This window comes from Stenotrophomonas sp. NPDC047960 (assembly GCF_043204395.1).
GTDB lineage: Bacteria > Pseudomonadota > Gammaproteobacteria > Xanthomonadales > Xanthomonadaceae > Stenotrophomonas.
The window spans coordinates 839,901-896,993 of sequence record NZ_JBIDBX010000001.1 but is presented as its reverse complement, the minus strand read 5'-3'; the positions used below and the strand labels follow the sequence as shown (position 1 = coordinate 896,993).

The 57,093-nt window shown below is 66.8% G+C and carries 49 protein-coding genes (2 of these 49 running past the window's edge); 20 read left to right on the top strand and 29 right to left on the bottom strand.

Annotation, left to right across the window (positions count from 1 at the left end; genetic code table 11):
• The 6 genes from ACGFZ3_RS04320 to cmk all read right to left on the bottom strand — a co-directional run.
• On the bottom strand, nt 1–681 hold the 5' portion of the coding sequence (locus ACGFZ3_RS04320; RefSeq protein WP_392916842.1) for a glycosyltransferase family 4 protein. Its footprint begins 294 nt before the window's first position; only the first 681 of its 975 coding nucleotides appear in the window; its start codon is at nt 679–681; the stop codon falls past the left edge of the window.
• Between the two features lie 3 nt (nt 682–684).
• On the bottom strand, nt 685–1,863 hold the full coding sequence (gene lapB / locus ACGFZ3_RS04315; protein ID WP_392916840.1) for a lipopolysaccharide assembly protein LapB: 1,179 nt from the start codon (nt 1,861–1,863) through the stop codon (nt 685–687).
• 6 nt (nt 1,864–1,869) lie between these two features.
• A complete protein-coding gene (locus ACGFZ3_RS04310; protein WP_320458539.1) occupies nt 1,870–2,154 on the bottom strand; it encodes a LapA family protein in 285 nt (94 codons plus the stop codon).
• A gap of 36 nt (nt 2,155–2,190) precedes the next feature.
• Nucleotides 2,191–2,496, bottom strand: a complete 306-nt coding sequence (locus ACGFZ3_RS04305) for an integration host factor subunit beta (protein ID WP_017355596.1) — start codon at nt 2,494–2,496, stop codon at nt 2,191–2,193.
• Between the two features lie 90 nt (nt 2,497–2,586).
• Complete coding sequence (gene rpsA, locus ACGFZ3_RS04300; RefSeq protein ID WP_392916837.1) at nt 2,587–4,266, bottom strand: 30S ribosomal protein S1; 1,680 nt, start codon at nt 4,264–4,266, stop codon at nt 2,587–2,589.
• Nucleotides 4,267–4,460: 194 nt separating this feature from the next.
• Nucleotides 4,461–5,141, bottom strand: a complete 681-nt coding sequence (gene cmk, locus ACGFZ3_RS04295; protein WP_392916834.1) for a (d)CMP kinase — start codon at nt 5,139–5,141, stop codon at nt 4,461–4,463.
• Between the two features lie 193 nt (nt 5,142–5,334).
• Here cmk and ykgO point away from each other — a divergent pair, with 193 nt between their 5' ends.
• The 6 genes from ykgO to ACGFZ3_RS04265 all read left to right on the top strand — a co-directional run bounded on the left by ykgO (nt 5,335) and on the right by ACGFZ3_RS04265 (nt 10,005).
• Nucleotides 5,335–5,460, top strand: coding sequence for a type B 50S ribosomal protein L36 (ykgO, locus tag ACGFZ3_RS04290; RefSeq protein WP_017355593.1), 126 nt, complete (start codon nt 5,335–5,337; stop codon nt 5,458–5,460).
• A gap of 224 nt (nt 5,461–5,684) precedes the next feature.
• Nucleotides 5,685–6,017: a hypothetical protein gene (locus tag ACGFZ3_RS04285; RefSeq protein WP_392916830.1), complete on the top strand. Its 333-nt coding sequence runs from the start codon at nt 5,685–5,687 to the stop codon at nt 6,015–6,017.
• Between the two features lie 44 nt (nt 6,018–6,061).
• A complete protein-coding gene (locus tag ACGFZ3_RS04280; RefSeq protein WP_392916827.1) occupies nt 6,062–7,102 on the top strand; it encodes an agmatine/peptidylarginine deiminase in 1,041 nt (346 codons plus the stop codon).
• Nucleotides 7,103–7,335: 233 nt separating this feature from the next.
• Nucleotides 7,336–8,223, top strand: a complete 888-nt coding sequence (locus ACGFZ3_RS04275; RefSeq protein ID WP_392916824.1) for a carbon-nitrogen hydrolase — start codon at nt 7,336–7,338, stop codon at nt 8,221–8,223.
• Between the two features lie 23 nt (nt 8,224–8,246).
• On the top strand, nt 8,247–8,777 hold the full coding sequence (locus ACGFZ3_RS04270; RefSeq protein ID WP_392916821.1) for a GNAT family N-acetyltransferase: 531 nt from the start codon (nt 8,247–8,249) through the stop codon (nt 8,775–8,777).
• Nucleotides 8,770–10,005, top strand: coding sequence for a TraB/GumN family protein (locus ACGFZ3_RS04265; protein WP_392916818.1), 1,236 nt, complete (start codon nt 8,770–8,772; stop codon nt 10,003–10,005). The genes ACGFZ3_RS04270 and ACGFZ3_RS04265 overlap by 8 nt, the downstream gene beginning before the upstream one ends.
• 135 nt (nt 10,006–10,140) lie before the next feature.
• On the opposite strand, the gene ACGFZ3_RS04260 is transcribed toward ACGFZ3_RS04265, so the two are convergent.
• The 3 genes from ACGFZ3_RS04260 to ACGFZ3_RS04250 are packed head-to-tail and all read right to left on the bottom strand — an operon-like array spanning nt 10,141 to nt 17,893.
• Nucleotides 10,141–13,236 (bottom strand): efflux RND transporter permease subunit, encoded by a 3,096-nt coding sequence (locus ACGFZ3_RS04260; protein WP_392916815.1) that lies wholly within the window; start codon nt 13,234–13,236, stop codon nt 10,141–10,143.
• The gene (locus ACGFZ3_RS04255; RefSeq protein WP_392916812.1) at nt 13,233–16,748 is read right to left on the bottom strand and encodes an efflux RND transporter permease subunit; all 3,516 of its coding nucleotides are present in this window, start codon (nt 16,746–16,748) and stop codon (nt 13,233–13,235) included. Before ACGFZ3_RS04255 ends, ACGFZ3_RS04260 begins: the two co-directional genes overlap by 4 nt.
• Nucleotides 16,745–17,893 carry an efflux RND transporter periplasmic adaptor subunit gene (locus tag ACGFZ3_RS04250; RefSeq protein ID WP_392916809.1) on the bottom strand — a complete coding sequence of 383 codons (1,149 nt, stop codon included), beginning with the start codon at nt 17,891–17,893 and terminating at the stop codon, nt 16,745–16,747. Before ACGFZ3_RS04250 ends, ACGFZ3_RS04255 begins: the two co-directional genes overlap by 4 nt.
• 206 nt (nt 17,894–18,099) lie before the next feature.
• Between ACGFZ3_RS04250 and ACGFZ3_RS04245 the strand changes: the two genes are divergently transcribed.
• Nucleotides 18,100–18,495 carry a c-type cytochrome gene (locus tag ACGFZ3_RS04245; RefSeq protein WP_392916806.1) on the top strand — a complete coding sequence of 132 codons (396 nt, stop codon included), beginning with the start codon at nt 18,100–18,102 and terminating at the stop codon, nt 18,493–18,495.
• 8 nt (nt 18,496–18,503) lie between these two features.
• On the top strand, nt 18,504–18,965 hold the full coding sequence (locus tag ACGFZ3_RS04240) for a cytochrome c (RefSeq protein ID WP_320458534.1): 462 nt from the start codon (nt 18,504–18,506) through the stop codon (nt 18,963–18,965).
• Nucleotides 18,966–19,010: 45 nt separating this feature from the next.
• Here the strand turns inward: ACGFZ3_RS04240 and abc-f are convergent, their stop codons facing one another.
• Together abc-f and ACGFZ3_RS04230 are read right to left on the bottom strand one after the other, a co-directional pair.
• Nucleotides 19,011–20,906: a ribosomal protection-like ABC-F family protein gene (gene abc-f, locus ACGFZ3_RS04235; RefSeq protein ID WP_392916802.1), complete on the bottom strand. Its 1,896-nt coding sequence runs from the start codon at nt 20,904–20,906 to the stop codon at nt 19,011–19,013.
• Nucleotides 20,907–20,942: 36 nt separating this feature from the next.
• Nucleotides 20,943–21,845, bottom strand: a complete 903-nt coding sequence (locus ACGFZ3_RS04230; protein ID WP_392916799.1) for a LysR family transcriptional regulator — start codon at nt 21,843–21,845, stop codon at nt 20,943–20,945.
• Between the two features lie 114 nt (nt 21,846–21,959).
• Between ACGFZ3_RS04230 and ACGFZ3_RS04225 the strand changes: the two genes are divergently transcribed.
• On the top strand, nt 21,960–23,024 hold the full coding sequence (locus ACGFZ3_RS04225) for a YeiH family protein (RefSeq protein WP_392916796.1): 1,065 nt from the start codon (nt 21,960–21,962) through the stop codon (nt 23,022–23,024).
• 143 nt (nt 23,025–23,167) lie between these two features.
• The gene (gene dbpA, locus ACGFZ3_RS04220; RefSeq protein WP_392916793.1) at nt 23,168–24,544 is read left to right on the top strand and encodes an ATP-dependent RNA helicase DbpA; all 1,377 of its coding nucleotides are present in this window, start codon (nt 23,168–23,170) and stop codon (nt 24,542–24,544) included.
• 32 nt (nt 24,545–24,576) lie between these two features.
• Here dbpA and ACGFZ3_RS04215 read toward each other — a convergent pair whose 3' ends face one another.
• The 5 genes from ACGFZ3_RS04215 to ACGFZ3_RS04195 form a co-directional block, all read right to left on the bottom strand.
• Nucleotides 24,577–25,113, bottom strand: a complete 537-nt coding sequence (locus tag ACGFZ3_RS04215; protein ID WP_392916790.1) for an adenine phosphoribosyltransferase — start codon at nt 25,111–25,113, stop codon at nt 24,577–24,579.
• 40 nt (nt 25,114–25,153) lie between these two features.
• Nucleotides 25,154–26,719 (bottom strand): YdiU family protein, encoded by a 1,566-nt coding sequence (locus ACGFZ3_RS04210; RefSeq protein ID WP_392916787.1) that lies wholly within the window; start codon nt 26,717–26,719, stop codon nt 25,154–25,156.
• Between the two features lie 37 nt (nt 26,720–26,756).
• The gene (locus ACGFZ3_RS04205; RefSeq protein ID WP_392916784.1) at nt 26,757–27,449 is read right to left on the bottom strand and encodes a glutathione S-transferase family protein; all 693 of its coding nucleotides are present in this window, start codon (nt 27,447–27,449) and stop codon (nt 26,757–26,759) included.
• Nucleotides 27,450–27,550: 101 nt separating this feature from the next.
• A complete protein-coding gene (locus ACGFZ3_RS04200) occupies nt 27,551–27,760 on the bottom strand; it encodes a cold-shock protein (RefSeq protein ID WP_068851222.1) in 210 nt (69 codons plus the stop codon).
• A gap of 407 nt (nt 27,761–28,167) precedes the next feature.
• Entirely contained in the window at nt 28,168–29,058 is an 891-nt protein-coding gene (locus ACGFZ3_RS04195; protein WP_392916778.1) for a pseudouridine synthase, read from the bottom strand.
• A 42-nt stretch (nt 29,059–29,100) separates the two neighbouring features.
• On the opposite strand from ACGFZ3_RS04195, the gene ACGFZ3_RS04190 reads away from it, so the two are divergent.
• The 3 genes from ACGFZ3_RS04190 (at nt 29,101) to ACGFZ3_RS04180 (ending at nt 33,010) form a co-directional block, all read left to right on the top strand.
• Entirely contained in the window at nt 29,101–29,655 is a 555-nt protein-coding gene (locus ACGFZ3_RS04190; RefSeq protein ID WP_392916773.1) for a YaeQ family protein, read from the top strand.
• Nucleotides 29,656–29,665: 10 nt separating this feature from the next.
• On the top strand, nt 29,666–30,850 hold the full coding sequence (locus tag ACGFZ3_RS04185; RefSeq protein ID WP_392916770.1) for an NAD(P)/FAD-dependent oxidoreductase: 1,185 nt from the start codon (nt 29,666–29,668) through the stop codon (nt 30,848–30,850).
• A gap of 90 nt (nt 30,851–30,940) precedes the next feature.
• Nucleotides 30,941–33,010 (top strand): EAL domain-containing protein, encoded by a 2,070-nt coding sequence (locus ACGFZ3_RS04180; protein ID WP_392916767.1) that lies wholly within the window; start codon nt 30,941–30,943, stop codon nt 33,008–33,010.
• 493 nt (nt 33,011–33,503) lie between these two features.
• Here ACGFZ3_RS04180 and fabV read toward each other — a convergent pair whose 3' ends face one another.
• The 6 genes from fabV to queA all read right to left on the bottom strand — a co-directional run bounded on the left by fabV (nt 33,504) and on the right by queA (nt 40,599).
• The gene (gene fabV / locus ACGFZ3_RS04175) at nt 33,504–34,760 is read right to left on the bottom strand and encodes an enoyl-ACP reductase FabV (protein ID WP_392917588.1); all 1,257 of its coding nucleotides are present in this window, start codon (nt 34,758–34,760) and stop codon (nt 33,504–33,506) included.
• 170 nt (nt 34,761–34,930) lie between these two features.
• The gene (secF, locus tag ACGFZ3_RS04170) at nt 34,931–35,911 is read right to left on the bottom strand and encodes a protein translocase subunit SecF (protein ID WP_068851203.1); all 981 of its coding nucleotides are present in this window, start codon (nt 35,909–35,911) and stop codon (nt 34,931–34,933) included.
• A gap of 16 nt (nt 35,912–35,927) precedes the next feature.
• Complete coding sequence (secD, locus tag ACGFZ3_RS04165) at nt 35,928–37,784, bottom strand: protein translocase subunit SecD (protein WP_392916765.1); 1,857 nt, start codon at nt 37,782–37,784, stop codon at nt 35,928–35,930.
• Between the two features lie 61 nt (nt 37,785–37,845).
• Nucleotides 37,846–38,190 (bottom strand): preprotein translocase subunit YajC, encoded by a 345-nt coding sequence (gene yajC / locus ACGFZ3_RS04160; protein ID WP_068851197.1) that lies wholly within the window; start codon nt 38,188–38,190, stop codon nt 37,846–37,848.
• A gap of 152 nt (nt 38,191–38,342) precedes the next feature.
• Nucleotides 38,343–39,473 (bottom strand): tRNA guanosine(34) transglycosylase Tgt, encoded by a 1,131-nt coding sequence (tgt, locus tag ACGFZ3_RS04155; protein WP_392916761.1) that lies wholly within the window; start codon nt 39,471–39,473, stop codon nt 38,343–38,345.
• Nucleotides 39,474–39,531: 58 nt separating this feature from the next.
• Nucleotides 39,532–40,599 carry a tRNA preQ1(34) S-adenosylmethionine ribosyltransferase-isomerase QueA gene (gene queA, locus ACGFZ3_RS04150; RefSeq protein WP_392916759.1) on the bottom strand — a complete coding sequence of 356 codons (1,068 nt, stop codon included), beginning with the start codon at nt 40,597–40,599 and terminating at the stop codon, nt 39,532–39,534.
• Between the two features lie 212 nt (nt 40,600–40,811).
• Between queA and ACGFZ3_RS04145 the strand changes: the two genes are divergently transcribed.
• Together ACGFZ3_RS04145 and ACGFZ3_RS04140 are read left to right on the top strand one after the other, a co-directional pair.
• Nucleotides 40,812–42,308 (top strand): aminotransferase class III-fold pyridoxal phosphate-dependent enzyme, encoded by a 1,497-nt coding sequence (locus ACGFZ3_RS04145; RefSeq protein ID WP_392916756.1) that lies wholly within the window; start codon nt 40,812–40,814, stop codon nt 42,306–42,308.
• Between the two features lie 40 nt (nt 42,309–42,348).
• The gene (locus ACGFZ3_RS04140; RefSeq protein WP_392916753.1) at nt 42,349–42,948 is read left to right on the top strand and encodes a TIGR00730 family Rossman fold protein; all 600 of its coding nucleotides are present in this window, start codon (nt 42,349–42,351) and stop codon (nt 42,946–42,948) included.
• Here ACGFZ3_RS04140 and ACGFZ3_RS04135 read toward each other — a convergent pair.
• Nucleotides 42,938–45,823, bottom strand: a complete 2,886-nt coding sequence (locus tag ACGFZ3_RS04135) for an EAL domain-containing protein (RefSeq protein ID WP_392916750.1) — start codon at nt 45,821–45,823, stop codon at nt 42,938–42,940. The two genes, ACGFZ3_RS04140 and ACGFZ3_RS04135, sit on opposite strands and share 11 nt — an antisense overlap.
• Nucleotides 45,824–46,026: 203 nt before the next feature.
• Between ACGFZ3_RS04135 and ACGFZ3_RS04130 the strand changes: the two genes are divergently transcribed.
• The 5 genes from ACGFZ3_RS04130 to ACGFZ3_RS04110 all read left to right on the top strand — a co-directional run bounded on the left by ACGFZ3_RS04130 (nt 46,027) and on the right by ACGFZ3_RS04110 (nt 50,133).
• Nucleotides 46,027–46,581: an RNA polymerase sigma factor gene (locus ACGFZ3_RS04130; protein ID WP_392916747.1), complete on the top strand. Its 555-nt coding sequence runs from the start codon at nt 46,027–46,029 to the stop codon at nt 46,579–46,581.
• On the top strand, nt 46,578–47,498 hold the full coding sequence (locus ACGFZ3_RS04125; RefSeq protein WP_392916744.1) for a hypothetical protein: 921 nt from the start codon (nt 46,578–46,580) through the stop codon (nt 47,496–47,498). Before ACGFZ3_RS04130 ends, ACGFZ3_RS04125 begins: the two co-directional genes overlap by 4 nt.
• A gap of 10 nt (nt 47,499–47,508) precedes the next feature.
• Complete coding sequence (locus ACGFZ3_RS04120) at nt 47,509–48,117, top strand: IMPACT family protein (RefSeq protein ID WP_392916741.1); 609 nt, start codon at nt 47,509–47,511, stop codon at nt 48,115–48,117.
• Entirely contained in the window at nt 48,110–49,876 is a 1,767-nt protein-coding gene (locus ACGFZ3_RS04115) for an ABC transporter transmembrane domain-containing protein (RefSeq protein WP_392916738.1), read from the top strand. The genes ACGFZ3_RS04120 and ACGFZ3_RS04115 overlap by 8 nt, the downstream gene beginning before the upstream one ends.
• Nucleotides 49,877–49,944: 68 nt before the next feature.
• On the top strand, nt 49,945–50,133 hold the full coding sequence (locus ACGFZ3_RS04110; RefSeq protein WP_392916736.1) for a hypothetical protein: 189 nt from the start codon (nt 49,945–49,947) through the stop codon (nt 50,131–50,133).
• 186 nt (nt 50,134–50,319) lie between these two features.
• Here the strand turns inward: ACGFZ3_RS04110 and ACGFZ3_RS04105 are convergent, their stop codons facing one another.
• From ACGFZ3_RS04105 to hrcA, 6 genes are all read right to left on the bottom strand, one after another.
• A complete protein-coding gene (locus tag ACGFZ3_RS04105) occupies nt 50,320–51,432 on the bottom strand; it encodes a prephenate dehydrogenase (protein ID WP_392916734.1) in 1,113 nt (370 codons plus the stop codon).
• The gene (gene pdxY / locus ACGFZ3_RS04100) at nt 51,429–52,337 is read right to left on the bottom strand and encodes a pyridoxal kinase (RefSeq protein WP_392916731.1); all 909 of its coding nucleotides are present in this window, start codon (nt 52,335–52,337) and stop codon (nt 51,429–51,431) included. Before pdxY ends, ACGFZ3_RS04105 begins: the two co-directional genes overlap by 4 nt.
• 108 nt (nt 52,338–52,445) lie before the next feature.
• On the bottom strand, nt 52,446–53,573 hold the full coding sequence (dnaJ, locus tag ACGFZ3_RS04095) for a molecular chaperone DnaJ (protein ID WP_392916728.1): 1,128 nt from the start codon (nt 53,571–53,573) through the stop codon (nt 52,446–52,448).
• A 161-nt stretch (nt 53,574–53,734) separates the two neighbouring features.
• On the bottom strand, nt 53,735–55,666 hold the full coding sequence (gene dnaK, locus ACGFZ3_RS04090; protein ID WP_392916725.1) for a molecular chaperone DnaK: 1,932 nt from the start codon (nt 55,664–55,666) through the stop codon (nt 53,735–53,737).
• Nucleotides 55,667–55,795: 129 nt separating this feature from the next.
• Nucleotides 55,796–56,311, bottom strand: a complete 516-nt coding sequence (gene grpE, locus ACGFZ3_RS04085; RefSeq protein ID WP_392916722.1) for a nucleotide exchange factor GrpE — start codon at nt 56,309–56,311, stop codon at nt 55,796–55,798.
• An 81-nt stretch (nt 56,312–56,392) separates the two neighbouring features.
• Nucleotides 56,393–57,093 carry the 3' portion of a heat-inducible transcriptional repressor HrcA gene (gene hrcA, locus ACGFZ3_RS04080; protein WP_392916720.1) on the bottom strand. 367 nt of this gene lie beyond the right edge of the window, so 701 of the gene's 1,068 nt are visible here — the last part of the coding sequence; the start codon falls outside the window, past its right edge; its stop codon occupies nt 56,393–56,395.

Here is a 57,093-nt window from a genome sequence, read left to right as displayed (position 1 = left end):
CAGCAGCAGCCACGACACATCGGTGACCACGCTGGCCAGGCACACCAGGGCTGCAACGGCATAGCCTAGCGCGCCGCTGCCCACGTCGCCCATGAAGATTCTTGCACGTGGAAAATTGAACGGCAGGAAGCCGAGGCAGGCCAGCGCCAGGACAATTCCGGCCAAGGCCAGCGAACCCGGCAGGACAAGCGCGAATGCGGCACCGGCCAGAATGGCCTGGCTGGTCGCGATCCCGTTGATTCCATCCATGAAGTTCCAGATGTTGATCAGCGATGTCGTGAACAGCAGCGCAAGCAGCGCCTGCCAGGGGTTGCCCGTCGCATTCCACACCAGAGCCGCGAGCAGGGCGGCGGCCAGCAGGTGGACCAGCAACCGGCGAACCGCCGGCAGTGGGCGGTGGTCGTCCCACCAGCCGATACCCGCCACCAATACCAGTCCCAGCCCCGACACCAGCAGCGGTGTCCGGGCGGTCGGCCAGGCCACCGCAGCCACGGCCGCAGCCAGCAGCAGGGTCAACACGATCGCGATGCCGCCCCCGCGCGGGGTCGCCACGATGTGGCTGCGGCGTTCACCCGGCTGGTCGAACAGCTTCCTGCGCAGCGCATACCGGCGCGCGCACCAGGTGAGCAGCGCCGCCACTGCCAGCACTGCCGGCAGCCCGATCCACCACGCCGTCGGCATGGCTCAGAGCACCGCGTAATTCAGCAGCGGCTTGACCGTTCCCCACTCCTTGCAGCTGGGGCACTGCCAGTGGTGGGTCCGGGCACCGAAACCGCATCGCGTGCAGCGATAGGCCGGGTTGCGGACCAGCAGCTGGTCGGTGATGTGCTTGAGGTCGTGCAGGGTGGCGGTGGAATCGGCGCCTTCAGCCAGGGTCAGGTCGATCAATGCCGACTCTCCGCGTACCGATGGGCGGTCCTTCAGCTGCCGACCCAGGTAGGCGCGCGCCGGGGCCACGCCCTCCTGCTCTTCCATCAGCTGGGTCAGGGCCAGCACCGGGGCGATGCCGCGATAGTGCTCGGTCATTTCAGACAGGAACGCGCGCGCGCCGCCCAGGTCGCCCACCTTGCGGTAGTTCTGCATCAACTGCTGCAGCACCTCGGGCAGGTATTCGGGATCGTTGCGGGCGGCACGCTCGAACGCGCGCACGGCCGCTTCGGCATTGCCGGCATCGGTTTCCAGGCGTCCTTCGATGATGCCGGCACGCACCGACATCGCATCGGCCTGGTACGCGCGGGCGATGGCCGCACGGGCTTCATCGATCCTGCCGGCCCCACGGAAGCGCTCGGCCAGTTCGCATTCGAACTGCCCCACCAGCTTGCCCATCGGCTCGCCGGTGACCTCCTCGTAACGGGTGGCATTGTCGATCGCCTTTTCCCAGTCACGTTCGGCCTGGTAGATGCCGATCAGGTGCTTGAGCGCCTGCGGGGCGCGCTGGTCGATCTGGGCCAGCTCGGTGAACACGGTTTCAGCACGGTCCAGCAGGCCGGACTTCATGTAGTCCTCGCCCAGCGCCAGCAGGGCCTGCACGCGCTGCGCGTCGCTCAGGTCGGTGCGGTTGACCAGCCCCTGATGCAGGCGGATGGCGCGGTCAACCTCGCCGCGGCGCCGGAACAGATGGCCCAACGCGACCTGGGTCTCGAAGGTTTCCTTGTCCAGCTCAGCGATGTGCAGGAACAGTTCGATGGCTTTGTCCGGCTGCTCGTTGAGCAGGTAGTTCAGGCCACGGAAGTAGGTGCTGGACAGGTGGCTGACCTGGTTGTCGCCATGGCGCTGGCCACCGCGACGGCCGATCACCCAGCCGGACACCGCTGCCAACGGCAGGAACAGGAAGAACCAGAACCACTCGGATACAAATTCCATCGGCGCTCAACGTCCGTCGAAAGGTGAAGAAGAAGATGCCACGGGCGCGGCGGCCGGAGCCGCTTTCTGCGCCTTGCGCAGTCGGGAATACAGTGGAATCACCAGGCCTACCAGAACCAGGCCGGCGCCGATGATCGCACCGGTCAACAGGGCCACGGTAATGGCCAGGCCGGTACTGGAATGGATGGCAGTGAACCCCAGGTTGAGGGTCATGTCCTGCGAATTGAGGGCACCGATGACAAGCCCGGCCACCAGAACGGCGAGCAGGATCAACAGACGTGCGACTTTCATGCGGTAACTCCTGTTCCCTTGGGGGTTAAGAGTACCTCAGGCCGGATCGCTTTCCAGCGGTACCACGGCGCTCACGCGCTCACGGAGTTCCTTGCCCGGTTTGAAGTGCGGGACATGCTTGCCCGGCAACGCGACCGATTCCCCGGTCTTGGGGTTGCGCCCCAGCCGTGGCGGCCGGTAGTGCAACGAAAAACTGCCGAACCCGCGAATCTCGATGCGATCCCCGCCGGCCAGCGCCCCGCCCATCATTTCCAGCAACGACTTCACCGCCAGATCGACATCGTCCGACTTCAGATGCGCCTGTCGGCGCGCCAGGATTTCGATCAACTCGGATTTGGTCATTGCGGACTCGCGTCGAGGGTCTCAAACCCTGAAACGGCCCGGACATGTGTCCGGGCCGTCCAGGAAACTACCTGCTACGGGTAAGGCCGATTACTCGGACTTGTTGCCGTTCAGCTGGGCGCGCAGCAGCGCGCCGAGCTGGGTGGTGCCACCCGAAGCGGACTGGTATTCCTCCAGCACTTCGCGCATTTCCGCATCGTCCTTGGCCTTGATCGACAGCTGCAGGGTACGACCCTTGCGATCCATGCCCACGAACTTCGCTTCCACCTTGTCGCCGACCTTCAGGAACTGGGTCGCGTCGTCGACGCGCTCGTTGGCAACGTCACGAGCCGAGACGTAACCTTCGATGCCGTCAGCCAGTTCGATGGTAGCGCCCTTGGCGTCCACTTCCTTGACCACGCCTTCGACCTTCGAACCCTTCGGGTTGGCAGCCATGTACTGGCCGAACGGGTCCTGCTCCAGCTGCTTGACGCCCAGGCTGATGCGCTCGCGCTCCGGATCGACGGCCAGGACGACGGCGTCCAGGTTGTCGCCCTTCTTGAAGTTGCGGACCACGTCTTCGCCGGTGGTGTTCCAGCTGATGTCGGACAGGTGCACCAGGCCGTCGATACCGCCGTCCAGGCCGATGAAGATGCCGAAGTCGGTGATCGACTTGATCTGGCCCGACACCTTGTCGCCCTTCTTGTGGATGGCGGCGAAGGTTTCCCACGGATTGGCGGCAACCTGCTTCATGCCCAGCGAGATGCGGCGACGCTCCTCGTCGACGTCCAGGACCATGACTTCAACTTCGTCACCGACCTGCACAACCTTCGACGGGTTGACGTTCTTGTTGGTCCAATCCATCTCGGACACGTGCACCAGGCCTTCGACGCCCGGCTCGATCTCGACGAACGCGCCGTAATCGGTGACGTTGGAGACCTTGCCGAACACGCGGCTGTTGGCCGGGTAACGACGGGCGATGTTGTCCCACGGATCCTCGCCCAGCTGCTTCAGGCCGAGCGAAACGCGGTTGCGCTCGCGGTCGAACTTCAGCACGCGCACGTCCAGCTCGTCGCCGACGTTCACGACTTCGGACGGATGGCGCACGCGCTTCCAGGCCATGTCGGTGATGTGCAGCAGGCCGTCAATGCCGCCCAGGTCCACGAATGCGCCGTAATCGGTCAGGTTCTTGACGACACCCTTCAGGATCGCGCCTTCCTGCAGCTTGTCCATCAGCTGCTCGCGCTCTTCCGAGTGCTCGCTTTCGACGACAGCGCGGCGCGAGACCACGACGTTGTTACGCTTGCGGTCCAGCTTGATGAGCTTGAATTCCAGCTCCTTGCCTTCCAGGTAGGCCGGGTCGCGCACCGGGCGCACATCCACCAGCGAACCGGGCAGGAACGCGCGGACATCCTTGATGTCCACGGTGAAACCACCCTTGACCTTGCCGCTGATGCGGCCGGTGATGGTTTCGTTCTTTTCCAGGGCTTCTTCCAGCTCGTCCCACACCATGGCGCGCTTGGCTTTCTCGCGCGACAGGACGGTTTCACCGAAGCCGTTCTCGATCGAGTCGAGGGCGACCTTGACGACATCGCCTTCGGCGACGTCGATTTCGCCGGCGTCGTTACGGAACTGTTCGATCGGCACGATGCCTTCGGACTTCAGGCCGGCGTTGATCACCACGACGTCGCCGCGGACTTCAACGACAACACCGCTGACGATGGCGCCCGGCTTCAGCTTGGCCAGATTGGCCTGGCTGGCTTCAAACAGTTCGGCAAATGATTCGGTCATTAGATTTACTCTGTTGGACACATGGGCATTGGTCCCCGCGAGGGTTCCGTTTACTGCCCGCCTGTTGGTCGACCCCGGAAACGCAGGTCGTGTGTGAAGTAGGAAAACCGCCACGCATCATTGCGGGACGGAGCTTTTACTGCATTGCGCTGGTGCGACTACCGCCGATGGATTGACGGCCTCCTTGCAACGGATCAGGCACCCGAAACCGGAAGCAGATCCAGTACCTTTGCAACGACTTCGTCGATGCCGATACCACTGGTGTCGATGACGACGGCATCGTCTGCCGGCTTCAGGGGCGCCACTGTGCGCTGTGCATCACGGGCGTCGCGGGCCATGATCTCGCGCAGGAGGTCATCAAAGTTAACAGAAACCCCCTTGTCTTTCAACTGGTTATGCCGACGCCCGGCGCGCTCCTCGGCACTGGCCGTCAGGAAGACCTTGAATGGGGCATCGGGGAAGATCACGGTGCCCATGTCGCGGCCGTCGGCGACCAGGCCCGGCGGAACCCTGAATGCGCGTTGACGCTCCTTCAGGGCCGCGCGGACCTCGGGAATGGCGGCAATGGCCGAGGCCAGGGCGCCGGTCGTCTCCAGGCGCAGCTCGTCGGTGGCATCCGTCTCATTGACGATGACACGGAGCCCGCCATCGGCCGCCTCGACAAAGCGCACGTGCGTATCGAAGGTGCAGCGGACCAGCGCGGAGGCGTCCGAGGTGTCGATATCGGCCCAGCTGGCGGCCACGCCCACCGCGCGGTACAGCGCGCCCGAATCCAGGTAATGCCAGCCCAGCCGGCGTGCGACAATGCGGCTGACGGTCCCCTTGCCGGCCCCGGACGGGCCGTCGATGGTGAGCACGGGAGAAGGCGGGTTCATGGGTTTCCCTGTGGATTTGACCCCCCATTCTAGCCCCTGCTCCGCCCCGTCCAGGACCTTTTTCGTGCAACCACTTGAAAGGATGGAAAAAAGCCCGGTAGAATGGCGGGCTTGAACGAGCGTCACCTGCCGATTGTCGTCTGCATATCGCGGCCGCGCTCCAACCGAATCCACGTTTACGCCGAGGTATGCAATGAAAGTCCTGTCTTCCCTGAAGTCGGCCAAGTCCCGTCACCGTGACTGCAAGGTCGTCCGTCGTCGCGGCAAGATCTTCGTGATCTGCAAGTCCAACCCGCGTTTCAAGGCTCGCCAGCGCTGAGCCTGGGTACGTCACGGCCGCCGGTCGCGACCTGCCTGAATAAAAAGCCGCCTCCGGGCGGTTTTTTATTGCCGATTTTGTTGTAATCACAGGATCTGCCACGACCACCGCTCATGGCTGTCTTGCCGGATCCGCCGCTGGATCACGACCGCTGGTCGTGACGCCGTTGTTGGTCACGACCGCTGGTCGTGACTCCTTTCTTGATGACTGGGGAGTAGATCGAGATGAAGCGTTACCTGACCACCCTGCCGTTGCTTGCCCTGCTGACCTGCGCCAGCGCCAGCGCCCACGCCGACACCCTGCTGATCGACCGCACCAAGGAACAGGTCGCGCCGGTAGTGCCGGTCCGTGGCCAGACCGCCAGCCAGGTGCTCAGCACGTTCGGCGAACCGAGCGAGAAGCTGGAGCCGCGCGGCGGCCAGAAGCGCCAGTGGCCGACCATCAACCGCTGGGTCTACCCGATGTTCACCGTCTACTTCGAGAAGCAGAAGGTGATCGATGTGGTGGCCAACAAGGCGGACGCCAACGAAGTCGGCCCGAAGCCGCCCATCCGCTGATCCACCAGAACGCCCGCCGCCCGGCGGGCCACCGCACCGAGACCATGAACGATACGCTCCGCTTTCCGGCCGAATGGGAATCCCAGTCCGCCATCCTGATCGCCTGGCCCCACGCCGACACCGACTGGGCCGACCGCCTGGGTGACGTCGAGGACACCTACATCGCGCTGGTCGCGGCCATCACCCGCTTCCAGACGGTGGTGATCATCGTGGCCGACGACGACCTGGAGGCCTACGCCGACGCGCGCCTGCGCTCCAACCGGATCGACACCGACCGCGTGCGTTTCGTCACCGCGCCGTACGACGACACCTGGCTGCGCGATTCGGGCCCGATCACGCTGCGCCGCGCCGACGGTGGCTTCCGCCTGCTGGACTTCCGCTTCACCGGCTGGGGCGGCAAGTTCGAGGCCAGCCTGGACGACCAGCTGGTGGGCGTGCTGCACGCCGCCAACCTGTTCGCGGCCAACGCGGAGCTGAAGAGCATTCCGTTCGCACTGGAAGGCGGCGCCATCGAGACCGATGGCGCCGGCACCCTGCTCACCACCTGGAAGTGCCTGCACGAACGCCATCCGGACCGGGATCGGGCGTCGCTCAGCGCGGACATGGCAGACTGGCTGGCGCAGGACCGGGTGCTGTGGCTGGACCACGGCTACCTGGAAGGCGACGACACCGACGCGCACATCGACACGCTGGCGCGCTTTGCCTCGGTGGACAGCATCGTCTACCAGGCCTGCGATGACGCCAGCGATTCGCACCATGCCGAGCTGCAGGCGATGGGCAACGAACTGGCCGCGCTGCGCACCGCCGACGGCAAGCCGTATCGCCTGTTCCCGCTGCCGTGGGCACGCCCGGTGATCGACGAGGGCCGCCGCCTGGCCGCGTCATACGCCAATTACCTGATCCTCAACGGCGCAGTCCTGATGCCGGCCTACGGCGACGTGGCCGACGACGCCGCACGCGACGTGCTGGCCCAGGCCTACCCGGACCACGAGATCGTGCAGGTCCCCTGCCGCTCGCTGATCTGGCAGAACGGCAGCCTGCATTGCATCACCATGCAGTTGCCTGCCGGGTTGTTGGCTGCTTAAAGCACGTCGGCATTGGATGGCCTGCTTGGCGCCGGGCTGTTGCCCGGCGCTTTTGGTTTTGGGCGAACAGCCGGTGGGCCTCGCATGGCCAGAGCTGGGCCGGCGGGCAGCCCAGCCCGTACAGATGAACAGCTGCTCTTCGCGACCAGGCAAGCACCCCATTTATCGCCCAGCACGCCGCACACACCCATCCGCGATAAACTGCGCTTTTCCCCCTGCAGGACCCGTCCCGGATGAGCTCACGCCACACCCTTTCCGTCGCCCTGATCCAGGAGCGCAACCACGGTGACGCGGCCGCCAACCTGGCCGTGATCGAAACGCGCGTGGCTGAAGCGGCTGCCCAGGGTGCCAAGCTGGTCCTGCTGCAGGAACTGCACAACGGCGCGTACTTCTGCCAGCACGAATCGGTGGATGAGTTCGACCTGGCCGAACCGATCCCCGGGCCGAGCACCGAGCGCCTTGGCGCGCTGGCGAAGAAGCACGGCGTGGTGATTGTCGCCTCGCTGTTCGAGCGCCGCGCCGCCGGCCTGTACCACAACACCGCCGTGGTGTTCGAGAAGGACGGCACCCTGCTGGGCAAGTATCGCAAGATGCACATCCCGGACGATCCCGGCTTCTACGAGAAGTTCTACTTCACCCCCGGCGATATCGGCTTCAAGCCGATCGATACCTCCGTGGGCCGCCTCGGCGTGCTGGTCTGCTGGGATCAGTGGTATCCCGAAGCCGCGCGCCTGATGGCGCTGGCCGGTGCCGAACTGCTGCTCTACCCCACCGCCATTGGCTGGGATCCGGACGACCAGAAGGACGAACAGGGCCGCCAGCGCGATGCCTGGGTGCTCAGCCACCGCGGCCATGCCGTGGCCAACGGCGTGCCGGTGCTGAGCTGCAACCGCGTCGGCCATGAGCCGTCGCCGATCGGCGCCTCGGGCATCCAGTTCTGGGGCAACAGCCACGTGCTGGGCCCGCAGGGTGAGTTCATCGCCGAAGCCGGCGGCGAACCGACCGTGCTCGTCTGCGATATCGACCTGCAGCGCAGCGAACACGTGCGCCGCATCTGGCCGTTCCTGCGTGACCGCCGTATCGACGCCTACGGCGACCTGCTCAAGCGCTACATCGATTGACCTTCCCACAGGAACCCTGCCCCGTGACCGTGCTGCTGCGCGACGCCACCGATGCCGACATTGCGGCCATCACCGCCATCTATGCGGTCGAAGTGACCGACTTCGTCAACACCTATGAGTATGACGTTCCGGATGCGGCCGAGATGCAGCGGCGCATGCACGACATCGTCGCACGCGGTTTCCCGTACATCGTCGCCGAGGTTGATGGCCAGGTGGCCGGCTATGCCTACGCCAACACCTACCGTGGGCGCATCGCCTACCAGTGGACGGTTGAAAACTCCGTCTACGTCGATGCCGCATTCCAGGGCAAAGGTGTCGGTACCGCACTGATGCAGGGCCTCATCGACGCCTGCGTCGCGCGTGGCTACCGGCAGATGGTGGCGGTGATCGGCGAACCGACCAACACCGCATCGATCAAGCTGCACGAACGCTTCGGCTTCCACCTTGTCGGCATTTTCCGTGGCCTGGGCCGCAAGCATGGGCGCTGGCTGGATACGGTGCAGATGCAGCGCGCGCTCGGCGACGGTGTCGACAGCGCCCCTTCGAATGAATGATGAAATGACTCAAAACCTGATGGACGACAACGGCGACACCCTGTTCGCCGGCCAACCCGTGCGCGTGGTCGAGCGCGACGGCGTGCGCTACACCCTGCTGGGCACCGCGCACGTCTCGCAGGCCAGCGTGGAGGCGGTGGAACGGGCCATCAACAGCGGCCGCTTCGATGCGGTCGCGGTGGAGCTGGATCCGCAGCGCCTGCAGGCGCTGACCAATCCCGATGCATTGGCCAAGCTGGACCTGGTCGAAGTGATCCGCAAGGGCCGCGTGGCGCTGTTCGCCGCCAACCTCGCCCTGGCTGCCTACCAGCGGCGGCTGGCCGAGCAGTTGGGCATCGAGCCCGGTGCCGAGCTCAAGCGCGCGGTCGGACTGGCCAACGCGCAGAACCTGCCGGTGCACCTGATCGACCGCGAAGTCGGCCTGACCTTCAAGCGCGCGTCGCAGCGACTGGGCTTCTTCGGCAAGATCAAGCTGGTCATGGGCCTGGGTGCCGGGCTGTTCGCCTCCGACGACGTTGGCGAAGACGAGATCGAGAAGCTCAAGCAGGGTGACATGCTGGAAGCCAGCTTCGGCGAGTTCGCCAGTGAAAGCCCGGCACTGTACGAAACCATCATCGGCGAGCGCGACCGCTACATGGCCACCCGCCTGCGCGAAGTGCACGACCCGGCGCAGCGCGAAGTGCTGGCCGTGGTCGGCGCGGGCCACCTGGCCGGGCTGGCGAAGTATCTGGAATCGGACACCGACGCGCCCGGCCCGCTGCGCGCGTCGCTGGAAGACGTACCGAAGAAGCGCAACATCCCGTGGATCACGCTGACCATCCTGGCGGTGGTACTGGCCGGTATTGCCGTGGGCTTCTATCGCGGTGGACTGGGCGTGGGCACCGAGCTGCTCGCGGTGTGGGCGATGTACACCGGCGGCTTGGCCGGGTTGGGCTGCCTGCTGGCCGGCAGCCATCCGCTGAGCATCCTCACCGCGATCGTGGTCGCACCGTTCAAGCCGTTCCGCCTGAGCATCCCGACCGGCGCCTTTGCTGCACTGGTCGAGGCGCGCCTGCGCAAGCCGGCGTACGAGGATTTCCTCAAGCTGCGCGATGACGCGCAGAGCTTGCGCGGCTGGTACCGCAACCGCGTCACCCGGGTGGTGCTGACCTTCATGCTGACCAACCTGGGCAGCATGCTGGGACTATGGCTGACCGGCTTCCAGGTGTGGAACAAGGTCGGCGGCTGACCCCGCGCACCGACCAACGGTCGTTACCTACCGCCGGCACCCATCGGCGGTTATCAATCCGACGACACCCCTGGCAGCTAGGTATCGACCGTTGGTCGATACGGAAAGGGCCACGCATTGCGTGGCCCTTTCCGTTCATGCCGGCTCGATCACCGCGCCGCTGCCCTTGGGTGGCAGTCCCCTTGCCCGCCGCACGATACGTGCCACGCTGATGCTCATGTCGTCGAGCATCGCGTAGATGGTCGGCAGGAACAGCAGGCTGACCACGGTCGAGAAGGCCAGGCCGCCGGCAATGGCGCGCGCCATCGGGTAATACGGCGGCCCATCGCCCAACAGCTGGGTGTCGGTGAGCGAGATGGGGATCATCGCCAGGATCGCCGTGCCCATCGTCATCATGATCGGGCGCAGGCGCTCGCGCGAACCCTCCACCAGCGCCTGGGTGCGGGCCAGGCCGCGCCGGCGCAGGTTGTTGATGTGCTCGATCATCACGATGCCGTTGTTCACCACTACCCCCATCAGCACCAGGATGCCGATGAAGGACATGATGCCGAACGAGGTACCGGTGAGCCAGAACAGCCAGAACACCCCGAAAATCGAGAACAACACCCCGCTCATGATGGCGGCCGGGAACAGCAGCGATTCGAACACCGCCGCCATCACCACGTAGATCATCACCAGCGCGATGATCAGGTTGAACAGCATCTGCTGCATGGCCTCGTTGTCGTCACCGAAGTCGCCGCCGTCGAAGGTGAAGGTGTAGCCGGCCGGGAAGCTCATCGGCTTGAGCGTCTCCTCCATCGCCTTGCGGCCTTCCGGTGCGGTCACCTTCTCGGCCAGGTTGGCCTTGATGGTCAACGTGGTCTGGCGGTTGGTACGGCCCACGCGGGTGGCGGATGGCTTGATGCTGACCTCGACCAGGCTCAGCAGCGGAACCGAGCGACCGTCGCCGGTGCGGACGGTGAAGCTGGCCAGGTCTTCCGGGCTGCTCTGTTCGGCGCCGGCAAAGCGCACCCACACCGGCACTTCGCTGTCACCGCGACGGAACTCGCGCAGCGGTGCACCGCGCAGCGCGAGGCCGACGAAGCTGGCAACCTGCTCGGCATTGAAGCCGAACGCGGCGGCCCGTTCGCGGTCCACATGGATGGACAGCTCACTGCCCTTCTCGCCATTGTCGATGCGCACATCGCGCAGTTCCTTGCGCTGGGCCAGCAACGGCACCACGTCTTCGCCGATCTCCTGCAGCATCTGGGTCGAATCACCCACCAGCTGCACTTCCACGCCCTTGCTGCCACCGCCACCGCCGCCGTCGCCGCCCTGGTTGCCAACGATGTAGTCGGCCCGCGCCGAACGCGGCAGCCCCTTGCGCAGCGATTCCTGCACGGCGGCCATGTTGCCGGCGTGCTTGGCATCCAGAGTCACGATGGTGCTGCTGCCCTCCTGCTCGCTGTACCAGGAATACACCTGGGTGATGTGCAGCTTCTCGCGGTTCTGGTCCAGGTACTGCTCCACCCGCAGGATCTCGTCGGACATCTGCGCGCGGGTGAAGGCGCCCTTCCAGTTGTAGCCGATGAACACATCGGTGCCGCCTTCGCCGCCGAACATGTCGATCTTGGTCAGCTTCATCGGCACCAGGCTGACCAGCACCACCATGATGATGCCGAACACGCTCCAGCCACGGTGTTCCAGCGTCCATTGCAGCAGCTGGGCGTAACGGCGCTGCAGGCGGGCGATCACGCCCGTCTGCGAGTGCACCAGCTTGGGCGTCTGCATGCGTGCGGACAGCATCGGGATCAGGCTCACCGCCACCAGCCACGAGGCCATCAGCGAGACCGAGATGGTGATCGCGATCTGCGCCATGAAGATGCTGATGTTGTTGGTTTCGCCGAACAGGTTGGGTACGAACACGATGCAATGGCACAGCGTGCCGGCGCTGAGCGCGATGGCCACGTTGCGGGTGCCGATGATCGAGGCCTGCACCGGCTGGTCGGGCATGCGCTCGCGTTCCTGGTAGATGCTCTCCACCACCACCACCGCGTTGTCCACCAGCATGCCGACTGCCAGCAGCAGGCCCATCATGGTCAGGATGTTGAGGGTGACGCCGACGAAGTACATGAAACCGAGGGTGATCACGAAACAGATCGGGATCGCCAGGGTCACCATCAGCGTCGACGGCCAATGGCGCAGGAAGAAGAACAGCACCGTCACCGACAGCAGCAGGCCGACCGCGCCGGCTTCGGCCAGCTCCAGCAGCGAGGACGTCACCGTCTTGCCCTGGTTGTCGATGACCTTGATGTTCACATCGCGCATCGACGGCTGCCGGCGGATGGCTTCCACCTCCGCCAGCGCGCCACGCGAGACTTCCACCAGGTTGGCGCTGCGCTCCTTGTAGATGTCCAGGCCCACCGCCGGGTTGCCATCCAGGCGGCGGCCATAGTTCATCCGCGCAGCCTTGAGCCGCACGTCGGCAATGTCGCCAAGCCGCAGGCCCTTGGTGTCGATGACCAGGTCGCGCAGTTCCTGCAGGTCGGTGATCTCGCCGACCGGCTGGATCCGTACCCGCTGGCCGTTGTCGTCGATCTGTCCGGCCGAGATCGAGAAATTGAGCGTGCGCAGGCGGTCGCTGAGCTCGTTGATGCTCAGGTTGTGCGCGGTCAGTCGATCGGCATCGATTGCGATTTCCACTTCATTCGGCGGCGCGCCGGAGATTTCTACCCGGGCCACGCCGGGAATGCGTTCGATCCGCCGCTTGAACTCGCGGTCGAGCATGTCGTACGCACCGGTCAGGTCCGACGCGCTGGCCAGCCGCACCTTCAGCACCGGCTCATCGCTGCTGGACCACTTGAACACGTTGTAGCGCTGCAGGTCATCGGGCAGGTCGCTCCGGATCGCATCAATGCGCTCGCGCGCGTCCGAGGCGGCGATGGCGATGTCGCGGTCCCAGTCGGTGAACTCGATGAAGATGCTGGCCCCTTCAGCCGTGGCCTGGGAGCGCATGCGCTTGATCCCGGTCATCGTGGCCAGCGCTTCTTCTGTCGGCCGGATGATGGTGCGTTCCACTTCTTCCGGGGTCGAGCCCGTGTATGGCACCTGCACGAACAGGAACGGTGCGGAGATGTCCGGCAGCGCCTCCAGCGGCAACCGGAACGAGGCGATCAGGCCCACCACCACCAGTGAGACGAAGCACATGATGGTGGTGATGGGGCGGCGGATGGAGAACTCGGCAATGCTCATGCCGGCTCCTGGGCCGCACCGCCGGCGATGGTGGAATCGGGCGCGCTGCGGTGATGATGGCGGCCGCGCTCGCGGTAATAGGCATCGCCACGGCGGTCAAGCAGGTCGTACACCACCGGGATCACCAGCAGGGTGAGCAGCGTGGACACCAGCAGGCCGCCGATCACGGTGATCGCCATTGGTGCGCGCACTTCGGCGCCCTCGCCCATCGCCACCGCCAGCGGCAGGAAGCCGAACAGGGTGCACAACGTGGTCATGATGATCGGGCGCAGGCGTGAACGCGCCCCTTCGACCAGCGCCTCATGCTTGGCCACGCCGGCCTCGCGCAGCTGGTTGACCTTGTCGATCAGGATGATCGCGTTCTTGGTTACCAGTCCCACCAGCAGGATCAGGCCGATGAACACCACCACCGAGATCGGCTTGCCGGTGAGCATCAGCGCCAGGATCGCACCGACCAGCGCCAGTGGAATGGTGAACAGGATGACGAACGGGTGCAGCAGCGATTCGAACTGCGAGGCCATCACCAGGTAGACCAGGAAGATCGCCAGGCCGAAGGCGAAGATCAGCGAGCGCGCCGATTCGGCAAGCTCCTCGCCCTGCCCGCCGATGTGCATGCTGACGCCGGCACCCAGCGGGTCGTTGGCCACCATGTCCTGCACTTCGCGCACCGCGCCGCCCAGGTCGATGTCGCGCAGGTTGGCCGACACCACCGCCACGCGGGTCTGGTCGGCGCGGTGGATCTCGCTGGGGCCATTGGTGGCGACCACCTCGGCCACCGCGTCCAGCGTCACCGGGCGCGTGCTGCCCGGGTTGACGATCAACCGGCGGATGCTCTCCACGCTGGCGCGGTCACCTTCCTGGGCGCGCACCAGCACGTCGATCTTGCGGTCACGGAAGCTGTAGCGCGTGGCCACGTCGCCGCGCACCTTCTTGACCACCACGTCGGCGATCTGCCGCGTGGTCAGGCCCAGCGCACCGGCGCGTTCCTGGTCGAAGCGGATCTGGATTTCCGGGAAGCCCTCTTCCACGGTCGACTTCACGTCGGCGTAGTGCGGGTTGCTGCGCAACCGCGCGGCCAGCGCCTGCCCGGCACGTTCCAGAGTGGTCATGTCCTGCCCGCGCAGCTCCACTTCCAGCGGCGTGGAGAAGCTGAACAATGCCGGCCGCGCGAAGTCGACCTGCACGCCCGGGTGCCCCTGCATGGAAGCGCGCAGGCGCTCGGTGATGGCGGCCTCGGTGCGGGCACTGCCCCCATCGGCCATCACCACGGTGAGCTTGCCGATGTTCTCGCCGCTCTCGGTCGGGCTGGCATCCAGCCGCGTCCCGCTGCCGCTCACGCCATACAGCGAGGTGATGCTGTCGTCCTTGGCGTGGGCCAGCTGCAGCTCGCGCACCAGCGCGTCGGTCTGCTTCAGCGGCGTGCCGGCCGGCAGCTTGGCGGTCATTTCAAAACGGTCCTGGGCCAGCTGCGGAATCAGGTCCGCGCCCAGCATCGGCACCAGCGCCAGCGTGGCCACGAACGCCAGGGCCGCCATGCCCAGCACCTTGCCCGGGTGGGCCAGCGCGTTCGGCAGCAGGCGCAGGTAACCGCGCTCGGCACCGGCGTACGGCTTCATGGCCAGGTCGCTGGCCTTGCGCATCACGGGGCCGATCACCGCCACCAGCAGGCGCCACACGCGCACGATGGCCCACGCGATGCCGAACACGCTCCAGCGCACCAGCGTGCCGAAACCACGGCGACTGCCGGCCACCGGCTTGAGCCAGCGGCGCTGCGGCTGCCACGCGGCATGCGCCGGCTCTTCCGGGAACGCCAGCGGCGGGCGGCCCTTGAGCGAGCTCAGCATCGGGATCAGGGTCATCGCCACCAGCAGCGAGATCGCGATGGCGATCGCCACGGTCAGCGCCTGGTCGCGGAACAACTGGCCGGCGATGCCGTCGACGAACACCAGCGGCAGGAACACCGCGATCGTGGTCAAGGTCGAGGCGACCACGGCCATGCTCACTTCGCGGGTGCCGGTGATGGCCGCCTGCAGGATGCCCAGGCCGCGCTCGCGCGCCTTGGCGATGCTTTCCAGCACCACGATGGAATCGTCCACCACCAGGCCGGTGGCCAGCGCCAGCCCGCCCAGCGACATCACGTTCAAGCTCAGCCCAAGCTGGCCCATGAAGAAGAACGTGGTGATGATCGAGACCGGCAGCGACAGGCTGATCACGAACGTGCTCCAGCCATCGCGCAGGAACAGGAAGATGATCAGGATGGCCAGCAGGCCGCCGATCACCGCGTCCTTCTTGACGTCGCTGATGGCGTGCTCGATGAAGCGCGACTGGTCTTCGATGGTGGTCAGTTCGGCATCACCGGGAATCTGCGCCTTGATCTGCTCCAGCTTCGCGCGCAGTGCTTCGGCGGTGGCCACCGTGTTGGCATCGCCTTCCTTGTAGATGGCCAGTTCAACCGCTTCGCGGCCGCCCAGGCGGATGATCGCTTCGCGTTCCTTGAAGCCCTGACGCACCGTCGCCACGTCCTTGAGGCGCACCGGCACGCCGTTGGCCACTGTGGTGGAGCTGCTGCTGGAAGCGCTCTGCGCTGCCGACGCGGCGGCGACCGCCGCGTCCGAACCGGTCGAGGCGGCAATGGCGAACATCTGCTGCATGGCCGCGTCGGCGGCGCTGCCGTTGCTGCCCTGGGTGGTCACCAGCAGGTTGCGGATATCTTCCAGGTCCGCGAACTGGTTGACGGTACGCACCAGGAAGCGCTGCGAGCCTTCTTCCAGACGGCCGCCGGAAATGTTGATGTTCTCTTCCTTCAGCCGCTTGATGACGGTGTCGATCGGCAGGTTGAGCTGGGCCAGCTTCTGCTGGTCGATGTCGACCTGGATTTCGTCCTCCAGGCCACCGCCCACCTTCACCGCCGCCACCCCGGCCACCGGTTCGAGCTTCTTCTTCAGGTCCTCGTCGGCATAGCGGCGCAGCGCGGTGAGCTGGCGCACGGCGTCGGCATCGCTGGCCGGGTCGTCCTTGGCCGCGATCACCAGCCGCATGATCGGCGCGGTGGACGGATTGAAGCGCAGCAGCACCGGGGCCTTGGCCTCCAATGGCAGGTTCAGCGCTTCCATCTTGTCGCGCACCTCCAGGCTGGCCTGGTCCATGTTGGTGCCCCAGGCGAACTCCAGCACCACATCGCTCTGCCCGGTGCGCGAGATCGACTTCAGCTTGCGCAGGTTCTTGACCACGCCCACCGCCTCTTCGACCGGTTCGGTGATCAGCGTTTCGATTTCAGTCGGTGCCGCGCCGGTGTACTCGGTGCGCACGGTCAACGTGGGATAGCTCAGGTCCGGCAGCAGGTTGACCTTGAGGTTCCCCAGCGCGATCAGACCAAACAGCACCAGGGTAATCATGAACATGAAAATGGTGACGCGGCGACGGGTGGCGAATTCCACCAGGCCGCCGCCGGGCGCAGCCGGACCTTCACCCGGGTGCGGTTCGTTGCCGTGATCGTGGCCGGCCGAACTCATTGACGGGTCTCCGCCTTGGCCGGGGCGGCCTTGCTGGCCACCGCGGTGGCCGGCTTGTCGCCGATCACCTGCACGGCGGTGCCGTCGCGCAGGGCCACCTTGCCGGCCGTCACCACTTTGTCACCCTCGGCCAGGCCATCGCGGATCTCCACCCATGGGCCTTCGGCGTAGCCCAGCTTGACCGGCACGCGGGCGACCTTGCCCTCGCGCACGCGGAACACCGCCGGGTCACCGTCGTCGAGCAGCGCCAGGCGCGGCACCACCAGCGCGTCGGCGCGCTGGTCATAGTCGATGCGGATGCGCCCGAACATGCCCGGCTGCAGGCCGGCGGCGTCTTCGCCGAAGCCGCTGACCACGCGGAAGGTGCCGCTGCCGGCGTCGACCACCGGGGAAATACGGTCCACGGTGCCGGGGAAGGATTTACCCGGCAGCGCATCGGCCACCAGGGTCACCGGCTGCCCGGCACGCAGCGTGGCCAGCTCGCGCTCGGGCACGTTGAGCGTGGCTTCGAGCCGCGAGTTGTCGACGATGCGGAAGATCGGCGTGTTGATCTGCACGAAGTTGCCGGTCTTGATCGAGCGCGATGCGATCACGCCGGAGATCGGCGCCACCACCGTGGTGTAGGACAGCTCAAGCGTCGCCAGGCGGTACTGTGCGCGGGCGTTTTCCAGGTCGAAGCGCAACTGGTCGACGTCGGCGGCGCTGACCATCTGCTGGCCCACCAGTTTCTGGGCGCGCTGGAAGCTGTTCTCCAGCTTGCGCATCTGCGCTTCGCTCTGCGCCACGGCCAGGCGCGCACGGTCCGGGTCCAGTCGCACCAATGGCTGTCCGGCGCGGACCTGCTGGCCTTCCTCGACCATCACGGCCAGGGCAACGCCCGAAGTTTTTGCCACCACCTGCGATTCGGCGCGCGCTTCCAGCGCGGCAGTGCCGGTGTAGCTGGCGGCAACCGCACGACGACTGGCGGCCACGGCCTCCACCGGAACGGCATCGGGGGCTTTTTCAGCCTTGGGGTCCTTTTCGGATGCTGCGGCATCGCCGGCGGGGCCACCCGCACCGCAACCGCCCAGCAGCAGGGTCGTAGTGATCAGCAGCGCCGCGGCGCAGGTTCCGGTGCGGCCGGGCAGAAAAGAGATTCGCAACATCGTCGTGTCCCTGAAGGATGCGTGGGCAGGTGTGGTAGCAAAGTAATGCACCACGTCACGACAACACCATATCCCAAAGGTCATGGTGACCTGCGTCCACTCGTCGGCATTGCCCGGTTTCAGCTAGATGAAAACGCAGGCTATACTCGGGACAGTTCCGTACCCCACGCCGGAACGACCAGAACCCGTATACCGGAAACGACATCATGCGCCCGCAGCCGCTCGCCGCTTGTCTTGCTCTGGCCGTCCTCCTGCCCTTCGGGGTTGCCGTCCAGGCCACACCTGCTCCTGCCGTACCCGCGCCACCCGCCGCTGCCCCGGCAGCCGCGCCCGCCGCCCCGCCTGCCCTGACCGGCAGCTTCGACAATGGCCGCGTGCTGGCCTACACCTGCCAGGGGTGCCACGGCATCACCGGCTACAAGAACGCGTATCCCAGCTACCGGGTGCCCAAGATCGGTGGGCAGACCCAGCAGTACCTCAGCCAGGCGCTGAGCGAGTACCGCGAGGGCAAGCGCCGGCATCCCACGATGCAGGCGCAGTCCATGAGTTTCTCTGAACAGGAGATCGCCGATCTCGCTGTTTACCTGTCCACCGTCAAATAAGCGCGCTCATGACGAAAGCCACGCCCTTCAAGCGTCACGCCATCGCCCTGTCCGTTGCCCTGCTGCTGGCTGCCTGTTCGCAGTCGCAGGTGGAAAACAGCGCAGATTCCGCCGCCGACCCGGGCCACGCCAGTGGCGAGCACGGGTCAGGGTCCTCCGCCGGCCTGCCCGCCGGCCGCATCGCCGCCGGTGAAGCGCGGGCCAAGGTCAAGGGCAAGGCGACCGGGCAGAGCTGCATCGACTGCCACGGCGCCGACGGCAACCAGCCGATCGACCCGACCTACCCGAAGCTGGGTGGGCAATATGGCGACTACCTGGCCCACGCCCTGCAGGCGTACAGGGCCGGGGACCGCCAGCATCCGCTGATGACCGGACAGGCGACCGACCTGAGTGATCAGGATATTGCCGACCTGGCTGCGTATTTCGGTTCGCGGCCGAGCCAGCTCAGGGACCTGCACGGGGTCAAGTGAGGGTGATCGGGGCCGGCACCGCGCAGCGGTGCGGCCCCGCATTCCTCAGGCGTCCAGTTCTTCCCACCGCGCGTATGCCGCATCCAGTTCGGCCTGCACGGCAGCCAGCTTCTGGGTGTGGGCGGCCATGTCGGCGGCGCTGCGCTGGTAGAACGCCGGGTCGTTCATCGCGGCGGTCAGGCCTTCGACGTCCTTCTCCAGTGATTCGATCTTCAGCGGCAGCTGTTCCAGTTCGCGCGCATCCTTGTAGCTGAGCTTGCGCTTGGGCGCTGCCGGTGCGGCGCTGGCCGCAGGCGCCGGTGTCGTGGCGGCCCGCGGCGCGGCAACCGCGGCCGGCCCGGCGGCAGCGGCCGCTTCCACGCGCGCTGCATGACGCTGCCAGTCGGTGTAGCCGCCCACGTACTCGCCGACCACGCCGTCGCCTTCCATCACCATCGTGGAGGTCACCACATTGTCGAGGAAGTCGCGGTCATGGCTGACCAGCAGCAGCGTGCCGGTGTAATCGCCGAGCAGCTCTTCAAGCAGCTCCAGCGTTTCCACGTCGAGATCGTTGGTCGGTTCGTCCATCACCAGCAGGTTGGACGGCTGCGCGAACAGCTTGGCCAGCAGCAGCCGGTTGCGCTCGCCGCCGGACAGCCGGGTGATCGGCGCGCGCGCACGCTCGGGCGTGAACAGGAAGTCCTGCAGGTACGCATGCACGTGCTTGCGCTTGCCGTTGACCTCGAGGAAATCGCGGCCTTCGGCCACGTTCTCGATCGCGGTCCAGTCCTCGCGCAGCACCGATCGGTACTGGTCGAAGTACGCAATCTGCAGGTTGGTACCGGCGCGCACTTCGCCGCTGTCCGGCGCCAGGTCGCCCAGCAGCAGCTTCAGCAGTGTGGTCTTGCCGCTGCCATTGGGACCGATCAGACCGATCCGGTCGCCGCGCAGGACGGTGGTACTGAAGTCCTTGACCATCACCCGCTCGCCGAACGCGAACGAAATATCCTTGACGTCGATGACCTTCTTGCCGGAATTCTCCGCCTGGGAGGCTTCCATGCGCACGTTGCCGCCAAGTTCGCGGCGCTGCGACCGTTCGCTGCGCATCGCCTTAAGGCGGCGCACGCGGCCTTCGTCGCGGGTTCGGCGGGCCTTGATGCCCTGGCGGATCCAGACTTCCTCCTGCGCCAGCATCTTGTCAAAGCGGGCGTTTTCCTGCGCCTGCGCGTTCAAGCGCTCTTCGCGGCGGCGCTCGTAGTTGGCCCAGTCGCCCGGCCAGCTGGTGACCTGCCCGCGGTCGATCTCGACGATGCGGGTGGCCAGCGCACGCAGGAAGCGGCGGTCATGGGTGACAAACACCACGCTGCCGTTCCAGTTCTTGAGGAACATTTCCAGCCAGTCGATGGCTTCAATGTCCAGGTGGTTGGTCGGTTCGTCGAGCAGCAGAAGGTCCGGCGCGGACACCAGCGCGCGGCCGAGCAGTACGCGGCGCTTCATGCCGCCGGACAGGCGCGCGAATTCGGCATCGCCATCCAGGTCGAGCTTGGTCAGCGTTTCGCTTACCCGCTGGTCCAGGCCCCAGCCGTTGGCGGCATCGATCTTGGCCTGCACCGCCGACAGCGCATCGCCGTCGAACTCGTCAGCCACGCTCAGATGGTGGAATTCGGCCAGCCACTGGCCCAGCTCGCCCAGGCCATCGGCGACCACGTCGAACACGCTGCCGGCCGCGCCGTGCGGCACTTCCTGCTCCAGCCGGGTGATGCGCACCCCCTGCTGCACGCGCACTTCTCCGTCGTCGGGCTTGTGGTCGCCGGACAGCAGCTTGAGCAGAGTGGATTTGCCGGCGCCGTTGCGGCCGATCAGGGCGATGCGTTCGCCCGGCTCGATCGACAGTTCGGCTTTTTCCAGCAACAGCGGGCCGCCGACGCTGAAGTCGACGTTTTGCAGAGTAATCAGAGGCATCCGGCCATTGTACGGGCTGGCGGCGTGCGGCGTCGCTCAGGCGGACGCGAAAGCCGACGCGGGCAACCCCAGCAGCGCGGCCAGTTCCGCCGGCACCCGCTTGCCCGGGTGCCGCACCACCCAGAGCTGGCGCGACAGGGGCGGCAGCGGGGTCTGCAGGATCCGCAGGCTGCCCAGCGCAACCAGATCGGCCACCGCATGCTGCGACAGGCAGGCCAGGCCCAGCCCCGCCGCCGCCGCCTGCTTGATCGCCTCGGTGCTGCCCAGCTGCATGGCGCGACCAAAGCGGTGCAGGTGCGGCAGCAGGGCCTGTTCGACCGCCTCGCGGGTGCCCGAACCGGCTTCGCGCAGCAGCCAGCGCGCAGCGGCCAGGGCCGCCAGATCCATCGCATCGGGCCACGGCGAGGCTGCGGCGGACACGATCACCAGCGCATCGCGCTGCCAGGGCAGTACATCGAGGCCGCTTTCATGGCACGGCCCCTCGATCAGGCCGAGGTCCACGTCCAGCCGCTGCACGGCGGCCACGACATCGGCACTGTTGCCAACCCGCAGGTCCACCTGGGACTGCGGGTTGGCCGCCAGCAGGCGGGCCACCCGCGCGGGGAGCAGATAGTTGCCGATGGTGCTGCTCGCGCCGATCCGCAGCTGCAGCGGAGGCGTGCCGGACGCGCGTGCCTGCCCGGCTCCGGCCTGCCGTTCCAGCTCCCTCGCCGCCACCAGCAGCGCGCGGGCCGGGTCGAGCAGCGCGCGTCCGGTGGCGTTGAGCACCAGCCGCCGCCCGATCCGGTCAAACAGCGGTGCGGGAAGCTGCCCCTCGAGTTCGTTGAGGGCGGCGCTGGTGGCCGACTGCGACAGTTGGAGCTGGGCGCCCGCCGCAGCGGTGGATCCGGCATCGGCCACGCTCACGAAAACCTGCCATTGGCGCAGCGTCAGGCGCATTGCGGATTAACCTTTTTCATAGGTTGATTTCATGCAAACAATGCGTTTTACCAGTTGAACGGTCAAGGGCACGCTGTAGCCCTGTTTCGACGAGAGCGAACCGTGACCATCTCAATGGCAAACGCCCCTGCCCCGAGTGCATTCCAACGCTGGCGCAGCCGGCTGCCGGGCCTGCTGCTGACCGCCAGCCTGGCGGCAGCTGCCATCGGCCTGTCCTCAGTGCCATGGCTGCAGGCGCACGGCATCAGCGCGCTGACCCTGGCCATCGTGCTGGGCATCGCACTGGGTAACACCGTGTACCCGCACCTTGCGGCATCGTCGGCAGGTGGTGTGGGCTTCGCCAAGCACTGGCTGCTGCGCGCCGGCATCGTCCTGTACGGCACGCGCCTGACCTTCCAGGACATCGGCCAGGTCGGCGCAGGCGGCGTGCTGATTGACGCACTGGTACTGATCAGCACCTTCGGGCTGGCGTGGTGGGCCGGCACCCGCTGGTTGGGGATCGACTGCGGTACCGCGATGCTGATCGGCGCCGGCAGCGCGGTCTGCGGGGCGGCGGCGGTGATGGCCGCCGAGCCGGTGGTACGCGGCCGCGCTGAACAGGCCACCGTGGCGGTGTCGACCGTGGTGGTGTTCGGCACGCTGGCGATGTTCCTGTATCCGGCGCTGTACCAGCTCAATCTGGTCCATGCCTGGCTGCCGCTGGGCGAGCAGGCATACGGGGTATTCACCGGTTCGACAGTGCATGAAGTGGCCCAGGTGGTGGCGGCCGGGCGCGCGGTCAGCGAGGGCGCCGCCGATACCGCCGTGATCGCCAAGATGGTGCGTGTGATGATGCTGGCTCCGTTCCTGGTGGCGCTGTCGCTGCTGCTTGCCCGTGGCCGTGGGACGCAGCCCGACGCGGCGCGGGCGAAGATCGTGGTGCCCTGGTTTGCGTTCGGGTTCGTGGCGGTGGCGGGCATCAACTCGCTGCACCTGCTGCCGCCCGCCGTGGTCAGCACTGCCATCGATCTGGATACCGTGCTGCTGGCCATGGCGATGTCCGCGCTGGGCCTGACCACCCACGTATCCGCACTGCGCCGGGCGGGGCCGAAGCCACTGCTGTTGGCACTGCTGCTGTTCGCCTGGCTGCTGGGCGGTGGGTTGGCGATCAACCTGACGGTTCAGCGGCTGATCGGCTAGGCACGACCAACGGTCGTGCCCTACCCCGACGGCTGGAATGTCGCAGATACCATCGAACGTGGCGGCGGCGATCCCGAGCAATCCGGCAGGCCTCGACCGTTGGTCGTGGCGGCGCCGGGCCGGCGCAGCGGGTAGAATGCGGCATGAACGAATTCTCCGAACTGCCCCTGTCGGCCTCGCTGGCGGCGGGCATCGACGCGCTGGGCTATACCCAGATGACTCCCGTGCAGGCGCAGGCGCTGCCGGCCATCCTCGCCCGTCGCGACCTGATCGCCCAGGCGCCTACCGGCAGCGGCAAGACCGCCGCCTTCGGGCTGGGCCTGCTGCAGGCGCTGGACCCGGCGGTGATCCGCGCGCAGGCGCTGGTGCTGTGCCCCACCCGCGAACTGGCCGACCAGGTCGGCAAGCAGATCCGCAAGCTGGCCACCGGCATTCCCAATCTCAAGCTGGTGGTGCTGACCGGCGGCATGCCGCTGGCGCCACAGCTGGCGTCGCTGGAAGCGCACGACCCGCACGTGGTGGTCGGCACGCCCGGCCGCATCCAGGAACTGGGCCGCAAGCGCGCCCTGAAGCTGGGCGGGGTGACCACCCTGGTACTGGACGAAGCCGACCGCATGCTCGACATGGGCTTTGAAGAACCGATCCGCGAAATCGCCGGGCGCACCAGCAAGGACCGCCAGACGTTGCTGTTCTCGGCCACGTATCCCGACGAGATCCGCGAGATCGCACGCGTGCTGCTGCGCGACCCGGTTGAAGTGACCGTCGAAGGCGCCGACCACGCCCCGGCGATCCGCCATCTGTTCTGCGAAGTGGACCTGGCCAGCAAGCAGAAGGCGCTCGCCGGGCTGCTGCTGAAGTACACGCCGGAATCGACCGTGGTGTTCTGCAACACCCGCCGCGACGTGGATGACGTGGCCGTCTCGCTGCAGCAGTTCGGTTTCTCCGCGTTGCCGCTGCATGGCGAAATGGAACAGCGCGACCGTGACGAGGTGCTGGTGCGCTTCGCCAACCGCAGCTGCAACGTGCTGGTGGCCAGCGACGTGGCCGCGCGCGGGCTGGACGTGCAGGACCTGGCGGCGGTGATCAATTACGAGCTGCCCACCGACATTGAAACCTACGAACACCGCGTGGGCCGCACGGGTCGCGCTGGTGCCACCGGGCTGGCGATCAGCCTGGTGACCCACCGCGAGCGCAACCGCGCCGACGCACTGGAAGCCGCGCAGGGCAAGCCGCTGGACTGGCAGAAGACCCCGCTGGCCACGGCACGCCCGGCGGTACTGCCGCAGGCGGCGATGGAAACGCTGCGCATCGACGGCGGCAAGACCGACAAGCTGCGTCCGGGCGACATCCTGGGGGCCTTGACCGGCGAGGCCGGGCTGTCAGCCAAGGTGATCGGCAAGATCGACATCTACGCCACCCGTTCCTACGTGGCGATCGCCCGCGAACACGTGGGCAAGGCGATCGCCCGGCTGGAAGCCGGCAAGATCAAGGGCCGGCGTTTCCGCGTGCGCAGGATGTAATCGTAGGGACACGCCATGCGTGTCCTGCGTGGTCAATACACCAGGTTCGCGACCAGCGGCACATCGCTGGTCCAGCGTTCGCGGCCGCCCAGGCCGCCCAGTTCGACCAGCACGGCGGCGCCAAGCACCTCGACCTGCAGCTGCCTGGCCAGCGACAGCGCTGCCAGCAGCGTGCCACCCGTCGCCAATACGTCGTCCACCACCAGCACGCGCGCGCCGGGCGGCAGCGCATCGGCGTGCACTTCGATGCTGTCGGTGCGGTATTCCAGCGTGTAGTCCTGCTTCAGCGTGCGACCGGGCAGCTTGCCCGGCTTGCGCACCGGCACGAAGCCCACCTCCAGCACGCGGGCCATCGCCGCGCCGAGGATGAAGCCGCGCGATTCGGTGCCCATCACCGCATCCAGCCGTGCCTCGCGCCACGGCGCCACCATCGCATCAATGGCGGCGGCGAAATCATCACCGTCGGCCAGCAGCGGCATGATGTCCTTGAACAGGATGCCCGGCTTGGGGAAATCAGCGACGTCGCGCAGGCGGCGGGCCCAAGCTGGCGTGGCGGGAAGATCGGTCATGGCGGGAGACAACAACTGGGTGGCATAGGGTAACCCGGCCTCATGAACTGCAGGACAGCATCGAGCAGCCGGCCTTGTCGCGCGCCCAGTCCGGCCGCTTGGCCGCGTAGTGCTCACGCCCGGGTTGCATCTCATAGGGCCGACGCAGGACCTCCTGCAGCGTGTGCACGCCACTGAGGTCGCCCTGCTCCGCCAGCTCGATGGCTTCCTGCGCCAGCCAGTTGCGCAGCACGTACAGCGGATTGGCCGCGGCCATCCGCTGCCGCCGCTGCACGGGCTCGAGCGGATCGGCCCGCAGCCTGGCCGCATACCGGTGCAGCCACTGCTCGACGGCGGGCAGCACGGCCTCACGCCGTGCCTCGCTGTAGAACGCCTCTTCCAGTGCGGCGAGCCGGGGCGCCTGTGGATCGAGGTCGATCAGGCCACGGAACGCGAGCGTCATGTCCATCTCGCCCTCGTGCAGGAGCGTCAGCCAGTCAGCCATCAACGCCAGGTCCGCATCCTGGCACTGGGCGAGGCCCAGCTTGGCGGCAATGTCGTCACGCTCGCAGCGCGCATTTACGGACTGGAAACGCGCCAGCCCTTCGTGCAGCGGGGCCACGTCCTCGAACAGCGGCGACAGCGCCTGCGCCAGCCGGGTCAGGTTCCAGTACGCCACCTGCGGCTGGGTGCCGAAGCGGTAACGGCGGCCCTGCGCATCGGTGGTGTTGGGGGTCCAGTCGGGATCGTAATTGTCCATCCAGCCATACGGGCCGTAATCGATGGTAAGGCCGAGGATGGACAGGTTGTCGGTGTTCATCACCCCGTGCACGAAGCCGACCCGCATCCAGTGCGCCACCAGCACTGCCGTGCGCTCGCAGACCTGCGCGAACCAGTCGCCATATCGTGTTTCACCCGCATCGCCCAGCTCGGGGAAGTCGCGCGCGATGCACACATCCACCAGTTGCCGCAGCAACGCCACGTCACCGCGCGACGCCGGCAGCTCGAAGCTGCCAAAGCGCAGGAACGAGGGGGCCACCCGGCACACCACCGCGCCCGGTTCCGCTTCGGGATGCCCGTCGTAGAACATGTCGCGTACCACGCTGTCACCCGTAGCCACCAGGCTGAGCGCGCGTGTGGTCGGCACGCCCAGGTGATGCATTGCTTCGCTGCAGAGGAATTCGCGGATCGACGAGCGCAGCACGGCACGACCGTCGGCCCCGCGCGAATAAGGTGTGCGCCCTGCCCCTTTCAGCTGCAGCTCCCAGCGCCCACCCTCCGGCGCCAGCAGCTCGCCCAGTGAAATGGCGCGGCCGTCGCCCAGCTGGCCGGCCCAGTGCCCGAACTGGTGCCCGCCATAGTTGGCAGCCCAGGGCTGCATGCCTTCATAGAGGGCATTGCCGCCGAACACGCGGGCGAAATCCGGACTCTCCAGCAGATCCTGGCCCAGACCCAACTGCTCCGCGAGGCCAGGCGAGTACGCCAGCAGCGTCGGCGCGGCCACCGGCGTGGGCATCACCGCCGACCACGCCGCGCCGCGCACCTCGCGCACGCGGGGGCCGGTTTCGTCGTCGCCGGGCAGGTCGCGGATGAATCGGTTATCGAAGCGCAGCGGTTCAGTGCTCATCACGACAAGGTGGGGGCACCAGCACGCCCCTGCAAGCTCAAGCCGCGCCGGCGCCCAGGTCGAGCGGACCACCGCGCTCCACGGCGCGCTGGAACGCGGGGCGCTGTGCGATCCGGGCCAGGAAAGCCTGCAGTTTCGGGTAGCGCTCCATGCCGCCCGCGCGCGAGGCTGCGGCCTGGATCGGGAAGCTCATCTGGATGTCGGCGGCAGTAAAGCGCTCGCCGGCGAACCAGGGCGAGCTGCCCAGTTCGCGCTCCATCCAGTCCAGGTGCAGCTTGAGCTGCGGGCCTACGAAGCCCTTCATCACCTTGTCGGCGATTCCGCGCGCGATCGGCTTGGCAAAAAACGGCATCGGCGCCTTGCGCACGCGCGCGAACACCAGGCTCATCAGCAAGGGCGGCATCGCCGACCCTTCGGCGTAATGCATCCAGTAGCGGTAGCGCACGCGCTCGGCGGCCTGCGCCGGCATCGGCTCGGGCGACAGCTGGCGGCCACTGTCGTAGCGGTCGGCGAGGTATTCCAGGATCGCGCCGGATTCGGCCAGGACCAGGGCATCGTCCTGCAGTACCGGCGATTTGCCGAGCGGATGGATGTCGCGCAGCGCCTGCGGCGCCAGCCAGGTTTTCGGGTCGCGCTGGTAGGTAACCAGCTGGTACGGCAGGTTCAGCTCTTCAAGCATCCACAGCACGCGCTGGGAGCGCGAGTGGTCCAGATGGTGCACCTTGATCATCGTCAGGTCCGCAGGGGGCAAACGCCCATGCTACCCGCAATGAAAAACGCCGGAAGCTTTCGCTTCCGGCGTTCTTGGCACCTTGCGGTGGCAGGAGCCTGTTAGGCGGCCTGCACCTGGTCAGCCTGCATGCCCTTCTGGCCCTGCACGGCGACGAAGGTCACCTTCTGGCCTTCCTGCAGCGACTTGAAGCCGGTGCCCTGGATGGCGCGGAAGTGCACGAACAGGTCCGGGCCGCTTTCCGGGGTGATGAAGCCGAAGCCCTTGGCATCGTTGAACCACTTGACGGTACCGCTCTGACGATCAGACATGTAACTAACTCCTGAAACATAAGTTGAAATAATCGCGGCCACCGGATTTCCGGAGCCGAGACTGAGTTGCAGGCGTTGGTAAAGCGGATCGATGAGCGGATCGTGAGATCAACCGCATCAGGCCACGATTCACGGTGACCCTAGCAAACACAGTGTGGGGGACGATACGCGTCTTTTACCGAAAAAGCGATAGCTGGGTTATTCAGCCGCCTCCCCCCTCCCGCCTGACAGGACAAGGGATTGGCAAATCCTACACGAATTTCGTCGCCCCATTCATGTTTTTCCTGCCTTAATTGCAGCAAAACGGGTGCCCGTCTGGCGCTAAGGAAGCGGGCGTGGCGGCCGTAAAGCTGCGCCCTGCCTGTATCTCCTGGCTCCGGCTCCGCATCACCATGCGGAGCGCGGCGCTACGGCAGCAGCGTCAACCGGCTTGTGAACCGTCTGGATTCCCCGGTGAGCGGATCGGTGAACGCCAGGGCGCTTGCCAGCAGGCGAAGCGGGGGTTGTGCTGCGCCCTGTCCGGAGCTGCTCAGGTCCGGATACAGATCATCGCCCCGGATCGGCGCCCCCAGTGCCGCCATATGGACCCGCAGCTGGTGCTTGCGGCCAGTCTCGGGGTACAGGCGATAGCGCCACCACGGCCCGTCTCTTTCGATCACCTCGATCCGGGTGCGCGCATTTGGCTCGCCCGGGGCTTCGGCCACGCGGAAGAACGGCTCGCCCGGCACCACACGGCTGTGCCGCTCCAGCGGGAAGGCAAGTCCAGGCAGCCCCGGCGCGATGGCCTCATAGGTCTTCACGATGCGCCGCTCACGGAACAGCCGCTGGTACGCATCGCGCGTCTCAGGGCGTGTAGAGAACAGCACCAGACCTGCCGTCAACCGGTCCAATCGATGCAATGGCACCAGGTCGGGGTTGCCGGTCCGGGCCACCAGACGCGCCAGCAGGGTCTGCTGCACGTACCCGCCGGCCGGGGTCACCGGCAGGAAATGCGGCTTGTCCGCCACCAGCAGGTGCGCGTCGACATGCACGATCGCCTCCTGAAACGGAATCACCGGCTCGTCTGCCACCTCGCGGAAGTAGTGGATTTCCAGCCCCACCTGCCAGGGGTGGTCGGCCGGCAGCGCCCTGCCCTGCGTATCGCGCACCCGTCCGCGGGCGAACCGGTCTTGCCATTGGCTACGGTCGATGCGCGGAAACCGCGCGCACAGCCCATCCAGCAGGCAGCGCCAGTCGCCCGGCGGCAACTGCAGGCGGCTGGCGGCAACGTGGCCGGCAATCGGATCGGACGGGTGCATATCCCACGCATTATCATGGTGCTCTTTGTTTACGGTACCCCCATGGCCCTCACCGCCACCATCCGCAAGGCCGAACTGCAGATCAGCGACATGGATCGCGGCTATTACGCCACCCATAACCTGACCCTGGCCCAGCACCCGTCGGAAACCGATGAGCGCCTGATGGTGCGCATGCTGACCTTCGCCCTGAACGCCGACGAGCGTCTTGAGTTTGGCCGCGGACTGAGCGTGGACGACGAGCCGGACCTGTGGCGCCGGGACTACACCGGCGACATCGAGCTGTGGATCGATCTGGGCCAGCCCGACGAATCCCGCCTGCGCAAGGCCAGTGGGCGGGCCCGCGCGGTGCAGCTGGTGATGTACGGGAGCAGCAACCTCACCGACACTTGGTGGAAGCGCAACAGCGCGGCCTTGAACAAGCTGTCGTCGCTGGAGGTCATGGACCTGCCGGGCGACCTCGTCACCGAGCTTGGCGAGCAGATCGAGCGCACCATGCGCTGGGACGTGATGATCCAGGACGGCGAAGTGCGGCTGATCTCGGGCAGGAAGGAACTGACCTTCACCCCGACCTGGCGCAAGCAGAAGCCGCAGGCCTGATCCAGCGCCGATGAGTACGATCCGCTGCGATGTCCTGGTGATCGGTGCCGGCGCTGCCGGGCTGATGTGCGCGCTCACCGCCGGCCGGCGCGGGCGCATGGTGCAGGTCATCGACCACGCCAACAAGGTTGGCAAGAAGATCCTGATGTCCGGTGGTGGCCGCTGCAATTTCACCAATACCGGCACCACCCCGGCCAACTTCCTGTCGGCCAACCCGCACTTCTGCAAGTCCGCGCTGGCGCGCTATACGCCGTGGGACTTCATCGACATGGTCGAGCGGCACGGGATCGCGTACCACGAGAAGGAGCTGGGCCAGCTGTTCTGCGACATCTCGTCCAAGCAGATCGTGCGCATGCTGGTGGACGAGTGCGCGGCTGCCGGCGCGCAGATCCGGACCGACTGCGCGGTGGAGAACGTCGAACGCGGCGCGGACGGCTTCCACGTACAGACCGCGCAGGGCCGCTTCCATGCCGCCTCGCTGGTGGTCGCCACCGGCGGCCTGTCGATTCCCAGCCTGGGCGCCACCGGCTTCGGGTACGAGCTGGCCCGCCAGTTCGGCCATGAGGTGCTGCCGACCCGCGCCGGGCTGGTGCCGCTGACCCTGAGCGGCAAGCACCAGGAGCGCTTCCATGACCTGAGCGGAGTCGCGCTGCCGATCGCCGCACGCTGCAACGACGTGGAGTTCCGCAACTCGATGCTGATCACCCATCGCGGCATCAGCGGCCCGGCGATCCTGCAGATCTCCTCGTTCTGGCAGCCAGGCGACGACCTGCGCCTGGACCTGCTGCCCGGACAGGATGCCGAAGACTGGCTGCGCATGATGAAACGCGACCGGGGCGCAGCCGAACTGCGCACGGTATTGTCCGAGGTACTGCCGCGCCGGTTGGCGCTGCGCCTGTGCGAACACTGGCTGCCAGACCGCCCGGTGCGCCAGATCGACGAGCGCGAGCTGCGCCAGGCCGCCGCCCTGCTGCGGGATTTCCCACTGGTGGCCAGCGGCACCGAGGGGTACCGTACCGCCGAGGTCACGCTGGGGGGCGTGGACACCCGCAAGGTGTCGTCCAGCACGTTCGAGTCGCAGCTGGTGCCTGGGCTGCATTTCGTCGGCGAAGTGCTGGACGTCACCGGCTGGCTGGGGGGATACAACTTCCAGTGGGCCTGGGCCAGTGGCCATGCCGCCGGCCAGGTCGTGTAGCGGCCCTTTCATTCCGTGATCGGCGCCCGCCGCCGGCATGGACGAAGTCACATGCATCGTGTATCAAGTTTGCAGCCCGGGGAGTAGTGAATGCAGAACGCGAATGACATCACCGTCCGCCTGCTGATCGTGGATGACAGCGGCGAGAACGCCGAAACCATTGTCAGCATGCTGCGCAACAGCGGCATTGCCGTGCGCCCGGCGCGCCCGCAGAGCGCCGAGGAGCTGGGCCAGATCATCGGCGGCCAGCCGATCGACCTGGTGCTGGCCGCGCCCGCGCAGAGCATCCCGCTGCTGCAGGTCACCCAGCAGATCGCGACCAGCGGCAAGGACATTCCGATGATCCTGCTGGCCGAGACCATCAACGAAACCGAATGGGTGGAAGCCAGCGCCAACGGCATCCGTGCGGTGGCCCTGCGCAGCCGCCCCGAGCACCTGCTGGCGGTGGTGCGCAACGAGTGGACCGACCTGCACGCGCGCCGTGGCCTGCGCCGCATCGAGGCGCAGATGCGCGAGACCGAGCGGCGCTGCGATGCGCTGATCTCCTCCTCGCGCGACCCGATCGCCTATGTCCATGAAGGCATGCACATCCGCGCCAACGAGGCGTACCTGGAGATGTTCGGGTTCGAATCGTTCGACGACGTGGAAGGCATTTCGCTGCTGGACATGGTGGCCCCACAGCATGTGGAGGGCTTCAAACAGCTGCTCAAGTCGCTGAGCAAGGGCGAAGCGCCGCCGCCGCAGTACCAGGTGGACGCGCGCAACCAGGACGGGGCGGTGTTTGCCGCCACGATGGAATTCACCCCGGCCACCTATGAAGGCGAGAGCTGCCTGCAGGTGGTGTTCCGCCGCCGCATGGAATTCGACCCGGAGCTGGCCCGCGAGGTCGAGGACCTCAGGCAGCGCGATCAGGTCACCGGGCTGCTCAACCGCCAGACCTTCATGCTGCACGTGGAAAACGCGGTGGCGCAGGCCGGGCGCAGCGAGGGCCGGTTCGGCCTGCTGCTGATCGAGCCAGACCACTACGCACGCCTGCTGCCGGATATCGGACTGGACTCGGCCGATGCGCTGATCGCGGCGCTGGCGCGGGTGCTGGCCGACACGGTCGGCGACACGGCGCAGGTGGCCCGCTTCGGCGAGCATAGCCTGGCAGTACTGACTGAAGGCGCATTCGCGCACACCGAAGCGCTGGCGGACCGCATCCGGGAGGCGTTCGCGGCGCAGGTGTTCAGCATCGGCGAGCGTTCGGCGACGGTCACGGTCAGCATCGGCGGCGTGCAGGTAGGCGAGAAGATCGCGAGCATCGGCCAGGTGCTGGCGCGCGCCACCGAATGCCAGCAGGCTGCATCGGAGCTGGGCAACACCAGCCGCATCTTCGATCCGGCGGCAGTGGACCGCGTGGAAGAAGAACGCATCCAGCGCTGGGTGGCCCGCATCAACGAGGCGCTGGCCGGCGACGGGTTCCAGCTGCACTACCAGCCGGTGCTCAACCTGGGCGGCGAAGCCCTGGAGCTTTACGAGGCGTATCTGCGTCTGGACAACAACGGCGAGCTGCTCAGCCCGACCGCGTTCCTGGGCATTGCCGAGGAGCATGGACTGCTTGCGGACATCAACCGCTGGGTGGTGGCGCATGCCATCAGCGTGCTGGGCGAGCGCGCACGCGCCGGCCATGCCACGCACATGATGGTGAAGATCACGCCGGAATCGTTCAACGACCCGCAGATGGTGGCTACCCTGCGCCGCGAACTGCAGGCGCACGGGGTGCCTGGCGAGCGCCTGTGGCTGCATGCGCCGGAAGCGAAGGTGTTCACCCACCTGCGCAACGCGCAGCAGTTCCTGGCCGACGTGGCGCCGCTGGGCTGCCGGATCGGGCTGGAGCAGTTCGGTTCGGGCCTGGATTCGTTCCAGCTGCTGGCGCACTTCCAGCCGCAGTTCCTCAAGCTGGACCGCGACTTCACCAGCGATTTCGCCCGCACCCGCGAGAACAGCGAGAAGATCGCCGAAATCACTACCCGCGCGCAGGAAGCCAACATCCGCACGATCGCCGAGTTCGTGGCGGACAACGGCTCGATGAGCCTGCTGTTCAGTGCAGGCGTTGACTACGTGCAGGGCGAGTTCGTGGGGCCTGCAGCCCCTGCGATGAATTTCGATTTCGGGTGAGGTAGTGCCGTAAATCAAAACCGGGGGCCTGCGGTTTCACTGTATTGGGCCGGCGGGTGTGGGTTTGCGGGGGGCGCCGTAAACCCATCCATGGGGGCTTGGTCGCCGCATCCATGCGACGGTTGGTCGGTGGCCAATGGTGTAGAGCGACGCCCTGCGTCGCTGCTCTTGATCTTCCAACCGCACGCGGCCATCTGTCGGGGTCGGTTGGCGGGCAGCCCTCGTAGGGACTGTCAAAAACATGGGTCCGGCGCATGCGCCGGACGGGTTGGGCAGGACGCCCAACCCCGGCCTTGCCGTGTACGCAGGATTGCGTACACGCGCAAGTTTTTGCCAAGCCTACATGGACGTACTTGCGGCGTGTCCCGTAGGGGGCTGCCCGCCAGCCGACCCACTCGCGGGAACACAGACGCTGCTCTACACGGGAAGCACAAACAAAAATGCCGCCCAGACCAGGCGGCATTTCGCTTTTCAGCTTTTCAGAAGACCGAACTCAGGTCAGATCAACCAGGTTCGGAATGGCCACATCGGTAGCGACGTCCGCTTCGTAATCCACGCCGTCCACGCCGAACCCGAACAGGCGCAGGAAGTCGGCCTTGTAGCCGGCCAGGTCGGTGATCTCGTACAGGTTCTCGTTGGTGACCTGCGGCCACAGCGCCATCACTTCGGCCTGCACGTCCGGGACCATCTCCTTGTAGTCCGCACGCAGGCGGCCGGCTTCGTCGACCAGCTCCACCGTGCGGCCATCGGCCAGCAGCTGGTGGCGCAGGCGTTCTACCGCCGTGCCGCTTTCCTTGCCACCGTAGATGATGTCGTACAGCGTATCGAGCTGCTCGATGCAGCCCTCGTGCGTACCGCGCTCCTTCATCACCTTGAACAGCAGCGACAGATACAGCGGCATGGTCGGAATGGCCGAACTGGCCTGGGTCACCACCGCCTTGAGCACCGAGACGCGCGCGTCGCCTTTGATGGTCTCCAGCTTCCCGCGGATGTCCACCACCTTCGCATCCAGGTCCTTCTTGGCCGCACCGATCGAACCGTTCCAGTAGATCGCCTGGGTGATTTCCTCGCCCACGTAGGTGAAGGCCGTGGTGGTGGCGCCGTCGGCCAGCACACCGGCTTCCAGCAGCGCGTCGATCCACATCTGCCAGTCTTCGCCACCCATCACCGCTACCGTGCCGGCGATCTCTTCCGGCGTGGCCGGCTCGATCGTGGTTTCGGTGATCACTTCCTTGTCGGTATCCAGCCCGCGCAGCGTGATCGGCGCGCCGATCGGCTTGAGCGTGGAGCTGATCACTTCGCCGGTCTTGGGGTGCTTGCGGCGCGGCGCGGCCAGGCTGTACACCACCTGGTCGACCTGGCCCAGGTCCTGCCTGATGAGCTCGATGACCTTGGCCTTGACCTCGTCCGAGAATGCATCGCCGTTCACGCTGCGCGCGTACAGGCCCGCCTGTTCGGCGTACTTCTGGAACGCGGCCGAGTTGTACCAGCCTGCCGTGCCCGGCTTGGTTTCGGTGCCCGGGCGTTCGAAGAACACACCCAGCGTGGCAGCACCACTGCCGAACGCCGCGGTAATGCGCGCGGCCAGGCCGTAACCGGTGGAGGCACCCAGCACCAGCACCCGCTTGGGACCGTTCGGCACCTTGGGCTGGGCCTGGATGTAATCGATCTGCTGCTTGACGGCGGCGTCGCAGCCGACCGGATGGGTGGTGACGCAGATGAAGCCGCGCACACGCGGTTTGATGACCATGATGACCTCGAGGAAACGGTGGGCCTCGGGAACGGCCGCACGCAACCCGGGAATCGTAGTGCGCACGGCCAGACAGCACAACCGACGCCCCGGTACGGTGGAAACGAAAACGCCGCGCAGCGCGCGGCGTCTTCGCTGGCGTAGAGCCGGGGCTCTGCCCGGCACGCCCATCAAGGACGGCGTTCCAGGGCTTCGACGTCCTTGGCCTTGGGCAGCAGGTCCTGCTTGCTCACGCGCAGGAAGCCGATGGTCAGCATCGGCACGGCCACCAGGATCGAGGACAGCACTACGATCACCGCACCCACCATGTGGGTCTCGGCCAGGCCTTCCAGCGAGGCGCCGCCGTACATGTACAGGGCGAGTGCCGACAGGAAGAACATCACCGCAGTGATCACTGTACGTGACAGCGTCTGGTTGATCGAGCGGTTCAGCACTTCCAGCGGGTCGGCACGCAGGCTGCGGAAGTTTTCGCGGACACGGTCGAACACCACGATGATGTCGTTGATCGCAAAGCCCATCACCGACAACAGGCCGGCCAGCAGGTTCAGGTCGAACTCGCGGCCCATCAGCGACATGTAGGCCAGCGTCACCAGCAGATCGAACAACGCCACGATGCTCGCGGTGACCGCGAACTTCCATTCGAAGCGGAAGCCGATGTAGATCAGGAAGCCGGCCAGCATGAAGATCGTCGCGTACAGACCGTTCAACGCCAGGTCCTTGCCGATCTGCGGGCCCACGAACTCGTTGCGCAGGATCGTGGCCGGATTCTCGCTGGTGGTGATCGCCTTGAGGACCGCGTCGCCGGTGGCCTTGTCTTCGGCGCTGGCCGCACCGGTACCCGGTGCATGTTCGCCGTGCGGGGCGAGGCGGATCAGCACGTCGGTGTTGCCACCGAAGCTCTGCACCTGGGTGCCCTCGAACCCATTGGCTTCCAGGCGCGAGCGGACCTCCTCGACGTCCATCTGGCGATCGAAGCGCGCTTCGATCAGGGTGCCGCCGGTGAAGTCGAGTGCGAAGGTGAAGCCCTTGATGCCGATGATGGCAACCGAGGCCAGGAACAACGCGATCGTGACCGCCATGGCGACATGGCGCCACCGCATGAAGTCGATCTTGGTGTCGTTCGGGAGGATGTGCAGCGGAAACAGTTTCATTGTGCGTGTCGTCCCGTCAGATGGCCACGTTCTGGAGCTTCTTGCGACGGCCGTAGATCAGCGTCGCAAGTGCGCGCGATACGGTGATCGCGGTGAACATCGAGGCGAAGATACCGATGATCATCGTCAGGGCGAAGCCCTTCAGCGGACCGGTGCCGAAGGCGAACAGCGCCACACCGACGATCAGGCCAGTCAGGTTGGCGTCGAGGATGGTGCCGCTGGCGCGTTCATAACCGGTCACGATCGCGGTCTTGCCCGGCATGCCCGCACGCAGTTCCTCGCGGATGCGCTCGTTGATCAGCACGTTGGCGTCGACCGACAGGCCCACCGACAACGCCAGGCCGGCAAAGCCCGGCAGGGTCATGGTGGCACCGAACAGCGACATCACCGCCACCACGATCAGCAGGTTGAACAGCATCGCCACCGAGGTGATCAGGCCGAACATGCGGTAGTAGATGGTGAAGAAGACCAGGGTGAACATGAAGGCGTAGACCACTGCGGTAATGCCGCGCTCCACGTTCTCCGCACCCAGGCTCGGGCCGACCACGCGCTCTTCCACGAAGTCCATCGGCGCGGCCAGCGAGCCGGACTTCAGCAGCTTGGCGAGTTCTTCCGATTCCTTCTTCTCCAGGCCGGTGGTCTGGAAGTTCTTGCCGAACACGCCGTTGATGTTGGCCACCGAGATCACTTCCTCGTTGACCCGGAAGCTGCGCACTTCCTTGCCATCCACCATGGTCACCGTCGGCACGCGCTCGGTGTACACCACCGCCATCGGCTTGTTCACGTTGGCACTGGTGAAGTCGAACATACGCTGGCCGCCCACGCTGTTGAGCGTCACGCTGACCGACGGCGTACCGGTGGTCGGGTCCGTAACTGCCTGCGCGGCCACCATCTGGTCACCGGTGACGATCACGCGCTTGTTCAGCAGGATCGGGACGCCGCTGTCGCGACGCTTGTAGACCTTGGCTTCCGGCGGAATGCGGCCGGTGTCGATGGCGTCCTGCGCGTTGCCATCGACCACCGCGCGGTATTCCAGCGTTGCGGTCGCGCCGATCATGCGCTTGGCTTCGGCGGTGTCCTGCACGCCCGGCAGCTGCACGACCACGCGGTCGGCACCCTGGCGCTGGATGATCGGTTCGGCCACGCCCAGCTGGTTGACGCGGTTGCGCAGCGTGTTGATGTTCTGCTCGATCGCACCGTTGGTGATCTGGCTCAGCTCGGCCTCCGGCACGGTCACGGTGATGCGCTTGCCCGAGACGTCATAGCCCAGCGTGGGCTGCGCCTTGGCCAGTGCCAGGCGGGCGCGCTCGGCGGCGGCATCGTCGGTCGACGGGCTCAGCGTGGCGACGATCGAATTGTCCGGACGACGCTCCACCGACTGGAACGGAACGCGCGCTTCGCGCAGCGTGCCGCGCACGTCTTCGGCGTAGGCATCCATGCGCTTGTCGATGGCCGCCTTCTGGTCCACCTGCAGCACGAAGTGCACGCCACCCTGCAGGTCCAGGCCCAGCACCATCGGGCGGCCGCCCAGGCGCTGCAGCCAGTCCGGCACGGTCGAGGCCAGGTTCAGCGCCACCGTGTAGTTCTCGCCCACGCTGTCGCGCAGCCTGGCGCTGGCCGCGGCCTGCGTCTGCAGGTCCGGCAGGCGCACGATCAGGCTCTCGCCTTCCTTCTCGGCGCCGATGGTGTTGATCCCGGCCTGTTTCAGGTCGGCCAGCACGCGGGTGCGAAGGGCGTCATCGACCTGGCCGCCACGGTTGGCGGTGATCTGGACGGCGGGGTCCTTCTGGTAGATGTTGGGCAGCGCGTACAGCGCGCTGAGCGCCAGTACGATCAGGATGACGACGTACTTCCAGCGTGGAAATTCAAGCATTGCCAGGTTCCTGCGCGGCGCCAGTCCCGGCGCCGCGGTTGTGCTTCGGAAAGGGAGTGGCTTAGTTGGCCGACTTCAGGGTGCCGGTCGGCAGCACGTTGCCCACGGCGCCCTTCTGCACGCGGATGTTCACGTTGTCGGAAACTTCGATGGTGACGAAGTTGTCGCCGATGGCCTTGACGGTGCCGGCGATGCCGCCGTTGGTCAGCACTTCGTCACCGATCTTGATCTTCTCCAGCATCGCCTTGTGTTCCTTCTGGCGCTTCATCTGCGGGCGGATCATCAGGAAGTACATGATCGCGATCAGGATGATCGGGAACAGCAGCGTGGTCAGGCCCATGCCCTGCGGCTGGCCACCAGCGGCTTGGGCGTGGGCGGCGGGAATCAGGAAGGCGATCAGGTTCATGGTGTGTCCTTGGGTTGGGAGGCGCCCTACCCTCATGGGGTCGGGAGTCGCCGCGAAACAGGGGTCAGCCGCGAAGTATGCCACGGCCCCGGGACTTCGTCCTTGGGCCGTTTGGCAGGGTCTGCGCGCCGGATCGGGGTCGGGCCGACCGCTTACAGCGGCGGCGTGGCCATGCCCCGGGCCGCATAGAAGGACTCGCGGAAGGCCTCGAAGGTTCCCGCCGCGATGGCCGCGCGCATGTCGGCCATCAGCTTCTCGTAGTAATACAGGTTGTGGAGGGTGCCCAGCATCGGCGCCAGCATTTCATTGCAGCGGTCCAGGTGGCGCAGGTACGAGCGGGTGTAGCCGCTGGTGCAGGCGTGGCAGCCGCAGCCCGGCTCGATGGTGTCCATGTCGCGTTCATAGCGGGCGTTGCGGATGCGCACGGTGCCGAACGAGGTGAAATAGTGGCCGTTGCGCGCGTTGCGGGTCGGCATCACGCAGTCGAACATGTCCACGCCACGGGCGACGCCTTCGACCAGGTCTTCCGGCCGGCCCACGCCCATCAGGTAGCGCGGGCGGTCGGCCGGCAGGATCGGGTGCATGTGGTCGAGCATCGCGTTGCGCTCGTGCTCGGGCTCGCCCACGGCCAGGCCGCCGATGGCATAGCCGTCGAAGCCGATCTGCTGCAGGCCTTCGGCCGAGCGGCTGCGCAGGTCGTGGTGGACCCCGCCCTGGACAATGCCGAACAGCGCGGCGTCATTGCCCAGTGCGTCGTGCGCGTTGCGGCTGCGCTGGGCCCAGCGCAGGCTCAGCTCCATCGAGGTGCGCGCCACCGGCTCGGTGGCCGGGTACGGGGTGCACTCGTCGAAGATCATCACGATGTCCGAGTCGAGCACCTTCTGGATCTTCATGCTCTCTTCCGGGCCCAGGAACACCCGGGCACCATCGGTCGGCGAGGCGAAGGTGACGCCCTGTTCGGTGATCTTGCGCCGGTGGGCCAGCGAAAACACCTGGAAACCACCGGAATCGGTCAGGATCGGCCCGTCCCAGCGCGCGAAGCCGTGCAGGCCGCCATGGTCGGCGATCACGTCCAGGCCCGGGCGCAGGTACAGGTGGAAGGTGTTGCCCAGGATGATCTCGGCGCCCAGGGCGCGGATCTGCTCCGGCAGGATGCCCTTGACCGACCCATAGGTACCCACCGGCATGAATGCCGGGGTTTCCACCGTCCCGCGCGGGAAGGTCAGGCGGCCACGGCGGGCGCGCCCGTCGGTGGTCTGGAGCTGGAACTGGAGTCGGGACATGGAGCGGGCATTCGGGCAAATAATTGCCGATTATCGCCGAAAACCGCCGCCGACGCGCTCAATCCCCCTGCGGGAACAACAACATGGCGTCGCCATAGCTGAAGAAACGGTATTTTTCCTCGATCGCGGCGCGGTAGGCCTCGAACACCCGCGCCTGCCCGGCGAAGGCGGAAATCATCATCAGCAGCGTGCTTTCGGGAAGGTGGAAGTTGGTCACCATCGCGTCCACGCTGCGGATCCGGTAGCCCGGGGTGATGAAGATCTGGGTTTCACCGGCATACGGCAGCAACTCGCCGTCCCGCATGGCGCTTTCCAGTGCGCGCACCACGGTGGTGCCCACCCCGATCACGCGCCCGCCGGCCGCACGGGTGCGGCGCACCTGCTGCACCAGCTCCGGGCCCACGTTGAGCCACTCACGGTGCATCACGTGGTCCTTCAGGTCGTCGGCACGGACCGGCTGGAAGGTGCCGGCGCCCACGTGCAGGGTGACGTGGCCGAAGTTCACCCCCTGCGCGGTCAACGCGGCCAGCAGGCCCTCGTCGAAATGCAGGCCGGCGGTCGGTGCGGCCACCGCGCCCACCTCGCGGGCGAATACGGTCTGGTAGCGCTCGCGGTCGTCCAGCCCCGGCTCCCGCTGGATGTAGGGCGGCAGCGGCAGTCGGCCGGCGTGCAGCAGCCATTGTTCCAGCGGTTCGGGCACGTGGAAATGCAGGACATAGAACTCGCCATCCCGCCCCAGTACCTCGGCTTCGCCGCCGGCGTCGAGCGCGATGCGGCTGCCCGGCTTCGGCGATTTGCTGGCACCTGCCTGCACCCGGGCCTGCTGCCCGCCAAGCAGGCGTTCGATCAGGATTTCCACGCGGCCGCCGCTGGCCTTCTGGCCGAACAGGCGCGCCGGAATCACCCGGGTATCGTTGAATACCAGCAGGTCGCCCGGCTGCAGCAGCGCCGGCAGATCACGCACCTGGCGGTGTTCGAACGCGGCCGGGGGCTGCGGCACCACCATCAGGCGACTGGCCGAGCGCTCCGCGAGCGGGGCCTGGGCGATAAGTTCGGCGGGAAGGTCGTAGTGGAAGTCGGACTTCTTCAAGGGAGCGCACGGCAACGTGTAGGCAATGCCGCGCATTGTACGACTGGCCCCCGGTGGCAACGCGAGAAGTGTTGAACGTCGCGCAAAATGCTGCTTTGCAACAGTTTTCGGCGGGGTTATCGCGCGAAAAACCGCGTGATAGCATCAAACCGGAAGTCTGATGCATGAGCCGCAGTGCCCCAGGCGCGCGCCCCCGGTCGCGCGCTTTGCATTTGCGCCATGCCGCCAATCGTTTCAGGAGATCTGCAATGAGCTTCATCGAACGCCTCGCCCCTCTTCGCGCCCAACCCGGCACCCGCCTCACCGCCGGCCTGGATGACGCCACTCTTGAACGCCTGGCGGCCGGCCACCCGCAGCTGGTGGCGGCCGTGGAGGCTGCAGCCGTGGAATTCGAGCGCGTCCGCGCCGACCTGGCCGATGTGCTGGCCCTCGATGAGCGGGCCCAGATCGATGCGATGCAGGACGGCTTCGTCAATTTCTACGCCGACGATGCGGTGACCCCGTACGTCGCCCTCGCCGCCCGCGGTGCCTGGGTGGTAACCCTGAAGGGCGCCGTGCTGTACGACGCCGGCGGCTACGGCATGCTCGGCTTCGGGCACACCCCTGACGCCGTTCTGGAGGCCATGTCGGCCCCCCAGGTCATGGCCAACGTGATGACGCCGAGCCTGTCGCAGCAGCGCTTCATCAACGCATTGCGCGCCGAGATCGGGCACCGACGGGGCGGCTGCCCGTATGCAAGGTTCATGTGCCTGAATTCCGGTTCGGAGGCCGTCGGGCTGGCCGCGCGCATCGCCGATGTCAACGCGAAGCTGCAGACCGATCCGGGTGCCCGTCACGCTGGCGCGAAGATCAAGCGGGTGGTGGTGAAGGGCAGCTTCCACGGCCGCACTGATCGTCCCGGCCTGTACTCGGATTCCAGCCGGAAGACCTACCTTCAGCACCTGGCAAGCTATCGCGGGGAGGACACCGTGATCGCCATCGCGCCCTATGACGAGGAGGCCCTGAAGCGGGTCTTCGCCGAGGCCGAGCAGAACCACTGGTTCATCGAGGCGATCTTCCTGGAACCGGTGATGGGCGAAGGCGACCCCGGCCGCGCGGTGCCGCCGTCCTTCTATGCGCTGGCCCGCGAACTGACCCGCCAGCATGGCAGCCTGCTGCTGCTGGACTCGATCCAGGCCGGCCTGCGCGCGCATGGCGTGCTGTCGATCGTGGACTACCCCGGCTTCGAAGGCCTGGACGTGCCGGACATGGAGACCTATTCCAAGGCCCTGAACGCCGCGCAGTTCCCGCTGTCGGTGCTGGCCGTGACCGAACATGCCGCGCAGCTGTACCGCAAGGGCATTTACGGCAACACCATGACCAGCAACCCGCGGGCACTGGACGTGGCCTGCGCCACGCTGTCGCTGCTGACCCCGCAGGTGCGCGACAACATCCGCCAGCGCGGTGAAGAGGCCGTACGCAAGCTGGAACAGCTCAAGGGCGAGCTGGGCGGGCTGATCACCAAGGTGCAGGGTACCGGCCTGCTGTTCTCCTGCGAACTGGCCCCGCAGTTCAAGTGCTACGGCGCCCATTCCACCGAGGAATGGCTGCGCAACCATGGCATCAACGTGATCCATGGCGGCGAAAACTCACTCCGGTTCACCCCGCATTTCGGCATGGACAGCGAAGAACTGGACCTGCTCGTAAGCCTGGTCGGCCGGGCCCTCAAGGAAGGCCCGCGCCGGGAACAATCGCGGGCCGCCTGACAGCCATGCGAGAATGGGAGGTTTCCAGCGGGAACCTCCCATGAAGTCGATCTGCGTCTACTGCGGCTCCAACGCCGGCAGCAAGCCCATCTACACCGAACGTGCCATCGCTCTGGGTGATCGCATCGCCCGCGACGGCCTGCGCCTGGTCTACGGCGGCGGCAACGTCGGCCTGATGGGCACGGTGGCCAATGCCGTGCTGGCCGGCGGCGGTGAAGTGACCGGGGTGATTCCGCAGCAGCTGGCGGACTGGGAAGTGGCCCACCGCGGCCTGACCGAACTGGAAATCGTGGGTTCCATGCATGAGCGCAAGTCGCGCATGTTCGAGCTCTCCGACGCGTTCGTGGCACTGCCCGGCGGTTTCGGCACCATGGAAGAAATCTTCGAGATGCTGACCTGGCGCCAGCTCGGCATCGGCAACAAGCCGTGCGCATTCCTTGACGTGGACGGCTTCTACGCGCCCCTGATCGGGATGATCGACCGCATGGTCGAGGAGCGCTTCCTGCACCCGGACCAGCGCGCGGACCTGTGGTACGGCTCGGATATCGACGCCATGCTGGACTGGATGCGCGCCTATGAGCCGGCCCAGGCCTCGAAGTGGATCGACGAAAAGCGCCGCACCGCGCTGATCAGCCAGTGACGAAGGTGTCCATCGGCGCGGGGCGACCGAGCAGGTAGCCCTGGCCGTAGTCACAGCCCAGCTGCAGCAGCGTCTGGCGCTGGGCCATGTTCTCAATGCCCTCGCCCACCGTTTCGATACCCAGCGTGCGCGCCAGCGAGAGCACGCCCTGCACGAGCGCATGGGTGCTCTGCAGGTCCTGGCCATGCAGGCCGGCAATGAAACTCTGGTCGATCTTGAGCGTGGATATCGGGAAGCGGTGCAGGTAGGACAGCGCCGAAAAGCCGGTACCGAAGTCGTCCAGCTGTACCAGCACACCCCGTTCGCGCAGCGTCTGCAGGATCCGCAGCGTGCGCGGGCCGTCGTCGAGCAGTGCCACTTCAGTGATCTCCAGGCGCAGCCGCCGCGGGTCGGCGCCGGCCGCTTCGATCAGGCCGAACAGGCGCGCGCTGAAATCGGCCGAGCGGAAATGGCGCGGCGACACGTTCACCGAAAGATAGCCCTCGCCGCCGCGCGCAAGCTGGCCGATCACGTCCTCGTACAACAGCCAATCGACCTGCTCGATCAGCCCGCTTTCTTCGCCCAGGTCCAGGAACGCACTCGGCAGCAGCAACCCGCGGCGTTCATGGCGCCAGCGCAGCAGTGCTTCGTAGCCCACCACCTGGCCGTCGGCCAGGCGAACGATCGGCTGGTAGTACGGCAGGAAATCGCGGTTGTTGATCGCCCGGCGCAGGTCCGCTTCCAGGTCCAGGCTGCGCAGCGCTTCTTCGCGCATGGCCTCGTCGAACACCGCGCAGCGGTCTTTGCCCTGGGCCTTGGCCCGGTACATCGCCGCGTCCGCGTCACGCACCATTTCCTCGCCATTGCGGTAACGCGGGCTCCACATCGCGATGCCAAGACTGCCCGACGGGAACAGCTCGCGGCCCTGCACCCACATCGATTCTTCAAGCGCTACCAGCATACGCTGGGAAAACTCGCGCGCCGATGCCAGCCCCTGCTCGCATTCGAGCAGGATCGCGAACTCATCGCCGCCCAGCCGGGCGACCACATCATCGCCACCCACCATCGAGACGATGCGTTTGGCCACCTCCACCAGCATCTGGTCGCCGGCCGCGTGGCCGATGCTGTCGTTGACCAGTTTGAAGCGATCCAGGTCCAGGAACAGCACAGCAAAGCGCAGGCCGTCGCGCGAACGCGCGCGGGCGATGGCGTCTTCGAGGCGGTCCAGCAGGTGCGCGCGATTGGGCAACCCGGTCAGCGCGTCATGCAGCGCCTGGTGGGTGAGCCGCTGTTCGGCGCGCAGGCGCTCGCCGATCTGGCCCAGCAGCTTGCCATTGACTTCGGCCAGTTCGCGGGTGCGCTCCTCCACCCGCTTTTCCAGCTCGGCGTGCGCGTTGCGCAGGCGCTCCTGGTCGCGCTGGCGGGCCAGACCGTTGCCGATGTTCTGCGCAACGAACGTGAGCAGGCGCTGGTCGTGCGCGGTGAAACTGATCTCCGGTGAATAGCTCTGCACCACGATCACGCCCACCACATCGTCATCGCTCAGCAGTGGCACCCCCAGCCAGCAGTGCGAACGCGCGCCGAACTCGTTCACGCTGCCCGAGGCACGCAGCGCATCGATCTGCTCGCGCGAGGCCAGCAGGGGCTGCCGGTTGCGCACGATGTATTCGGTGAGGCCCTTGCTGAACGGTCGTGGCGCCCGCGCCGCGTTGTACTCGTCCACCGAGTACACGAATTCCAGCCCCTGGCCGGATTCATCGACCAGGGCGATGTAGAAATTGCGCGCATCCAGCAGCGTGCCCACCACCCCATGCACCTGCACGTAGAACTGCGCCAGGCTTTCGGCGCTCATCGCCATCTCGGCGATGTTGAACAGTGCCAGCTGCAGCTTTTCGGCTCGACGGCGTTCGATCACCTCGTCCTGCAGGCTGTGGTTGGCGCGCTGCAGCTCCAGCGTGCGCCGCTCCACTTGGCGTTCCAGCTGCACCTGCGCCTGGCGCCGGTCCATCGCGGTGAGGATATGCTGGGCCACGTAGCCCAGCAGGGTGCGATCGGCTTCGTTGTAACGCACGCGGTGTTCGTAGCTCTGCACCACGATCGCCCCACAGACCCTGCCCTCGCGCAGCATCGGCACGCCGAGCCAGTCCAGGCTCTCCGGCCCGCGGCTGGGGTCGTATTCGTCGCTCATCGCCGCCAGCAGTTCGTTGGATGGCCCGCTCAACGGCTGCCCATGGCGCAGCAGCGCAAAGGTCAGGCTGCGTGGCATCTCGTGTTCGTCATAGCTGCGATCGGGATCGGCGACGAAGCTGTCGCGCTGATCGGCGAAGTACAGAAAGCGGATCCGCCGGCGCACGTCGTCATACTCGACGATGTAGCAGTTCTGTGCGTACATCAGTGAGTTGAGCACGCGATGGAAGTGCCGCAGCATCTCGGTCATTTCCAGATCCGCGCCGGCCAGGTCTGCGATTTCGTAAAGTGCCTGCTGCAGGCGCTTGGAATTCTCCAGCGAACGGATCTGTTCACGCTGCCGGGCCAGCGCCAGCGCGTCCTGCAGGCTGCTACGCGCCGCTGCCCACCAGGCGTCATGGGGCGATGTCCGATCGGCCAGCACCACCTGGATCACCAGGTCGCCGCCCTGGTGCTGCCAGCGGTACCGTGCGCAGGACCCGGGCGATGCCGGCGGGCCCAGCAGCGCTTCCAGCAACGCCTGCTCTGGCTGCGTCGAGCGCGGATGGGTGATACAGCCTTCGCCCAGCGCGGCGTCGGACCAGCCCAGTGCAAGCTGCGCCCCCTCGGGCAGCAACGCGCACAGCATCCGCGCAAGCGCGGGGGACACCACCGCGCCACGGTCCGGATGTCCCGAGGTCGTCACTGCCTGGCTGGACAACATGTTCATCTCTTCTGGCGCCGGAGAACCGGCACCTCCCCTGTATCGGGAGCATAACGCGCCCCCGGGGGGGCAATGGAAGCCCTTGACCCCATTGCCCGCCCTTGGCCGTTGTTCGCTGTGTCTCCCGCTGGGTCTGCCCTGTGATTTCAGCTGCTGCTCCCGTTCCGCGCCGCTATGCGCAGGCCCATTCAGCGCTTACTCTGTGCGCCGTGGATGCCGCCGCCCTGCCAACCGACGAATCGCTGATGCTGGCCTGGGCCGGCGGCGACCTGCGTGCATTCGAGGCCCTGTATGCCCGCCACCGCAACCGCCTGTACAGCTTCCTGCTGCGGCAGCTGCGCGATGCGGCGCTGGCCGACGAGATGTTCCAGGACGTATGGCAGCGGGTGATCGCCGCACGCACAGGCTGGCAGCCTGAAGCGGCCTTCACCACCTGGCTGTTCCGCATTGCCCATAATCGGCTCAATGATCATTGGCGGGCGTCACGCCACCGGCCGACGGCGCCCGGCGATGCCGACGAGCGCGTGGCGCGGATGAGCGACACCCGCACCCCGGAGAGCCAGCTGTCTGATTTCGAGCAGCGCCGCCGCCTGCAGCTGGCGATGGAACAGCTGCCCGATGACCAGCGTACGGTGCTGCAGCTGCGGCTGGAGCAGGAACTGAGCCTGGAGGAGATCGCGCAGATCACCGGCGTGGGCCGTGAAACGGTCAAGTCGCGGCTGCGCTACGCGATGGACAAGCTGCGCGCGGAGTTGAGCCCATGAACCGCCCTGATGCCCTGACGCCGGAAGAACGCGAGCTGGCCCGCCTGCTCGGTCGCGCCGCGCCGGCTGCGCCGCCTGCGGCCGTGGACGAGGCGGTGCTGGCCGCCGCCCGCGCCGCAATCCGCCCCGGCGCCGCCGCTGATGTCCCCCCGGCGGGCGCCGCCCCGGTGCACGGCACGCACCGCCGGCGATCACGCCTGCCCGCCGTGTTCGGCCTGGCCGCATCGCTGGTGTTCGCGGTCGGCATCGCCTGGCAGCTGAAGCCCGAGGCACCCCCGCCGGCCGCGCCGGTATCGGCGGCTGCGGAGGCGGCGGCCGAAGTCCCGGCGCCGGCCGCCGCAGAGGCCGCGGTTTCGGCGGCAGCGACCACCGAAACCGTCGCGCCAGCGCGCGCGGAGCCCGCAACGCCCGCTGCCGCGGCGAAACCCCAGGGCGCGCGCGCCGCGCCAGCGCCGAAGCCCGCGCCGCCCCCCTTGCCGCCGGCACCATCGGGTGCCCTTCGGGCCGAGGCGCCGGTGGCGCCGGCGCCCATGGCGGCGCCGATGGCAGCGCCCAGCCCGCCCGAGGCCAGGATCCAGGCTGATCAAGCCCCCGAACTCGACAGTGTGGTGGTGACCGGCAGCCGCATCAACGAATCACGCGAACGTACGCAGGCCAAGGGCGCACCAGGTGTGATGCGGCGTGCTGCACCCGCCCCCGCCGCAACGTCGGCCTACGGCGCGCTGTCGGCCAACGCCATCGCCGTGGCCGTGGACGCCGACGCCGCGCTGCCGCGCCGGCAATGGATCAAGCGCATCCGCGAGCGCCGCGACGACGGCGATGTGGATACCGCGCGTGCCAGCCTGGAACGCTATCTGCAGCATTACCCGGAAGCCCGCATTCCGCAGGATCTGCGCGAGTTGCTCGACCCCCACTAGAATGGCGGGGATGCCCGATACACTCGCCACCGCCGTCAGCCACAGCCTGGAAATCAAACACAGCCGTTTCGTCGCGCATGCCGCGCCGATCGGGTCGGCAGAGGACGCACTGGCCTTCCTGCAGCAGGTGGCGGTGCCCGATGCCACGCACAACTGCTGGGCGTACCGGCACGATAACGAATACCGCTCCAGCGACGACGGTGAACCGGCCGGCACGGCCGGTCGCCCGATCCTGGCCGCCATCGACGGCCAGGGCTTCGACCGCGTGATGGTGGTGGTGATCCGCTGGTATGGTGGCATCAAGCTCGGCGCGGGCGGGCTGGTACGGGCGTATGGCGGCACCGCCGCCGAGTGCCTGCGCACCGCGCCCCGGCTGCCGCTGGTGGCGCTGGCCGAGCTGACCGTGCAGGCGGCATTCGAGGACCTCGGCGCGTTGCATGCCGCATTGGCGGCGCACCACGCCGAAAAACGGGACGAAACCTTCACCGCCTCGGGCGTGGAACTGCACGTCCGCCTTCCCGCCGATCAGGCCGCCCCGTTGAAAACCCGCCTGCGCGACGCCACCCGTGATCGTATCCGCGTGCATTCGCGCACCGAACCAGGCCTTGTCCATGACTGAACCCTCTTCCGCACCGGAACCGGCGCTGCGCCGCCTTGGCAGCCTGGGCACGCTGTGGCCGTTCGTGCGCCGGCACGTGGGGCTGTTCTCGGCCTGGCTCGTGGCCCTTGCCGTCTCCTCGACCGCCACGCTGAGCCTGCCCCCGGCGGTGAAGCTGATGATCGACAACGGGTTCGGCGGCAACGGGCAGATCAACCGTGCGTTCGCCCTGCTGTTGCTGGTGGCGGTGGTGCTGGGGCTGGCGACGGCGGCGCGCTTCTTCTTCGTTTCGCTGCTGGGCGAAAAGGTGGTGGCCGACCTGCGCAGCCGCCTGTACGCCCACCTGATCTCCTTGGGCGCCGGCTTCCATGACCGCAGCCGCAGCGGCGAGCTGGTATCGCGGCTGACCGCCGACAGCGAGCTGCTGCGCAGCGTGATCGGTTCCACCATGTCGGTGGCCCTGCGCAGCAGCGTCACGGTGGTGGGCAGCCTGGTGATGCTGTTCGTGACCAGCCCGCGCCTGGCCGCGTGGTCGCTGGTCGGCATTCCGCTGGCGGTGCTGCCGATCGTGATCGGGGCGCGGCGCGTGCGCGGCATTTCACGCGCCAGCCAGGACCGCATCGCCGATGCCAACAGCCTGGCGGCCGAAACGCTGGGCGCGGTGCGCACGGTGCAGGCGCACGCGCGCGAGCCGTATGAGCGCAACCGCTTCAACCAAGCACTGGCCGAATCGATCCGCGCCGCGCGGCGCCGCATCGGCGCGCAGTCATTGGTGACGGCCACCGCCATCGTGCTGGTGTTTGGTGCCATCGTGGGCGTGCTGTGGCTGGGTGCGCATGACGTCAACGATGGCCGGATGACCGCCGGCACCCTGGGCCAGTTCGTGCTGTACGCGCTGATTGGCGGCGGCTCGGTCGGTGCACTGGCGGAAGTGTGGAACGAACTGCAGCGAGCGTCCGGCGGCATGGGCCGCATTGCCGAGCTGCTGCAGGAGGACATTGAAATCACCGCACCGAGCGACCCGCTGCCGCTGCCAGACCCACTGCGTGGCGAGATCCGTTTCCAGGACGTGGTCTTCCACTACCCGCAGCGGCCCGACACCGCGGCACTGGCCCACTTCGACCTGCATGTGCGCCCGGGTGAAACCGTGGCGCTGGTCGGGCCTTCCGGCGCCGGCAAGAGCACGGTGCTGTCGATGCTGCTGCGCTTCCATGATCCTGCCGCTGGCACCGTGCTGGTGGATGGCGTGGACGTGCGCCGGGTCGATCCGGCGCAGCTGCGCGCGCAGATGGCACTGGTCCCGCAGCAGCCCACGCTGTTTGCCAGCAGCGCGTTGGAGAACATCCGCTATGGACGACTGGAAGCCAGCAACGAGGACGTGCAGCGTGCCGCGGCGGCTGCCGAAGCCGATGAGTTCCTGCAGGCGCTGCCCGACGGCTACCTGAGCGAGCTGGGCGAGCGCGGTGCGCGCCTGTCTGGCGGCCAGCAGCAGCGCATCGCGATCGCGCGTGCGCTGCTCAAGGACGCGCCGATCCTGCTTCTGGACGAGGCCACCAGTGCGCTGGACGCACAGAGCGAGCGTGCGGTGCAGCAGGCGCTGGAGCGCCTGATGGCCGGCCGCACCACGCTGGTGATCGCGCACCGGCTGGCCACGGTGCTCAAGGCCGACCGCATCGTGGTGATGGACCACGGGCGGATCGTCGCGCAGGGCACCCACACCGAGCTGCTGGCCGAAGGTGGACTGTACGCTGAACTGGCCAAGCTGCAGTTCATCGATTGATGACGTACCGATAACGCGAGAGGTTGCATGGTGGCGGCGCCCCATCAACCTGCTGCAGGAGGTGTTTGATGTCATTCCGTCAGTTTCCGGCCAGGGACACCAATGGCGAAGAATACGTGATCGTGGAATTCAAGCCTGAGTCGGGCGAAACCGCCGCCGACCCGCATGTCCGTTACGAACTGGCCGATGGCCGCCATCTGGTGCGTGACGGGCGTGAATTCCGCACCAGTGGTGGCGAGCTCACGCTGACCGTGTAGGGCGTACCGACCAGCGGTCGGCACCTACCTGGGTGGCGCACGACCGTTGGTCGTGCGCCTTTGGCCAACACTGGCCAATAAATCACCACCCATCTTGACAGCGTTGCCCCACGGGGGCTGCACGCGGTTATCCACATGCTTGTCCGCATGTCATCCACACCCCCTGTGGATGAATGCGACACGCTGTCAGCGCGGCAGCACCCTGCCCAGGCCAGTGGCGTCGATCTCCACTGCCGCGCGCTGCAGCGCATCCAGATCGCTGCCGGCCACGAAACCCATCCGGAAATGCACTTCACCCGCGGGGGTGCGCGAAGAGTGGATGGAGGCCAGGCTGACCCCATGCCGCTCGAACACGTGCAGCAATTCGCGCAGCGAACCGGGGCGATCTTCCGGCAGGTGCACGCTGATCGCATTGCGCTCGGTAAGATCGGCCAGCAGGTAGCCCACGCGTTCGAAGGTGTAGTTGCCTGCCCGCAGCAGCGCCTTGCCCTGGTGCTCACGGTTGTCCTGGAGCAGCTGCGCGCGGAAGGCGGCGCGTGCGGCATCATCGCCCTGCTCCACTTGCCCACGCAGGGCCTGCAGTTGGCCCAGCAGCCGGTCCAGCATCGGCCCCACATGCGGGTTGCCGAACTGGATGTCCTCGTAGATGGCCGGATTGAGCGACAGGATCCGCGCGATGATCGCGGTATCCAGTTCGAACGAGGCCGACCGGTACGGCATCAGTTCCGCCAGCGGCCCCAGCAGCGGCGCGTATTCGCGCAGCACCCCCGCCTGGGCCAGGTGGGTGGCGTGCACCATGGCCTGCACCAGCGCCATCACCTGGTCGTGGTGCTCGGGCGTGGCGCGCACGCACTCGGCTTCGAGCGCTGCGCACAGCTCGCCTACCCATCGCTGCCAATGCGCCAGCCGCGCTTCGCACACCACCATCACCCTGCCCTTCAGCGTGGGCGCCTTGGGCGGTGCGGTCATCGGGTGCAGCCCGACCACCTCGGCCTGCGAGGCCAGCATCGCAGCCACCGGCTCGCTCTTTACCGAGGTCACGTCCAGCCACAGGCGACCGGCTTCGCGGCCGGCCGAACGCCTCACGTAATCGGCAATCAGGGTGGGCGTGTGCCGGATCGGCGCGGAGAACACCAGCACGTCCGCACGCTCCAGCAGTGTTTCGGGATCGTTCGACTGCGGATCGGCCGGATCATGGCCGATCACCTCCAGCCCAAGGCGCTGCTCCAGGAACGTCCGCAGCCAGCACCCGTAGGCGCCGGCGCTGCCGACGATGCCGACTACCGGGCGCAGCGTCACGCCAGCCGCTCGGCGCGGAAGCGGTGCGGCTGCGCCAGCGCGGCCGGTGCGGCGGCCAGCACGTCGAATTCTTCGTGGTCATTGGCCAGGGTGGCCTCCAGCGCGGCATGTACGCCGGAGATCGAGCGCGACAATGCCTGCTCGAAGCGCTCGCCGCGCAGCAGGAACGCGACCAGCAGCGACATCAGCACATCGCCGGTACCGGCCACGTCCACCGGCAGGTGCGGCGAGGACCAGCGCCAGATCGCATCGCGGCTGACCGCCAGCGTGACCAGCTCGCCCGGATCACCGCCCACGCTGTGCGCCAGCACCCATTCAGGACCACGAGACAGCAGCGCCTTCGACGCGGCGATGGCATCGACTTCGGCCAGGCTGGGCATGCCGGTCAGCCTGCCCAGCTCGAACGCGTTCGGGGTGACCAGCCAGGCATGCGGCAGCAGACGCTCGGCGAAGATGGTTTCCAGCCCGGGTTCCACGTACGGGCCGGTGTGGGTATCGCCAATGACCGGGTCCAGGCAGTAGCGCAGCTGCGGCGACGCCGGCAGCACCGCATCCAGCCAGTCGGCAAAGGCCGCGCCGTTGCCGACGCTGCCGAAATAGCCGGACACCAGCATCTTCGCCCGTGCCGGCAGGCCGCGTTCGTTGGCGCCCTGCAACAGGTCGGAGAACCAGTCGGCCGGCAGCACGCGGCCACGCGTGGTGGGATAGAACGGCGCGTTGCTCAGCAGCGTGGTGGGCACTTCGGCGACACGCACGCCCAGCGCACGCAGTGGCGGAACGGCCGCACTGTTGCCGGCATGGCCGTAGACCAGCTGCGACTGCACCGAAATGACGTCGACCGGCGACGGACCGTCCGGGCGCTGGCGGCGCCCATGGACCAGATGGCTTTCGAGGGTATCGTTCATGGCCCATTTTAGAGCGTACCGACCAACCGTCGGTACCTGCCCGCTGAATCGCAGCCACGAAAAAGCCGGGACGTGCCCGGCCTTTTCGTTACCGATGGAACCAACCGCTTACGAGGTCATGCGATCCCAGAAGCCCTTCACGCCATCGATGAAGGTCGCCGACTTGGGCGAATGCTTGCGCGCTTCTTCGCCGGTGAAGGTGGTCTCAAACTGCTCCAGCAGTTTGCGCTGCTCGGTGGTCAGGTTGACCGGCGTTTCGACCACCACGCGGCAGTACAGGTCGCCTTCGCTGCGGCTGCGCACCGAACGCACGCCCTTGCCACGCAGGCGGAACAGCTTGCCGGTCTGGGTCTCGGCCGGAATGCGGATTTCCGCATAGCCGCCCAGGGTAGCCACGCGCACGGTATCGCCCAGCGCAGCCTGCGAGATGCGGATCGGCACCTCGCAGTGCAGGTCGTCGCCATCGCGCTGGAAGATGGCGTGCTCGCGCACCCGCACTTCCACGTACAGGTCGCCCGGCGGCGTGCCGGCCGGACCGGCCTCACCCTCGCCCGCCAGACGGATGCGGTCGCCGGTGTCGACCCCCGCAGGCACCTTGACCGACAACACCTTGTCTTCTTCCACGCGGCCATTGCCGTGGCAGGTCTTGCAGGGATTCTGGATGATCTGGCCGCGGCCGTTGCAGTTGTGGCAGGCCTGCTGCATGGCGAAGATGCCACGCTGGATGCGCACCTGGCCCTGCCCACGGCACACGCTGCAGGTTTCCACCTTGCCATCATCCGAACCGCTGCCGTGGCAGTCGTCGCACTCTGCCAGGGTCGGGATCTCGATGCGGCGCTCGATGCCACGCACCGCTTCTTCCAGGTCCAGCTCCATCACGTAGCCGATGTCGGCACCGCGCCGTGCCTGCCGCGGCCCCCCGCCGGCACCGCCGAAAATGTTGCCGAAGATATCGCCGAAGATATCGCCCATGTCCGGGCCACCCGGGCCGCCACCGCCGCCCATGCCGTGCTCGAAGGCTGCGTGCCCATGCGCATCGTACATGCGGCGCTTGTTGGCATCGGACAGGGTTTCGTAGGCTTCCTTGCATTCCTTGAACGCCGCTTCGGCGGCACTGTCGCCGGGGTTGCGGTCGGGGTGGTGCTTCATCGCGCAGCGGCGATAGGCCTTCTTGAGTTCGTCTTCGGTCGCAGTGCGGGACACGCCCAACACTTCGTAATAATCGCGCTTGCTCATGGTGAAAATCTGTTTCCGGAAGTCGGGATTCGTCAAAGCGGAAGAGCGGAACCAGGTCCGCTCTTTCGTCGGGCGCCCCGGCACACCGGGGAACGGCGGTCAGGACCCACTGGAAGTGACAACGGGACGCTGCCTGCGCAACGCCCCGTGTCGTGTCCGGATCAGGACTTCTTGTCGTCCTTTACTTCGGTGAACTCGGCATCGACCACGTCGTCGTGCGCCGCGCCACTGGTCCCGGCACCGGCATCGCCGCCCGGGGCGCCGCCCTGCTCGGCCGCGGCCGAGGCAGCGAACAGCGACTGGCCTGCTTCTTCCAGCACCTTCGACTTGGCCTCGATCTGGGCCTTGTCATCACCCTTCATCGCCGTTTCCAGGTCAGCCAGCGCCGACTCGACCTTACCGATGACATCGCCACCGACCTTGCTGCCGTGTTCGTTGATCGCGGTACGGGTACCGTGGATCAGTGCGTCAGCCTGGTTGCGCGCCTGGACCAGCTCATGGAACTTCTTGTCTTCTTCGCGGTTGGCTTCCGCGTCGGCGACCATGCGTGCGATCTCGTCCTCGGACAGACCCGAACCGGCCTTGATCTCGACCTTCTGTTCCTTGTTGGTCTTCTTGTCCTTGGCCGACACGTGCAGGATGCCGTTGGCATCGATGTCGAAGGACACTTCCACCTGCGGCAGGCCGCGCGGGGCCGGCTCGATGCCGGAGAGGTCGAACTTGGCCAGCGACTTGTTGTAGCGGGCCTGTTCGCGCTCACCCTGCAGCACGTGCACGGTCACGGCCGACTGGTTGTCCTCGGCGGTGGAGAACACCTGCGAGGCCTTGGTCGGGATGGTGGTGTTCTTCTCGATGATCTTGGTGAACACACCGCCCATGGTTTCGATGCCCAGCGACAGCGGGGTCACGTCCAGCAGCAGCACGTCCTTGACGTCGCCGCCCAGCACGCCGCCCTGGATCGCCGCACCCAGTGCCACGGCTTCGTCCGGGTTGACGTCCTTGCGCGGTTCCTTGCCGAAGAACTCGGTCACCGCCTGCTGCACCTTCGGCATGCGGGTCTGGCCGCCGACCAGGATCACTTCGCTGATGTCGCTCGAACGCAGGCCTGCATCGTTCAGCGCGATGCGGCACGGCTCGATCGACTTCTTGATCAGGTCTTCGACCAGCGCTTCCAGCTTGGCGCGGGTCAGCTTGATGTTGAGGTGCTTCGGACCGGAGGCATCGGCGGTCACGTACGGCAGGTTCACTTCGGTCTGCTGGCTGCTCGACAGTTCGATCTTGGCGCGCTCGGCAGCATCCTTCAGGCGCTGCAGGGCGAGCGGATCCTTGCGCAGGTCGATGCCCTGGTCCTTGTTGAACTCGTCCACCAGGTATTCGATGACGCGGTTGTCGAAGTCTTCGCCGCCCAGGAAGGTGTCGCCGTTGGTGGCCAGCACTTCGAACTGCTTTTCACCGTCAACGTTGGCGATTTCGATGATCGACACGTCGAAGGTGCCGCCGCCGAGGTCGTACACGACGATCTTGCGGTCCTTGCCATCACCCTTGTCCAGGCCATAGGCCAGGGCAGCAGCGGTCGGCTCGTTGATGATGCGCTTGACTTCCAGGCCCGCGATGCGGCCGGCGTCCTTGGTCGCCTGGCGCTGGCTGTCGTTGAAGTAGGCCGGCACGGTGATGACCGCTTCGGTGACGGTCTCGCCCAGGAACGCTTCGGCCGTCTTCTTCATCTTCTCAAGCACGCGCGCGGAGATTTCCTGCGGCGCCATCTTCCTGGCATCGCTGGTCTGCACCCAGGCATCGCCATTGTCGTGGGCCAGGATGCCGTAAGGCACGTGCGCGATGTCCTTCTGGACTTCAGCGTCGGTGAACTTGCGGCCGATCAGGCGCTTGACGGCGTAGAAGGTGTTCTTCGGGTTGGTGACCGCCTGGCGCTTGGCCGAGGCACCCACCAGCACTTCGCCATCCTTGGTGTAGGCGACGATGGACGGCGTGGTGCGATCACCTTCCGCGTTTTCAATGACGCGGGCCTTGCCGCCGTCCATGATCGCCACACACGAGTTGGTGGTGCCGAGGTCGATACCAATGATCTTGCCCATGGGGAGACTCCTGAAATATTTGGGAACATCCGGCAGCTGCCGGGTTATGAATGGGATGTGTGGGACGCTTCCGACACTTTCAAGCCACCCATCAAACGCTGTGTCCGATGGCAGCCGAACGCGTTCAGGTCAGTCCCGGGCGACCACGACCAGCGCCGGCCGCAGCAGGCGGTCATTGAGCAGGTAGCCCTTCTGGAACACCTGGACCACGCTGCCCGGCGCCGCGCCAGGCGCATCGGTCTGGCTGATGGCCTGGTGGTGTTCCGGGTTGAAGGTCTGGCCGGTGGGGTCGAGCAGGGTCAGGCCGTTGTCGGCCGCCACCTTGAGCAGCTGCTTGTAGGTCAGCTCAAGGCCTTCGCGCAGCGGGCTGGGCTCGGCGCCGGCGGCGTTGAGCCCGGCGTCCAGGCTGTCGAACACCGGCAGCAGCTCGCCCAGCAGCTTTTCGTTGGCGAAGCGGCGTGCCTGTTCGACGTCGCGGGCCACCCGCTTGCGCTGGTTGTCCAGGTCGGCGCGCTCACGCAGCGACTCGGACCGGAGCAGGGCCAGTTCGTTGTGCAGGCTCTCCAGCTGCTGCTGCAGGGTATCCCCCGCAGCGGCGTCGCCGGCCGGGGTCTGGGATGCGATATCAGGCTGATCTTGGTTCATTTCCGGATCCTTGGCGGTGACTCTCCGCCTCCACCCACCCCTATGTGGGCGGCTGGACCCGATTCAAGAGCCAGGGCGGCTTCAGGTGCGATTACGGGACAATCCGGCACCGGCCGGGGCATCCAACGCCGCGCCGAGTACCTGGGCGGTGGCTTCCACCAGTGGAATCATGCGGTCGTAGGCCATCCGTTTCGGCCCGATCACCCCCAGCACCCCCAGCACCTGGCCACCGGCCGAGTACGGGGCGGTGACCAGCGAGACGTTCTCCAGCGGCATCACCCCGGTTTCCTCGCCGATGAAGATGCGCACCCCGGGGGCCTGGATGGTGCGCTCCAGCAACTGCAGGATCTCGCGCTTGCTGGCGAACAGGTCGAACAGTTCGCGCAGGCGGTCCAGGTCGGACAGGTCCTGCACCCCCATCAACCGGGTCTGCCCGGCCAGCACCATGTCATCGGCCGGCGGCGCCATCGCCTGTTCGGCCAGTTCCACGCTATGCGCCAGCAGCTGCTCCATCTCCGTGCGCGCCTGGCGCAGTTCGACCAGCAGGGTGGCGCGGATCTCGGCCAGCGGGCGCCCAGCGCAGTGTGCGTTGAGGTAGTTGGCCACCTTCTCCAGCTCGGCCGGCTCCCAACTGCGCCTGGGTTCGATCACCCGGTTCTGCACCTCGTTGTCGGCGAACACCAGGATGGCCAGCACCCGGCGCGCATCCAGCGCCACGAAATCGATGTGGCGGAAGGCGAACTGCTCGCGCCGCGGCGCGCCCACCACGCCGACGAAATGGC

Coding starts and splice junctions, on each gene's coding strand:
- lapB (WP_392916840.1), bottom strand. CDS start 1,863: ATGGAATTTGTATCCGAGTGGTTCTGGTTCTTCCTGTTCCTGCCGTTG.
- ACGFZ3_RS04310 (WP_320458539.1), bottom strand. CDS start 2,154: ATGAAAGTCGCACGTCTGTTGATCCTGCTCGCCGTTCTGGTGGCCGGG.
- ACGFZ3_RS04305 (WP_017355596.1), bottom strand. CDS start 2,496: ATGACCAAATCCGAGTTGATCGAAATCCTGGCGCGCCGACAGGCGCAT.
- rpsA (WP_392916837.1), bottom strand. CDS start 4,266: ATGACCGAATCATTTGCCGAACTGTTTGAAGCCAGCCAGGCCAATCTG.
- cmk (WP_392916834.1), bottom strand. CDS start 5,141: ATGAACCCGCCTTCTCCCGTGCTCACCATCGACGGCCCGTCCGGGGCC.
- ykgO (WP_017355593.1), top strand. CDS start 5,335: ATGAAAGTCCTGTCTTCCCTGAAGTCGGCCAAGTCCCGTCACCGTGAC.
- ACGFZ3_RS04285 (WP_392916830.1), top strand. CDS start 5,685: ATGAAGCGTTACCTGACCACCCTGCCGTTGCTTGCCCTGCTGACCTGC.
- ACGFZ3_RS04280 (WP_392916827.1), top strand. CDS start 6,062: ATGAACGATACGCTCCGCTTTCCGGCCGAATGGGAATCCCAGTCCGCC.
- ACGFZ3_RS04275 (WP_392916824.1), top strand. CDS start 7,336: ATGAGCTCACGCCACACCCTTTCCGTCGCCCTGATCCAGGAGCGCAAC.
- ACGFZ3_RS04265 (WP_392916818.1), top strand. CDS start 8,770: ATGAATGATGAAATGACTCAAAACCTGATGGACGACAACGGCGACACC.
- ACGFZ3_RS04260 (WP_392916815.1), bottom strand. CDS start 13,236: ATGAGCATTGCCGAGTTCTCCATCCGCCGCCCCATCACCACCATCATG.
- ACGFZ3_RS04255 (WP_392916812.1), bottom strand. CDS start 16,748: ATGAGTTCGGCCGGCCACGATCACGGCAACGAACCGCACCCGGGTGAA.
- ACGFZ3_RS04250 (WP_392916809.1), bottom strand. CDS start 17,893: ATGTTGCGAATCTCTTTTCTGCCCGGCCGCACCGGAACCTGCGCCGCG.
- ACGFZ3_RS04245 (WP_392916806.1), top strand. CDS start 18,100: ATGCGCCCGCAGCCGCTCGCCGCTTGTCTTGCTCTGGCCGTCCTCCTG.
- ACGFZ3_RS04240 (WP_320458534.1), top strand. CDS start 18,504: ATGACGAAAGCCACGCCCTTCAAGCGTCACGCCATCGCCCTGTCCGTT.
- abc-f (WP_392916802.1), bottom strand. CDS start 20,906: ATGCCTCTGATTACTCTGCAAAACGTCGACTTCAGCGTCGGCGGCCCG.
- ACGFZ3_RS04230 (WP_392916799.1), bottom strand. CDS start 21,845: ATGCGCCTGACGCTGCGCCAATGGCAGGTTTTCGTGAGCGTGGCCGAT.
- ACGFZ3_RS04225 (WP_392916796.1), top strand. CDS start 21,960: ATGGCAAACGCCCCTGCCCCGAGTGCATTCCAACGCTGGCGCAGCCGG.
- dbpA (WP_392916793.1), top strand. CDS start 23,168: ATGAACGAATTCTCCGAACTGCCCCTGTCGGCCTCGCTGGCGGCGGGC.
- ACGFZ3_RS04215 (WP_392916790.1), bottom strand. CDS start 25,113: ATGACCGATCTTCCCGCCACGCCAGCTTGGGCCCGCCGCCTGCGCGAC.
- ACGFZ3_RS04210 (WP_392916787.1), bottom strand. CDS start 26,719: ATGAGCACTGAACCGCTGCGCTTCGATAACCGATTCATCCGCGACCTG.
- ACGFZ3_RS04205 (WP_392916784.1), bottom strand. CDS start 27,449: ATGATCAAGGTGCACCATCTGGACCACTCGCGCTCCCAGCGCGTGCTG.
- ACGFZ3_RS04200 (WP_068851222.1), bottom strand. CDS start 27,760: ATGTCTGATCGTCAGAGCGGTACCGTCAAGTGGTTCAACGATGCCAAG.
- ACGFZ3_RS04195 (WP_392916778.1), bottom strand. CDS start 29,058: ATGCACCCGTCCGATCCGATTGCCGGCCACGTTGCCGCCAGCCGCCTG.
- ACGFZ3_RS04190 (WP_392916773.1), top strand. CDS start 29,101: ATGGCCCTCACCGCCACCATCCGCAAGGCCGAACTGCAGATCAGCGAC.
- ACGFZ3_RS04185 (WP_392916770.1), top strand. CDS start 29,666: ATGAGTACGATCCGCTGCGATGTCCTGGTGATCGGTGCCGGCGCTGCC.
- ACGFZ3_RS04180 (WP_392916767.1), top strand. CDS start 30,941: ATGCAGAACGCGAATGACATCACCGTCCGCCTGCTGATCGTGGATGAC.
- fabV (WP_392917588.1), bottom strand. CDS start 34,760: ATGGTCATCAAACCGCGTGTGCGCGGCTTCATCTGCGTCACCACCCAT.
- secF (WP_068851203.1), bottom strand. CDS start 35,911: ATGAAACTGTTTCCGCTGCACATCCTCCCGAACGACACCAAGATCGAC.
- secD (WP_392916765.1), bottom strand. CDS start 37,784: ATGCTTGAATTTCCACGCTGGAAGTACGTCGTCATCCTGATCGTACTG.
- yajC (WP_068851197.1), bottom strand. CDS start 38,190: ATGAACCTGATCGCCTTCCTGATTCCCGCCGCCCACGCCCAAGCCGCT.
- tgt (WP_392916761.1), bottom strand. CDS start 39,473: ATGTCCCGACTCCAGTTCCAGCTCCAGACCACCGACGGGCGCGCCCGC.
- queA (WP_392916759.1), bottom strand. CDS start 40,599: ATGCGCGGCATTGCCTACACGTTGCCGTGCGCTCCCTTGAAGAAGTCC.
- ACGFZ3_RS04145 (WP_392916756.1), top strand. CDS start 40,812: ATGAGCTTCATCGAACGCCTCGCCCCTCTTCGCGCCCAACCCGGCACC.
- ACGFZ3_RS04140 (WP_392916753.1), top strand. CDS start 42,349: ATGAAGTCGATCTGCGTCTACTGCGGCTCCAACGCCGGCAGCAAGCCC.
- ACGFZ3_RS04135 (WP_392916750.1), bottom strand. CDS start 45,823: ATGAACATGTTGTCCAGCCAGGCAGTGACGACCTCGGGACATCCGGAC.
- ACGFZ3_RS04125 (WP_392916744.1), top strand. CDS start 46,578: ATGAACCGCCCTGATGCCCTGACGCCGGAAGAACGCGAGCTGGCCCGC.
- ACGFZ3_RS04120 (WP_392916741.1), top strand. CDS start 47,509: ATGCCCGATACACTCGCCACCGCCGTCAGCCACAGCCTGGAAATCAAA.
- ACGFZ3_RS04115 (WP_392916738.1), top strand. CDS start 48,110: ATGACTGAACCCTCTTCCGCACCGGAACCGGCGCTGCGCCGCCTTGGC.
- ACGFZ3_RS04110 (WP_392916736.1), top strand. CDS start 49,945: ATGTCATTCCGTCAGTTTCCGGCCAGGGACACCAATGGCGAAGAATAC.
- pdxY (WP_392916731.1), bottom strand. CDS start 52,337: ATGAACGATACCCTCGAAAGCCATCTGGTCCATGGGCGCCGCCAGCGC.
- dnaJ (WP_392916728.1), bottom strand. CDS start 53,573: ATGAGCAAGCGCGATTATTACGAAGTGTTGGGCGTGTCCCGCACTGCG.
- dnaK (WP_392916725.1), bottom strand. CDS start 55,666: ATGGGCAAGATCATTGGTATCGACCTCGGCACCACCAACTCGTGTGTG.
- grpE (WP_392916722.1), bottom strand. CDS start 56,311: ATGAACCAAGATCAGCCTGATATCGCATCCCAGACCCCGGCCGGCGAC.